General features: G+C 51.3%; 46 protein-coding genes and 2 tRNA genes (1 of these 48 running past the window's edge). 19 read left to right on the plus strand and 29 right to left on the minus strand.

The window, feature by feature from the left end; genetic code table 11:
- Positions 1 to 66: 66 nt before the first annotated feature.
- Positions 67 to 1,125, minus strand: a complete 1,059-nt coding sequence (locus NY07_RS02520; protein WP_033537792.1) for a porin — start codon at positions 1,123 to 1,125, stop codon at positions 67 to 69.
- Between the two features lie 358 nt (positions 1,126 to 1,483).
- Between NY07_RS02520 and tcdA the strand changes: the two genes are divergently transcribed.
- Together tcdA and pepT are read left to right on the plus strand one after the other, a co-directional pair.
- Complete coding sequence (tcdA, locus tag NY07_RS02525) at positions 1,484 to 2,308, plus strand: tRNA cyclic N6-threonylcarbamoyladenosine(37) synthase TcdA (protein WP_033537793.1); 825 nt, start codon at positions 1,484 to 1,486, stop codon at positions 2,306 to 2,308.
- A 147-nt stretch (positions 2,309 to 2,455) separates the two neighbouring features.
- A complete protein-coding gene (gene pepT / locus NY07_RS02530; RefSeq protein ID WP_033537794.1) occupies positions 2,456 to 3,685 on the plus strand; it encodes a peptidase T in 1,230 nt (409 codons plus the stop codon).
- Here pepT and NY07_RS02535 read toward each other — a convergent pair.
- Positions 3,674 to 5,314 carry a sensor histidine kinase gene (locus NY07_RS02535; protein ID WP_033537795.1) on the minus strand — a complete coding sequence of 547 codons (1,641 nt, stop codon included), beginning with the start codon at positions 5,312 to 5,314 and terminating at the stop codon, positions 3,674 to 3,676. The genes pepT and NY07_RS02535 overlap by 12 nt on opposite strands.
- 229 nt (positions 5,315 to 5,543) lie before the next feature.
- Between NY07_RS02535 and NY07_RS02540 the strand changes: the two genes are divergently transcribed.
- Positions 5,544 to 6,155 carry a superinfection exclusion B family protein gene (locus NY07_RS02540; RefSeq protein ID WP_033537796.1) on the plus strand — a complete coding sequence of 204 codons (612 nt, stop codon included), beginning with the start codon at positions 5,544 to 5,546 and terminating at the stop codon, positions 6,153 to 6,155.
- Positions 6,156 to 6,242: 87 nt separating this feature from the next.
- On the opposite strand, the gene NY07_RS19130 is transcribed toward NY07_RS02540, so the two are convergent.
- Positions 6,243 to 6,371, minus strand: coding sequence for a DUF3149 domain-containing protein (locus NY07_RS19130; RefSeq protein WP_081953754.1), 129 nt, complete (start codon positions 6,369 to 6,371; stop codon positions 6,243 to 6,245).
- Between the two features lie 314 nt (positions 6,372 to 6,685).
- On the opposite strand from NY07_RS19130, the gene NY07_RS02545 reads away from it, so the two are divergent.
- Together NY07_RS02545 and NY07_RS02550 are read left to right on the plus strand one after the other, a co-directional pair.
- Positions 6,686 to 6,770 (plus strand) — tRNA-Leu (locus NY07_RS02545).
- Positions 6,771 to 6,816: 46 nt separating this feature from the next.
- Positions 6,817 to 6,903 (plus strand) — tRNA-Leu (locus NY07_RS02550).
- Positions 6,904 to 7,319: 416 nt separating this feature from the next.
- On the opposite strand, the gene NY07_RS02555 is transcribed toward NY07_RS02550, so the two are convergent.
- The 3 genes from NY07_RS02555 to NY07_RS02565 form a co-directional block, all read right to left on the minus strand.
- Positions 7,320 to 8,420 carry a site-2 protease family protein gene (locus NY07_RS02555; protein WP_033537797.1) on the minus strand — a complete coding sequence of 367 codons (1,101 nt, stop codon included), beginning with the start codon at positions 8,418 to 8,420 and terminating at the stop codon, positions 7,320 to 7,322.
- A 115-nt stretch (positions 8,421 to 8,535) separates the two neighbouring features.
- Positions 8,536 to 10,206: a DUF342 domain-containing protein gene (locus NY07_RS02560; RefSeq protein WP_033537798.1), complete on the minus strand. Its 1,671-nt coding sequence runs from the start codon at positions 10,204 to 10,206 to the stop codon at positions 8,536 to 8,538.
- A 184-nt stretch (positions 10,207 to 10,390) separates the two neighbouring features.
- Positions 10,391 to 11,419 carry a class I SAM-dependent methyltransferase gene (locus tag NY07_RS02565; RefSeq protein ID WP_033537998.1) on the minus strand — a complete coding sequence of 343 codons (1,029 nt, stop codon included), beginning with the start codon at positions 11,417 to 11,419 and terminating at the stop codon, positions 10,391 to 10,393.
- Between the two features lie 202 nt (positions 11,420 to 11,621).
- Here NY07_RS02565 and NY07_RS02570 point away from each other — a divergent pair, with 202 nt between their 5' ends.
- Genes NY07_RS02570 through NY07_RS02580 form a run of 3 tightly spaced genes read left to right on the plus strand, consistent with a single transcriptional unit; the run spans position 11,622 to position 15,670 of the window.
- Positions 11,622 to 12,041, plus strand: coding sequence for a substrate-binding domain-containing protein (locus NY07_RS02570; protein WP_235363888.1), 420 nt, complete (start codon positions 11,622 to 11,624; stop codon positions 12,039 to 12,041).
- Positions 12,025 to 13,188, plus strand: a complete 1,164-nt coding sequence (locus NY07_RS02575) for a hypothetical protein (protein ID WP_033537800.1) — start codon at positions 12,025 to 12,027, stop codon at positions 13,186 to 13,188. The genes NY07_RS02570 and NY07_RS02575 overlap by 17 nt, the downstream gene beginning before the upstream one ends.
- Positions 13,189 to 13,240: 52 nt before the next feature.
- Positions 13,241 to 15,670, plus strand: coding sequence for a putative bifunctional diguanylate cyclase/phosphodiesterase (locus tag NY07_RS02580; RefSeq protein ID WP_235363883.1), 2,430 nt, complete (start codon positions 13,241 to 13,243; stop codon positions 15,668 to 15,670).
- Between the two features lie 9 nt (positions 15,671 to 15,679).
- On the opposite strand, the gene NY07_RS02585 is transcribed toward NY07_RS02580, so the two are convergent.
- The 6 genes from NY07_RS02585 to NY07_RS02610 form a co-directional block, all read right to left on the minus strand.
- Entirely contained in the window at positions 15,680 to 17,164 is a 1,485-nt protein-coding gene (locus NY07_RS02585) for an alkaline phosphatase (RefSeq protein ID WP_033537802.1), read from the minus strand.
- Between the two features lie 12 nt (positions 17,165 to 17,176).
- A complete protein-coding gene (gshB, locus tag NY07_RS02590) occupies positions 17,177 to 18,124 on the minus strand; it encodes a glutathione synthase (protein ID WP_033537803.1) in 948 nt (315 codons plus the stop codon).
- A gap of 40 nt (positions 18,125 to 18,164) precedes the next feature.
- Positions 18,165 to 18,896 carry a 16S rRNA (uracil(1498)-N(3))-methyltransferase gene (rsmE, locus tag NY07_RS02595; protein WP_033537804.1) on the minus strand — a complete coding sequence of 244 codons (732 nt, stop codon included), beginning with the start codon at positions 18,894 to 18,896 and terminating at the stop codon, positions 18,165 to 18,167.
- A 3-nt stretch (positions 18,897 to 18,899) separates the two neighbouring features.
- Positions 18,900 to 19,661: an endonuclease gene (locus NY07_RS02600; protein ID WP_373681781.1), complete on the minus strand. Its 762-nt coding sequence runs from the start codon at positions 19,659 to 19,661 to the stop codon at positions 18,900 to 18,902.
- A gap of 151 nt (positions 19,662 to 19,812) precedes the next feature.
- A complete protein-coding gene (locus NY07_RS02605; RefSeq protein ID WP_081953756.1) occupies positions 19,813 to 20,370 on the minus strand; it encodes a SprT family zinc-dependent metalloprotease in 558 nt (185 codons plus the stop codon).
- Between the two features lie 57 nt (positions 20,371 to 20,427).
- Positions 20,428 to 21,576: a hypothetical protein gene (locus NY07_RS02610; protein ID WP_033537805.1), complete on the minus strand. Its 1,149-nt coding sequence runs from the start codon at positions 21,574 to 21,576 to the stop codon at positions 20,428 to 20,430.
- 416 nt (positions 21,577 to 21,992) lie between these two features.
- Between NY07_RS02610 and blaOXA the strand changes: the two genes are divergently transcribed.
- Positions 21,993 to 22,697, plus strand: coding sequence for a class D beta-lactamase (blaOXA, locus tag NY07_RS02615; RefSeq protein ID WP_235363884.1), 705 nt, complete (start codon positions 21,993 to 21,995; stop codon positions 22,695 to 22,697).
- Positions 22,698 to 22,775: 78 nt separating this feature from the next.
- Here the strand turns inward: blaOXA and NY07_RS02620 are convergent, their stop codons facing one another.
- The gene (locus NY07_RS02620; protein ID WP_033537806.1) at positions 22,776 to 23,687 is read right to left on the minus strand and encodes a LysR family transcriptional regulator; all 912 of its coding nucleotides are present in this window, start codon (positions 23,685 to 23,687) and stop codon (positions 22,776 to 22,778) included.
- A 120-nt stretch (positions 23,688 to 23,807) separates the two neighbouring features.
- Here NY07_RS02620 and NY07_RS02625 point away from each other — a divergent pair, with 120 nt between their 5' ends.
- A complete protein-coding gene (locus NY07_RS02625) occupies positions 23,808 to 28,358 on the plus strand; it encodes an ATP-binding protein (RefSeq protein WP_033537807.1) in 4,551 nt (1,516 codons plus the stop codon).
- 61 nt (positions 28,359 to 28,419) lie between these two features.
- Here the strand turns inward: NY07_RS02625 and NY07_RS02630 are convergent, their stop codons facing one another.
- A complete protein-coding gene (locus tag NY07_RS02630) occupies positions 28,420 to 29,613 on the minus strand; it encodes a cation:proton antiporter (RefSeq protein ID WP_033537808.1) in 1,194 nt (397 codons plus the stop codon).
- A gap of 122 nt (positions 29,614 to 29,735) precedes the next feature.
- Between NY07_RS02630 and NY07_RS02635 the strand changes: the two genes are divergently transcribed.
- Positions 29,736 to 30,608, plus strand: a complete 873-nt coding sequence (locus NY07_RS02635) for a universal stress protein (RefSeq protein WP_033537809.1) — start codon at positions 29,736 to 29,738, stop codon at positions 30,606 to 30,608.
- On the opposite strand, the gene NY07_RS02640 is transcribed toward NY07_RS02635, so the two are convergent.
- On the minus strand, positions 30,574 to 33,165 hold the full coding sequence (locus tag NY07_RS02640; RefSeq protein WP_033537810.1) for a cation-translocating P-type ATPase: 2,592 nt from the start codon (positions 33,163 to 33,165) through the stop codon (positions 30,574 to 30,576). The two genes, NY07_RS02635 and NY07_RS02640, sit on opposite strands and share 35 nt — an antisense overlap.
- A gap of 125 nt (positions 33,166 to 33,290) precedes the next feature.
- Positions 33,291 to 33,551, minus strand: coding sequence for a DUF5062 family protein (locus tag NY07_RS02645; RefSeq protein WP_033537811.1), 261 nt, complete (start codon positions 33,549 to 33,551; stop codon positions 33,291 to 33,293).
- Between the two features lie 143 nt (positions 33,552 to 33,694).
- On the opposite strand from NY07_RS02645, the gene NY07_RS02650 reads away from it, so the two are divergent.
- The gene (locus NY07_RS02650) at positions 33,695 to 34,102 is read left to right on the plus strand and encodes a VOC family protein (protein WP_309147282.1); all 408 of its coding nucleotides are present in this window, start codon (positions 33,695 to 33,697) and stop codon (positions 34,100 to 34,102) included.
- A 707-nt stretch (positions 34,103 to 34,809) separates the two neighbouring features.
- Here the strand turns inward: NY07_RS02650 and NY07_RS02655 are convergent.
- The 3 genes from NY07_RS02655 to NY07_RS02665 all read right to left on the minus strand — a co-directional run bounded on the left by NY07_RS02655 (position 34,810) and on the right by NY07_RS02665 (position 37,812).
- Positions 34,810 to 35,526 (minus strand): pseudouridine synthase, encoded by a 717-nt coding sequence (locus NY07_RS02655; RefSeq protein ID WP_033537813.1) that lies wholly within the window; start codon positions 35,524 to 35,526, stop codon positions 34,810 to 34,812.
- Positions 35,527 to 35,533: 7 nt separating this feature from the next.
- Positions 35,534 to 36,235: a DUF998 domain-containing protein gene (locus NY07_RS02660; RefSeq protein ID WP_033537814.1), complete on the minus strand. Its 702-nt coding sequence runs from the start codon at positions 36,233 to 36,235 to the stop codon at positions 35,534 to 35,536.
- A gap of 236 nt (positions 36,236 to 36,471) precedes the next feature.
- On the minus strand, positions 36,472 to 37,812 hold the full coding sequence (locus NY07_RS02665; RefSeq protein ID WP_033537815.1) for a Na+/H+ antiporter NhaC family protein: 1,341 nt from the start codon (positions 37,810 to 37,812) through the stop codon (positions 36,472 to 36,474).
- Between the two features lie 364 nt (positions 37,813 to 38,176).
- Between NY07_RS02665 and NY07_RS02670 the strand changes: the two genes are divergently transcribed.
- Positions 38,177 to 38,701 carry a DUF3087 family protein gene (locus NY07_RS02670; RefSeq protein WP_033537816.1) on the plus strand — a complete coding sequence of 175 codons (525 nt, stop codon included), beginning with the start codon at positions 38,177 to 38,179 and terminating at the stop codon, positions 38,699 to 38,701.
- 14 nt (positions 38,702 to 38,715) lie between these two features.
- Here NY07_RS02670 and NY07_RS02675 read toward each other — a convergent pair whose 3' ends face one another.
- Positions 38,716 to 39,654, minus strand: coding sequence for a LysR family transcriptional regulator (locus NY07_RS02675; RefSeq protein WP_033537817.1), 939 nt, complete (start codon positions 39,652 to 39,654; stop codon positions 38,716 to 38,718).
- A 131-nt stretch (positions 39,655 to 39,785) separates the two neighbouring features.
- Here NY07_RS02675 and NY07_RS02680 point away from each other — a divergent pair, with 131 nt between their 5' ends.
- The 3 genes from NY07_RS02680 to lgt all read left to right on the plus strand — a co-directional run bounded on the left by NY07_RS02680 (position 39,786) and on the right by lgt (position 43,511).
- Positions 39,786 to 41,243: an NAD-dependent succinate-semialdehyde dehydrogenase gene (locus NY07_RS02680; protein WP_033537818.1), complete on the plus strand. Its 1,458-nt coding sequence runs from the start codon at positions 39,786 to 39,788 to the stop codon at positions 41,241 to 41,243.
- A 17-nt stretch (positions 41,244 to 41,260) separates the two neighbouring features.
- Entirely contained in the window at positions 41,261 to 42,541 is a 1,281-nt protein-coding gene (gene gabT / locus NY07_RS02685; RefSeq protein WP_033537819.1) for a 4-aminobutyrate--2-oxoglutarate transaminase, read from the plus strand.
- Positions 42,542 to 42,719: 178 nt separating this feature from the next.
- Positions 42,720 to 43,511, plus strand: a complete 792-nt coding sequence (gene lgt, locus NY07_RS02690; RefSeq protein ID WP_033537820.1) for a prolipoprotein diacylglyceryl transferase — start codon at positions 42,720 to 42,722, stop codon at positions 43,509 to 43,511.
- Between the two features lie 89 nt (positions 43,512 to 43,600).
- Here lgt and NY07_RS02695 read toward each other — a convergent pair whose 3' ends face one another.
- The 4 genes from NY07_RS02695 to NY07_RS02710 form a co-directional block, all read right to left on the minus strand.
- Positions 43,601 to 44,317: an oxidative stress defense protein gene (locus NY07_RS02695; RefSeq protein WP_033537821.1), complete on the minus strand. Its 717-nt coding sequence runs from the start codon at positions 44,315 to 44,317 to the stop codon at positions 43,601 to 43,603.
- Between the two features lie 395 nt (positions 44,318 to 44,712).
- Positions 44,713 to 44,958 (minus strand): hypothetical protein, encoded by a 246-nt coding sequence (locus tag NY07_RS02700; protein WP_052125459.1) that lies wholly within the window; start codon positions 44,956 to 44,958, stop codon positions 44,713 to 44,715.
- Positions 44,959 to 45,422: 464 nt separating this feature from the next.
- The gene (gene rluF, locus NY07_RS02705; protein WP_033537822.1) at positions 45,423 to 46,322 is read right to left on the minus strand and encodes a 23S rRNA pseudouridine(2604) synthase RluF; all 900 of its coding nucleotides are present in this window, start codon (positions 46,320 to 46,322) and stop codon (positions 45,423 to 45,425) included.
- 162 nt (positions 46,323 to 46,484) lie between these two features.
- Complete coding sequence (locus NY07_RS02710; protein ID WP_033537823.1) at positions 46,485 to 47,453, minus strand: sensor domain-containing diguanylate cyclase; 969 nt, start codon at positions 47,451 to 47,453, stop codon at positions 46,485 to 46,487.
- A gap of 426 nt (positions 47,454 to 47,879) precedes the next feature.
- Here NY07_RS02710 and NY07_RS02715 point away from each other — a divergent pair, with 426 nt between their 5' ends.
- Positions 47,880 to 48,896 (plus strand): glucosaminidase domain-containing protein, encoded by a 1,017-nt coding sequence (locus NY07_RS02715; RefSeq protein ID WP_033537824.1) that lies wholly within the window; start codon positions 47,880 to 47,882, stop codon positions 48,894 to 48,896.
- A gap of 3 nt (positions 48,897 to 48,899) precedes the next feature.
- Here NY07_RS02715 and nrfD read toward each other — a convergent pair whose 3' ends face one another.
- The 4 genes from nrfD to NY07_RS02735 all read right to left on the minus strand — a co-directional run bounded on the left by nrfD (position 48,900) and on the right by NY07_RS02735 (position 51,530).
- Positions 48,900 to 49,841 carry a cytochrome c nitrite reductase subunit NrfD gene (gene nrfD / locus NY07_RS02720; protein ID WP_033537825.1) on the minus strand — a complete coding sequence of 314 codons (942 nt, stop codon included), beginning with the start codon at positions 49,839 to 49,841 and terminating at the stop codon, positions 48,900 to 48,902.
- Positions 49,838 to 50,530 carry a 4Fe-4S dicluster domain-containing protein gene (locus NY07_RS02725; protein WP_033537826.1) on the minus strand — a complete coding sequence of 231 codons (693 nt, stop codon included), beginning with the start codon at positions 50,528 to 50,530 and terminating at the stop codon, positions 49,838 to 49,840. Before NY07_RS02725 ends, nrfD begins: the two co-directional genes overlap by 4 nt.
- 10 nt (positions 50,531 to 50,540) lie before the next feature.
- On the minus strand, positions 50,541 to 51,008 hold the full coding sequence (locus NY07_RS02730; RefSeq protein ID WP_033537827.1) for a cytochrome c3 family protein: 468 nt from the start codon (positions 51,006 to 51,008) through the stop codon (positions 50,541 to 50,543).
- A gap of 102 nt (positions 51,009 to 51,110) precedes the next feature.
- Positions 51,111 to 51,530: a DUF2726 domain-containing protein gene (locus NY07_RS02735; RefSeq protein ID WP_232479457.1), complete on the minus strand. Its 420-nt coding sequence runs from the start codon at positions 51,528 to 51,530 to the stop codon at positions 51,111 to 51,113.
- A gap of 471 nt (positions 51,531 to 52,001) precedes the next feature.
- Here NY07_RS02735 and NY07_RS02740 point away from each other — a divergent pair, with 471 nt between their 5' ends.
- Positions 52,002 to 52,976: a LysR family transcriptional regulator gene (locus NY07_RS02740; protein WP_033537829.1), complete on the plus strand. Its 975-nt coding sequence runs from the start codon at positions 52,002 to 52,004 to the stop codon at positions 52,974 to 52,976.
- A gap of 10 nt (positions 52,977 to 52,986) precedes the next feature.
- Here the strand turns inward: NY07_RS02740 and NY07_RS02745 are convergent, their stop codons facing one another.
- Positions 52,987 to 53,964 carry a LysR family transcriptional regulator gene (locus NY07_RS02745; protein ID WP_033537830.1) on the minus strand — a complete coding sequence of 326 codons (978 nt, stop codon included), beginning with the start codon at positions 53,962 to 53,964 and terminating at the stop codon, positions 52,987 to 52,989.
- Positions 53,965 to 54,628: 664 nt separating this feature from the next.
- Here NY07_RS02745 and NY07_RS02750 point away from each other — a divergent pair.
- A protein-coding gene (locus tag NY07_RS02750) for a S8 family serine peptidase (protein ID WP_235363885.1) crosses the window boundary here: on the plus strand, positions 54,629 to 57,671 show its 5' portion. The gene runs 1,796 nt beyond the window's last position; the window shows 3,043 of its 4,839 coding nt (coding positions 1-3,043); its start codon is at positions 54,629 to 54,631; the stop codon falls past the right edge of the window.

The raw sequence follows: 57,671 nt of genomic DNA on the forward strand, positions 1-57,671 counted from the left end.
CCGCTTATCCGCGATGAACCAAAAAAAAGCGGCCATAGGCCGCTTTTTAATGAATATGGGTCGCGATTAGAAGTCGAAGCGCATACCTAGGGTGACGATATCATCGCCAAGATCTTGTGTTGCACCTGCTAGTTTCAGGTCACCATCATATTTGGTGTAGTGGCCGTGGAACAGTGTGCTCTTGCTGATGCGGTAATCTGCACCAATGCTGAACTGTTGCAGATCGACATCTGATACGGTTTCCATACCAGCGCCATCGGCGTTACCGACGAAACGGCTGACATATTTACCCAGGCCTGAGTCGTCACTACCAAACATGGCTTTAATTTTCACATTGCCCAATACGTATGCAGCGTTAACGAAGTAGGTATCACCCTCTAGGTTGGCATATTTAGCGTCAATATGTTCACTGTTCTGATATAGACCACCAATGATGAAGTTACCGAGTTTGACTTGAGCCACACCACGGTAAGCTTTTACATCGTCGATATTTTCGTTATAGGCGGCGGCTACATAGTAACGTTGTGCCTTGAGGGCCTTATCGCCAAAAGTTGCACTTAGGGCATACATGCTATCTGGCGCGACGCGCTCATCACCATTGTATGTGACATAGTTATCTTCAACCAGGTAGGTAGCGTTTATGGTCAAAAGGTCAGCAATTTTTGGTGAGTAGTAAGTGATACCGTCAGCGGTACGCGACTGACCTGCAACCAGTAGATCGATATCTGAGTTGGTGTTGCCAAATAGGTCGAAACCGCCTTCAGCAGCTTTAAATACTGTGTCGTTACGGCCAATAAGGCCAGTACCGCCAACCCCTTTCAAACCAAGGTAAGTGTTACGTGCTGCAAAGGTCTTGCCTGAGTTATCAAAGTTGCTAACGCCAAATTCCATCTGATAGATCACTTCAAGACCATCGCTGATTTTCTCGCTGCCCTTGACCCCTAACCAGGAGAAGTTGTTTTCTATAATAGTGCCATCTTTCTGGTTTTGGGTCGCAATGCCATTATCTGAATGAGTAAAAGCGAGATCGGCACGGCCATAAAATTGTGGGCCGTCTGCGAGAGCGGTAAACGAGGTGGCAGCGAGTGTTGCAATGATGCTTGCCGATAGAACAGATTTTTTCATTATCATCTTCCTGTAGCGATTAGGGCCATCTGGGCGAAGGCCTTTGATTTTTTTTTAGCTAACGAGAGTCAAAGGGCCGAAGAAAGTCTCTTCTTTAGCCGCTAATGTTTTTGCGGCGTCAGTGTGCCGATAAGTCAAAAGACGGTATGTGACTAAGTTCACAAATCATTGGTTTTACGTGAGTTTTATCATGTATTTTTACATTTAAAAACAGATGGTTAATTTGATTTTTACTCGCTATTACCGTCCGGCATCTTTGGCAATAAATCCTCTATGATGCGTTAACATCTGTAGCGACTTTTTCTTTTTGGGGTTTCACATCTGTTTGCGGTAAAATTGCGGGGTTTTCTCAATCATAATGGAGCCTGCCTTGAGCTTGCCTGAACTCTCTGAAGCCTATCTCAATCGTTTTGCCGGTATCGGCCGACTCTATGGTGCCAATGCTCTGAAGCATTTTGCGCAATCTCATGTTGCTGTAGTGGGTATCGGAGGCGTGGGAACCTGGGTGGCTGAGGCGTTAGCGCGCAGTGGCATTGGAGAGATCACTCTGATTGATCTCGACGATATCTGTGTCACCAATACCAACCGTCAGTTGCATGCGCTCAAGGACACCATTGGAGAGTCAAAGGTGGCCGTGATGGCCGAGCGAATCGCTCAGATTAATCCAGAGTGCAAGGTTAACCAAGTGGAAGACTTTATTACCACAGATAACCTGAATGACTATTTTAATGGTCGCAAGCAGGGAGGCCTCTTGGATTATGTGGTTGACTGCATTGATGCGGTAAAACCTAAGGCAGCATTGATTGCTCATTGTAAACGCCAGAAATTACCTATAGTGACAGTGGGCGGCGCCGGTGGCCAGACGGATCCGACTCAGATCCAGGTGGCCGACTTAGCCAAAACCTATCAAGATCCGCTGTTGGCCAAGGTAAGAAACTTGCTGCGCCGTGAATACAACTTTTCAAAGAATACTCAGCGCCGCTTTAGTATTGAGGCGGTGTTTTCAACCGAGCAGCTGGTTTATCCGCAAGCGGACGGTAGTGTCTGTAATGTTAAGGCGACTGCCGAAGGCAGTATGCGTATGGACTGTGCCTCTGGATTTGGTGCCGTTACCGTGGTGACCGGCAGCTTCGGTTTTACCGCCGTGAGCCGTGTGTTGACTAAGCTCGCCGCTAAGGCGTGAGCACTAAGGCGTGAGGGCGTGATCGCTAAGGCTGATTGCTAAGGCGTAGAGTCCTGATAATTAAATTACCTAAAAATTGATTTAAGTCTAAAGGTGGCCTCTGGCAGCTTGTTAGACTCGGTCGACATTTTTTGCTGGTGATTGATTATGAAACAGGCCCTGTTAAATCGATTTTTACGCTATGTGCAATATGATACTCAGTCAGATGCTAGCCAGAGTGGTTGCCCTAGTACGCAGGGACAACTGGCGCTGGCCGATCAGCTTAAAGAGGAGCTGACCCAGTTAGGCTTTAGTGAAGTGGCTTTGTCGCCGACTGGATATCTGACCGCTTTAGTACCCGCTAGGGTCGAAGGGGTCCCGCCCATCGGCTTTATTGCCCACCTGGATACGGCGCCCGATTTTAGCGGCGCCAATGTGCGTCCTCAATTGGTTGAAAACTATGATGGTGGCGATATTCCACTTGGTGAGCAGCATCAGCTGTCCCCTAAGGAATTTCCCGAGTTAGATCAGTATCTAGGGCAGACACTGATCACCACTGATGGCTCGACGCTACTTGGCGCCGATGATAAAGCTGGTATCGCCGAGATAGTGACGGCTCTATCGGCCTTGATTCAAGATCCCGATAGCCAACACGGTGATATCTACCTCTGTTTCACCCCTGATGAAGAGATAGGTAGAGGGGCTGACCTATTTGATTTTGATGCCTTTAGGGCGCAGTGGGCCTATACAGTCGATGGTGGGGAGCTAGGTGGCTTGGAGTATGAAAACTTCAATGCCGCAACGGCTGTGGTGACCGCGAAAGGTAATAACTGTCATCCGGGCTCGGCCTTTGGGGTGATGGTCAATGCCCAGACGATGGCGGCGCGCTTTCACGCCAAAATGCCCCTAGGCGATACTCCCGAAAACAGTCGTGATTACGCTGGCTTTTTCCACCTTATCGAGATGAAAGGGGTGACTGAAGAGGCGCAGTTGACCTACATCATTCGCGACTTCGATCTGGATCAATTTGAGCAACGCAAGCGCTGGCTCACCGAGCGCGTAGAGGCCTGTAACGCTCAGCTTCAGCAGGGAGCCTTGACGGTTAGCATCACCGACAGTTATTACAACATGCGTGAGCAGTTAATCCCTCATCCTCATATTGTCGATATTGCCAAGCAGGCGATGCACCAGCTTAATATTACGCCAAAGATCAAGCCTATAAGAGGTGGCACTGATGGCAGTCGCCTCTCCTACATGGGGCTACCTTGTCCGAATCTGTTTACCGGCGGGCATAACTTCCATGGTAAGCATGAGTTTATCTCTCTGGAGTCCATGGTAAAGGCAACCCAAGTGATCATGGCGATCTGCCAGTTGACGGCGCAAAAGTTAAAAACCTGATGGGGTGGAGATATTGAGTTCGATGGTGTCAGTGTCGAGTAACTCCACCGGAAAACTCACCTCGAAGCAGGCGCCGCCCAGTTCACTATCGTCTTGATAGCTGATCTCGCCCTTGAGTAGGGTGACTGCGTTAAAGGCGGCGGAGAGGCCAAGCCCTGTTCCGCCTTCTGAGCGTGTGGTGGTATAGAAGGGCTCGAAGATGTGGTTGGCCGCTTCGCTGTCAACGCCCGGCCCATCATCCTGAATGCGGATGTTGAGCTGTCCCTTTTCGACTCGGGCATCGATTCTGAGCTTGCCCTGCTGGCGCCCTTTAAAGCCGTGGGCATAGGCGTTCGACAGCAGATTGGTGATGATTTGTTTAAACAGGCTGAGGTTGGTAATGATATTGAGGTCCTCATCGACCCGGTAATCGACCTCGGCTAACTTGTCGCCATAGAGGAAACGCATCGATTCGTGGTGCTCAATCAAGCCTTGTTTAACGTTGATACTGCGCTTCTCCTCCTGGCTCTGCTCTGCAGCTATGGTCTTGAATTTTTGGATCAGCGTGCTGGCGCGGGTGATATTGCTAATGATTAGCTCGCAGCTTTGTTGATACTCCTCCAAGATGGCGTTGATCTCCTCCAGAGTGGCGTTTTCGCTGTGGATCAAGCTAATCAGCTCTTCGATATGGATCAGTTGGGTGCTGGCGGCGGTGAGACAGATGCCGATGGGGGTATTGATCTCGTGTGCTACGCCTGAGACCAAGCCTCCCAGGGCCGCCATCTTCTCTTGTTCAACCAGCACCTCTTGTGCTCGCTTAAGCACTAATAGAGATTGCTCCAGCTCTTTCGTTCGCTCTTTTACCTGGCGGGCCAGCTCCTCTTTGTAGCTGCGTTCCAACTCGAGTAGGCGTTCTCGATCCGTCAAGGCTTCCTGAAGCTCCTGTTTGGAAGCCTTGATGTCATCAAAGGAGCGTCTGAGTTGTTGTTGCATCTCATTAATCGCCTTGGCGACCAGCCAAAATTCATCATTCTTATGGCTGTTTTTGACGAATACTAAGGGCTCAAACTTTCCATCCAGATTGATGTTTTGGCTGTAGTCACTGAGCTTAAGTAGGTGACGGGTAACCAAAAACCACACCAAGAAGAGGATGAAGCCGGCGACGATAAAGGTTTTGATCGCATTGGAGAGCAGTATGATGATGGCGCGATCGAGCAGTTTTTCATAGACCACCTTGAGGTCTGCCTGTACCAGCAGGGTGCCCACATCGATGTTTTCATTGCCTGAGGCGTAGATTAGCTGAAAGCGCTTCTCTATGGTGTTTTCTGGAGTAGCGGTACCTGCTTGCCAGTGTTGACCACTGTCGTCGTTAATTTCTATGTAGGTGATGTCAGGCAGCTGGATAAGGCCATCGATTTGTGTATTGATCAGGCGTTCATCGATCACCCAGATACTGGCGGCCAGCACATCCAGATTGACCTTCTCTATACTGTCAAATTGGCGCGTGATGCGATTGACATCGCTGCGATAATCATTAATTAACTGAAATCCGGTGGTCAGCAAAGTAATAAGCGAGCTAAAGAGAATGATCGACAAGGTAAGCTTTCTGCCGATAGGACTCTTGAGTAGCTGAGCGGTGAGATTTGCCATTTATCTGTGTCGCTTATCCTAAGCACCCTAAAAACGGCCGGGAATTGACGCTTGGTGCACTGTCCAAAAACCATAGCTTTAAGCATAGCCTGATTCTGATGTTCTGCTTGTCTTGTCAGTAAAAAGTGTCCCAAGGTGATGTTTGTAAAGTCATTATGTGGATTTTCTTGTTGGCATTTTACTTGCATTTGTTTGCGGTACTGCAGGTTTTTTGACACTAGGTATCAAGATGGAAAAATTAAATCTGATGCTGTTTAAACAGACGAGTCCCAAACAAGTGATCTTTAATTTGATGTTGTGGCTGACCTTAATCAGCTCTGTGTTGTTGTTTGCTCCGGCCTCATTGATGCGTACCTTGAGGTTAGACGACTTAGTGAATCAGTATGCCCACTTTATTGGTCTCGGTCTTATTGTGGGCGCGGCCTATCTGTTGACCCAGGTGGCTAACTATTTTCTCGATGAGGCGATTAAGCACCTTAAGGGGAAGCGAACAACCGAAACCATTGAGAAGAAGGTGAGATTACTCGATCCGACCGAACGCGCGCTGCTGAGGGAGTTTTTCCTACAAGGAGAAACGGTATTGACCCTGCCGGAAAGTGAGCCCGCGGTGCAGAGCCTGCTTAAGGCGAATATCTTAGAGTATATGGGTAACAAACAGCAGTATGCCATTCATGGGCCTACTGCCGATTTTAAGATTGCCATGGAGGCAAGATCTCATCTGAATCGTCAGGTGTTGCGCTTGCCACAGGGCGAACCGAATCCCGAACAGTTGCAACTGTTGATTAAGGCGAGACCGCACTTCATTCACAGTGTTGTACCGGGACGAAAGCACGCCGCTTAATACTATCTGGGTTCAGCAAAAAAAAGAGGGGGCACTAGCCCCCATTTGCATTAGAAATGTTACTTTCTCTGGACCTTGGAGTCCTATCTATTGTGGTTTCGACTTAGAAATAAACAGCCACATGAGATATGACATTATGCCAATGGTCGTGAAGATAACTATCATAGATAGCAGGCCAATGGGGTTACCAAACATTAAATCTAACCAAAATGCCATTTGAGAAATCCTCTTTCGCAGATGTTTATAACGTTGTCGAAGCTAAATTAGCGCGAATAGATATGAGAGATGCTGATCTCGATCAATGAATGTTGTCAATTTGATAATGGTTCATCTCGTTTTAGTTTGATTTTGTGAGTTGGTAGACGATTTGCCTATAGAGCGACATTGGGGAAATATTCCTTTGTTTAGGGCTGCGGATGAAAAATCGGCAGTCGGTAATAAAGGTATCGCAAAAGGCTTGCCATTAGCTAAAGCAAAGGTATAATTCCGTTCACTTACCCGAGAGGAGTGAGTATAGTCTGATTGATAATGCCGGAGTGGTGGAATTGGTAGACACGACGGATTCAAAATCCGTTTCCTTCGGGAGTGACGGTTCAAGTCCGTCCTTCGGTACCATTATCAATGATTCTCTTAGAGAGATAGTCATTTAGGCAGACAAGATGCAGATGTGGTGGAATTGGTAGACACGCTAGCTTCAGGTGCTAGTGGCTTAACGGCCGTGCGAGTTCAAGTCTCGCCATCTGTACCAACTTGTGACTGATAAGATGCAATCCCTAAGAATAGAACCTGCTTAACGCAGGTTTTTTTATGCCTAAAATTTGTCGATAGTCTCGATAGTCTCGATAGTCTCGATAGTCTCGATAGTCTCGATAGTCTCGATAGTCTCGATAGTCTCGATAGTCTCGATAAATCCTCAAAACGTCAGACCCCATCTGATCCATTTTCTCTTAAGTTTATGATTTTTAAAGTCACCATCTTTGTTCTTAGCTAGGGACCTCTTGGCAAGATATCGCCAGACACAGATTCGCTGCAGTGCGCGGTTTCAGCCGCATTATCAAGGCTGGGTTTTAGGAGAAGAGCAAGGGTTTTATAGTGCTTGGTCTCTTAGTCACTATCAGACTTGCCCCTTGCCGCCTAGGTGACAGCAAGGGGGAATTGGCGAGCTTAGCTTTGCAGTATCTTGAGCGGTAAGCCGAGTATGTCGTCACCTGTGCCAGCCAGATACCAGATGATCGCTACTAGGGCGCCGACGGTGAGCAGATACCAGATAGTAGAGAAGAGCTGGCCATATCTGTCCAGTGGTAAGAGGTGGCTTTGATGTCGACTCTTCCACTCAAATATTATCTCTAGGGTGCCGATCAGCAGCAGGAAGCCAAGCAAAGCCAGCCCCAGACTGTAGCTGATGAAGACACCAATGGCCGCGCCAGCCACACAGGCGATAAGTCCCATCAGGCTGTTCATCGAGAAGCTGATGCTCTTGAGAATATGGCCACCATCTAAGGGGAGTATCGGCAGCAAGTTGAACAGGTTGAGCAGGGCGTTGAAGGCGGCGAGCCCGGCAAACAACGGGTTGTCTGTGAGCCAATAGGCGACCAGAGCGGCAATCGACATCAGCAGACCGAAGGTGGGGCCCATGATGGAGATCACCACATCCTGCCAGCGGGTGTTAATTTTTTCATCGCTCAGCGCCAGGCCACCCATGAAGGGGATAAGGTAGATCCCCTTGGTTTTCATGCCAAAATATTTCATCGCACGGATATGGCCATACTCATGAAATACCAAGCAGGCAATGAGCGCCAGGGCAAACTGGAAGGAGAAGAGCCAGGAGTAGGCAGCCACACTGGCACCAGCCAGGACCACCTTAATCACCTTGGCACTCTTAAGCAGCTTAAAACCTAGAGAGGCCAGCCCGACCAGACTGAACTTTTGCTGCGGCTTTACTGGGACTACCGGTGTCTGGCGCTCAATATCTTTAGTGTTGCGACTGCCTTCGCTGAGGATAGTCTCTTCGCTCAATAGGCGATAGTTAAGCTTAAAGGGTTGCCAGATGAGGTCGACTTCAAGGGTCAGTGGGATCTTGTGAACCGTTTGGGTGTTGGGATCCTGGCGGCTTAATTCAAACTCATGGTTTCTTAGCCCCTGATTATCGGCGCTGGCCTCTTTGACCGACACCAGTTGGTTGTCCCAAAAGAGTTGTTGCCAGCCGGCCATTGAGCCTTCCAGTCTCAACTCTTTACCCAAACAGTCTATTCTCAGTAGTTCCATTTGTTATCCGTTATAAGTTACCGCTATCTGGCGGGGATTATGCATGTAAAGTCATGCCAAAGAAAAGAGGCCCGACAATTTTGCCAGGCCTCATTAATCGCTTGCTGCACTATGACTATTTACGATTACTGTAATCGAAACTGATCTCCTGGCCCTCGTTAACCACTATGCAGGGGCCATGTTCACGTTGGGTTCGATTAAATGCCGGACCTATATGCAGCTCGACATTGGCGAAGATATGTTTACATGCCTCGATGCGATAGGTCTGATAGTAGTTATCTACTTCCTGCTTGATGCTGTTGTACTCTTGCTCTTCGCGAGACCACTCCTGGGTGATGCGGCGCTTCTCCTCCAGCATTCCCTTTACTTGCTCAACCATGAGGGCGTCATCTTGCCATTCGGCCTTGGGGGGCAGTTTATTTAGGCTGGATTCAATATTAAGCTTGGCCACCACCATATGCTTGATCCCCTGATCCAGCTGTTTGAGCTCCTCTTTCAGCTCGCTGCACTTCATGGCGCAGAATACTTCGGTCTTAGTGCCAGCCGTGGCGCCAATGATCACCGCCTTAACGCCTTTATCCGCATTGGCAATACCTCCTACCAGATCGCCACGGCGTCCGTTGGCATCGCTGACGATAAGTTGTCCTGAGGTTCGGGAGTGGCTGTGCAGCAGTTGTTTAGTGACCAGTATATCGCCCTCGGCATCAAGCTCCGAGTACTGTACGAACTGCGCCGAAATCTGCCCTTTGGCAGAAAGTTTGGTGGAGAGTTGATCTTCCTTAAGCTGGCGGCCGATAACCCCCTTACTGACGGTGATATCCCCATCGGCGATCAGTTGCGCCGAGTCGACAAATCCCATGACAGTAATATCACCGGTGGATTTAACCACCATGCCTTCGTGCACGTCACCTGTAACCAGAATACTGCCCTTAAAGTCGACATTGCCGTAGCCGATATCCACATCTTTAATCTGCAGTACGTCGTCAACCTGCATCCCCGTCTTGGTTTCTACTGGTTGGCCAGCGACGGTGGCGATGAGTACATTGGGATCGGATTCTGGTATCACAGTCCCTGTGCCTGCGGTCAATTTGAGATCCTTACCCGCTATCGGTAATAAGGGTTCGCCCTGCACATTGTAGCCCTGTGTGCCTTCGGTGGCGGGGACTTTGATCATCAGCTTGTCATTGGGTTTGACCATGATGATCTCTCCCAGGTTGCGCATATCGACAGTGCCATCGGCGCGCTCCTGAGGTTGCAACAGACGCTCCCTCGCGAGCGGCACCTTACGTTCAACGACGGCATTGGTACCGTTGACGGCGGGCTTGCCGTGGGCGATCACTTCGCTGCAGCTTTGTCCCGGTGCAAGATTTGGTTGTTTGGCGAGTAGTGATTCTATTCTGACCTTGCTCAGCCCCATGCTGATCTGTTCACTCTTTAATGCTCTGAGAATATCTTGCAGTGTGACAGGCTTGCCGCCCCATGGGGCTGTGAGTGTCATCTCGGCGCTCATCTTGTCGTCGCTGAGATTGATGAGGAGTTCGGCGTCTTTACGCTCGGCGATCTCGAAGAAGAGTTCATATTGACCATCTTCCTGGCCGATAATCTTGTTGACTTGGGCAACTGCTTTTTCGATCACATTCTGTCGAGGACGTAGCTGACAAAATTCGGGTAGGGTGAGTAGTTCGGTGATGGCGTCCACCGTCAGTGGGCCATGGCTATTGGGAATAACTTTTAATTCGGCTTTATTTCCGTCGCTACTCAGTTCTATCAGTCCAGGATCCAGCATATTGATTTCCGCAGTTTAATTATTATTTTAGTTAGTATTCTCCCGAGTATAACAGCATAAAGTTTGACCTATGAAGCCCTATTTTATGATGAACATTAAGCACATGATTGAAATGCGACCTGGCGCGATAAAGCCGGGTAAGACCGGCTATAAATAACAGATTAGCCAATAGTTGCTAAAGTCATCACGCCTTTTGATTGGCGTAGACCTTGTACCTGTTGTTTTCGGCTGTCACATTTACCTCGTTGAAAAACTTGGCGATAGTGTCAGCGTAGGGGAGATGACGGTTGGCAACGATCTGCCAAACACCGCCGATATTGAGCTGGGCCTCGCTCTCCTGCACAAAGCGAGTCGCTATTTCTGTGGTGCTGTCCAGGCCATCGTGAAATGGTGGGTTGGAGATAATGGCATCGAACTTCCCTTGTGTTTGCGCCAAACCATCAGAGGCATAGACCTTGGCTTGCATGTCGTTGGCCTTTAGGGTGAGTTCACAGGAGGCGAGCGCCATAGCGTTGATATCGACACATTCGAGCTTAAGTGTCGGGTTGGCCTTGAGCAGCGCTGCGGTGATCACCCCTGCGCCACAGCCAAAGTCCAGTACCCGCCCCTTGAGCGCCGGCAGATGTTGCAGTAAGAGCTCAGTGCCCTCATCGAGGCGTTTCTCGCTAAAGACGCCGACCAGATTGCAGATGGTCAGTTCACCCTGAGGTGTCACTAGCGTGTAGCGCTTGACCCAATCGTTAAGCGAGATAGCCGGGGCCGCGGTTTGCAGCGAGCTGGTATAAAGCATGCAGTGGCGAGCGTTGTCGCGTTTGATGCCCGGCTCGAAATAGTCAGGCAGTTGTTTGGTGATAGAGCGTATACCACCCTTCTTTTCGCCCACAATGATCAGGTCACCGCCTGGCTGAAGATGGTTCGCCGCCAAGTTAAGCAGATAAGGCGCCAGGCTTTTCGACTTGGGGTAAAACAGCACTACCGCATCGAAAACTTGCTCTTTTGGCAGCTGGTGGCCGAAGTGACAGGATAATCGGGCATTTTCATGGCCTTTGACCTGCTGATAGTGGTTAAAATCTAGGGCTAATGTAGTGACTTTATCGGCCGTCTCCAGCAATGCCGTTGCCAATAGATCGCACTCATGATTAATGAGTAAAACGTTTTTTGATTCAAATAGTTCAATGTTTCTAAGGACAACTTGAGACGGATTAGAGAGCACGAAAACCACAAGATAATAGAGAATTTGCGGCAATTATAGCCTAAGCCCCTAGATTATCAGTAACATTTATTATGCCAGTTGGCTAAATCTTGCCTAAGCTATATTTCATTAGACAATAAATATCCTTTGTTATGTGAGATTTGCCGCATCAACAAGGTGAATGGGGATTAGAGGAGCGGAAATGCGACGAGTGTCGACATGGATGTGCTTATTGAGCTTATGTTGCGCCAACCTTTTCGCGGCTCAGGTGATTGTTAACGACTCCGTTGATGCCACAGATCTCACCCCTAAAGAGCTCAAGTTGATCTTTGCCATGCAGAAGCTGTACTGGCCCGATGGACAGAAGGTTAAGGTCTTTGTCTTACCCAGCGATTCCCCTATACATAAAGAGTTTTGTTATCAGCAGCTTGAGTTGATGCCCTATGTGCTGCGTCATCGTTGGGATCAGCTGGTATTTTCCGGGATCGGTGAGCGACCAACCACCTTAGCCTCTGAGGCAGAGATGCGTGCACGGATCGCCAAAACGCCTGGTGCTATAGGCTATGTATCGGGGAACGACGAGAGTCAAGCGATTGAGGTGAGTGAGCAGAGTCAAGGAGGACAAGATGAAGCCGAGCATTAGTAGCCTATGCCTGCTGGCACTTTTCATGGGGCCGGCGTTTGCCGATCAGTGGCAGTTAAATGGTTTCATTGGTCAGGGCTATATTAGCGCCGACGGGAGCGAATTTATTGTTGGTGAGTCCGGCGATACCTTTGATGTGACTGAGGCGGCGCTGCACCTCTCCTGGAATCCGGATGAGCACTTTCGTTTGGCTGGTGCGGCGCGTTATCGTCATTGGGGGACTTTAGATGAATCGGGCCTTGCTGCTGATTATCTGTTTGCCGAGTATAAATTTACGTTGAAACAAGGCTACCTCGGAGCTAGGGGGGGGCTGTTTAAGAGTGAGGCCGGCTTCTATACCAGCACCCGAGATGTTTCCTTTACCCGGCCAGGCATCTTGTTGCCCCAATCTGTCTATAGTGATTTTTTTCGCGATTCATTGCTGCATATCACCGGTGGTGAGCTGTTTGGCCGTCACCCTGTGTTCGATGGTTCGATTGAATGGCACTTGACCTTAGGGGATGCTCAGACCTCGGATGATTTGAATCGTAATGTTCTGGGCTCAGAGACTTATGGGGACTTCGATGCCGATGGCTACTGGGGGTCGGACATAGAGTATCAGGATGACAGTTTGCGTCTAGGGCTAACCTATTTTGATGCTAAGAGTGCTTTTGATGCTTACCAGGAAGGTCCCTTTAGCGATGGTAGCTTGCGCTCTAAACACTTGATTGTTTCGGCCCAGTATCGAGTTGACTTTCTTGAGTTTACAGCGGAATACCTGCATTTTGATCGCGACATTGACGGGGTCTTTGTTCGGCCTGGAGCAGGTACCTATGAGGTCAGAGGTTATGGGTATTATCTGGATGTACGCGGCTATCTGCCGGGCGATGTGGAACTCTTTCTCCGTTACGATCGTCAAGTGAGGGATGAGGATGATCCTGATGGCAAAGATCTGCCCGCAGGGGGCTTACCGGCTCATTTTGGCTATGCCAACGACTGGACATTAGGAGCGCGCTGGTTACCTGCAAAAGACTGGATGCTGGAGGCCGAATATCACTGGGTGCGTGGCGGTGGTTGGGTGACCCCTATTTTGCGACCTAATCCTGAGACGCAAGATAAGGATTGGTCACTGTTTGCCATTGAACTCTCCTATAAGTTCCAGTGGTGACACCATGATAGTGAACCACCCAAATCGTTTCGTGAGTATCAAATGGAAGCTGATGATAGCTGTCGTTTTGATCCTCACAGTTGTCGGTGCGGCCATCAGTACCCTGGCTTATCGACAGCTACTTAATCAGGAGAAAGTATTACTCGAAGCTCAGCGCGATAAGCTGGCCCAAAGCCTCTCTTATTCCTTAAGCACTGCGGTAGAGCATTCGCTGCAGGCGGCGATGCAGCTGGGCTTTGTCGCCAACGCGAAAGGGGATGACGGTGCCGAAGGTTATCAATTGCTGCTGAGTGAAAACTGGCCAGATGTACAGCTCTACTGGGACTTGAAAAGGTTTGGGCTCTATAGCCTGGATGGTGATCGGCTAGCTCATGCAGGCGAGCCCAACTCGGAGGATGATCTCAACTGGCTGCTAAACAGCGACATCTCTTATGAACTCTCTTCAAGAGTGGTCTGTATTGAGGAGTGTGCGATCCAGGTGTTGGTCCCCACACTGGTTAATTCCAAGCCTCATCTGTTTTTCTTTGAGTTCGCCCTGACCGAAGTGATCAGCCATTTTCGTACTGACAGATCTATTGAGCTAGCAGTGTTGGGTACACAGAAACCCGAAGCCGAGCCTGGGCCCTTATGGGGGCGTCATCTCTATAGCATCAGTAATCGCCCTAGCAGTTTCAGCTTGCTAAGTCATATGGCCGATAATTATTCCTGGCAGCAGATCTCCCTGGGCGATGAGATCTACGACTATCAAGGCAGTCGCTGGGCTGTGTGGTCTTTTCCACTGGATCAGGTGGCTAACGCGCCGACGATAGTGGTGTTGATGAATTTGGATCAGTGGCAACTCATGCTTTCTAGTTTCCAGTTGGGGTTAGTGGGGACCTTGCTGGTGGGCCTCATCTTGGCGGCTGGGCTGATGATGCTGGTCGCCTGGAAACCGGTACTTAGCTTAGCCCACCATGCCAGCCTGTTGCCCCTACTGGCGGATCATGACTTTGCCCGCGTACGTGCCAGTCTGCCGAGAAAGCCTTCTCTGTTTCCCGATGAGGTGGATCTTATTCACCAGGCCACTCGCCAGCTGGCCGACAATATGCAGGGGCTTGAAAGCGAGGTGGATGAATATACCCATGAGTTAGAGCGTTTGGCAATGCTCGATACCCTGACCGGCTTGCCCAATAAGTCGATGTTGAACCATGAGCTACAGACGGCTATCGCCTGTATCGCCAACGAGGACGACTGCGTTGTGCTGATGTTTCTGGATCTGGATGAATTTAAGCGGATCAATGACACCCTGGGCCATATCCAGGGGGATGAATTGCTCAAGATAGTCGCCGCCAGGTTAATCAATAGCGTAAGAGAGATGGATACCGTGTTTCGTCAGGGAGGCGATGAGTTTCTGATCTTGCTCAGGATGGTACGGGATGATCAGGAGGTCAGCAATGTGATCCATAGGATCTTTTCTGCCCTGCAACATCCTGTGGTGCTGGGGAGTCATAAGCTCATTGTGACCACCAGTATTGGCCTGGCCTACTGCACTTCGCCGCATATGCGAGCCGAAGAGCTAATACAACATGCGGATCTGGCAATGTATCAGGCCAAAAGTGCCGGACGCAGCAATTATCGGGTGTTCAGCGAGGAGATGCTGAATCAGGCGAACAACCGATTAATGATAGAGCAAAGCATAGAAGCGGCCATTAATGAGGAGCAACTGGTGCTTTTCCTTCAGCCTATCGTCGAACTTCGTGAGGCGAAGCTGAAAGGGTTCGAGGCGCTGATCCGCTGGTTCCATCCTGAGCGGGGGCTCATCATGCCGGGGGACTTTATTCCCGACATCGAACATAGTGAAGCGATTATTCATGTGGGTAATTATGTGATCCGCAAGGCAGCGGAGTTGATCGCTCAGTTTAAGTCAGCCGGTTGGTCTGAACTCTATATTGCCGTTAACCTGTCGGCGAAACACTTTCTCGCCCCCGATCTGCTCAACGTGGTGCGCCAAGAGGTGGATGCGCATGATATCTCGGCGCAGTCACTGGTGTTTGAGGTGACAGAGGAGAGCGTGATAGAGCAGGTGGAAAGTGCGATGGCAGCCATGGAGTCGCTTCAGTCGCTGGGGGTTAAGATTGCCATCGACGATTTTGGTACCGGCTACTCGTCACTGAGCTATCTTAAGCAGCTGCCGTTCGATCTATTGAAAATCGATCGCAGCTTTACTGCTAATGTGCTCGACGATGAGGCTGATGCTCATATCATCACCACGGTTATCGAATTGGCACACAATCTCGGCCGACAGGTGGTTGCCGAAGGCATTGAAACTCAGCCGCAGGCGCAGTATTTGAGTTGCCAGCAATGTGAGTTAGGTCAGGGCTACTACTTCTCACGCCCCATGGATGTGACTTCTGTTTTCAAGGTGCTTAGCGAAATTGAGCACACCCGCATGTGGCCAGTGAATCAAACTCCCCAGCCTAAGCTGGTCAGGCAGGGGAGCTGAATCTGTCATCTAGGCTTGATTATCGACCTGGGTGACAGGTGCTGCAGATTGACTTTCGGCGCCTTCGCTCAGTAGGTCTTTGGCTTGCTGTAGCTCACCATTTTCCTCATTTTGAGCAGGCGTTTCCTCTGTAGGCGTTACTTCTGAGGCTGGTTTTGCGGGCAATTTTACTTCTGCTTTAGGCTTGGGCATCTTAGGCAATAGGCTGATCAGTTTATTGGCGATATCTGTATTGTCCTGATGACCGGCAAAGAGCGGTGAGGCAGGCCCTGTAGCAAAGACCTGAACATCTACGCCTGTATGACCGCCCGTTGTCCAGCCCGTGTTTGATCGCTGGTCGATAAGCTTCTTGAGCTGCGTGGTCAATACTTTTTCACCCTGCATTCTGGCACTATCTAGGGTGGTGAACTCCTTAGCGCTTGGCGTAAAGCCAAGCAATTCACTCAGGCCTGTATGCCACTCGTCTTGGGTCAGAGCTTTCGCGGCGATGCGTGAAGGGCTGGCACCTATATCACGCAGTACCTGACTGTCCCAGCGGTACTCGCCCTGGGTGCCAATAGATAAGCCTCCCGTGTTGTGGTCGGCGGTGACCACCAATAAGGTGTCCTGATGCTGACGCACATATTGCTCGACCACCTCGATGGCGCTGGCAAATTCATGCATCTCGGCCATGGCGGTGGCGATATCGTTGTTGTGACCCGCCCAATCGATCAGGCTGCCTTCAACCAGTAACACGAAGCCTTGCTCATTTTGCGAGAGAAGTTCGAGCGCCTTGGCTGTCATGGTGCTCAACCGTCTGGCTTCAGGCTCATCTATGGCCCAAGGAAGTTGTACATCGGCAAATAGCCCCATAACCTTAGGTTGGGTCACACCATCTAGCAGCGCGGCATCTTTAAGCACCTGATAACCTTTGGCCTCGAACTGCTTGATCAGCTTGTCGGAGAAATAGCGCTGACCGCCGCCGAGCATGACATCGGCATCAGTGTTCAGATAGCTTTCTGCCAGAGCCTCGTAATTACGGCGGCTCTCGTTATGGCTTAAAAAGGCGGCTGGGGTCGCGTGGTTGATCTGGCTGGTCACGGCAACCCCTGTACTCATGCCACGTTTTTTCGCCAGTTCCATTAGGGTTGGTACTGGACGTTTGTCGGTATCGACCGAGACGGCGCCATTGTAGGTCTTAACCCCGGTTGCCAGGGCCGTGGCGGCGGCCGCCGAATCGGTGACATAGCCGCTGACTGGTGCCGGATAGGTGCTGGCGTTGCCAACCAGCAAACGGTCAAATACCGTCTGCTCTATCTCCTGAGTATTGGGATTGTCTTGATAGTAACGATAGGCGCTGACGTAGGCGGGCCCCATACCGTCACCAACCATGATCACGATATTCTTGGGACGGCTCGGCGCCGACTGCGGGCCCAGCAGACTATCGGCCCAGAGACTGCCGGAAAGCAGCGCGGCCGATAGTGAAACTAGGCTGAGTAAACGGGTTAACTTCATTTGGTCTCCAGTTTAACGGGCGACACGCGCTTCGATGGCATCCATCAACATGCCGGTGATATCCACATCGAAGGCGGCCTCGATCTCTTTAATACAGGTCGGGCTGGTCACGTTGATCTCTGTGAGCTTGTCGCCTATCACATCAAGGCCGACGAAGATCAGTCCGCGCTTTTTCAGCTCTGGGCCTATAGCGTTGGCAATGGCCCAGTCACTGTCAGACAAAGGCTGAGCCACACCACGACCGCCGGCGGCCAGGTTGCCCCGTGTTTCCCCTTTTTGTGGGATGCGCGCCAGGCTGTATGGCACAGGTACGCCATCGACCACCAAAATACGCTTGTCGCCGGCAGTGATGTCGGGAATAAAGGCCTGGGCCATGGCATATTGCTGGCCATGATTGGTGAGAGTTTCGATGATCACCCCAAGGTTAGGATCTTGCGCCTTGACTCTAAAGATAGAGCTGCCGCCCATGCCATCTAAGGGTTTTAAGATGATGTCGCCTTTCTCTTGATAGAAAGCGCGAATGCGCTGGGCATCGCGGGTCACCAGAGTGTCAGGGGTAAATTCACTGAACCAGGCGGTAAACAGCTTTTCGTTGGCGTCACGCAGGCTTTGGGGCTTGTTGACGATCAGCGTGCCTTGCTCTTCGGCACGTTCCAGCATATAGGTGGCGTAAACGAATTCGGTATCGAATGGCGGGTCTTTACGCATCAAGATCACATCAAGTTCGGCCAGTGGTGTATCCACGGCCTCTTCGAGTTGATACCAGCTTTGGGGATCTTGTTGCACGCTGAGTCGACGCATATTGCCCATGGCCACACCGTTTACCATGGCCAGATCTTGCATCTCCATATAGTAAAGTTCGTAGCCCCGCGACTGCGCCGCCATCAGCATGGCGAAGCTGGAGTCTTTCTTGATGTTGATGTCGCTGATGGGATCCATCACTATGCCAAGCTTAATCATCTCATCTTTCCTTATGGTTAATGCGAAGGGAGCCGGGTCTTTAGCCCAGATCGCCAAATTTCAGTTGTATTGCGCTTATCGCCGTTAAGGCCGCAGTCTCGGTGCGCAGTACGCGCGGCCCAAGCAAGACATCGGTAAAGGCGAAGTTTTCAGTCATCGCGATCTCCTGTGGCGACAAGCCGCCTTCTGGGCCGATCAACAGGCGTACCCTGTCTGTTTCCATCGACAAGCCCTGGATGCCGTGGGCCGCTCTGGGATGCAGATTCAGTTTTAGCGCCTGGGTCGGCTCTGCACACCAATCGGCCAAATGCATGGCGGGCCTGACCTGAGGCACTGTGCTACGTCCAGATTGTTCGCAGGCACTGATCACTATCTTCTGCCACTGCTGGATCTTCTTTTCCAGTCGCTCGCCGGTTAGCTTCACGCCGCAGCGCTCAGAGAACAACGGGGTAATGGTATTGACCCCCAGTTCTACCGATTTCTGCAGAGTAAAGTCCATGCGATCGCCGCGAGAGATCACCTGACCCAGATGCAAGTTTAGGGGAGACTCATTGTCGTTAATCGCCTTTGAGAGGACCCGCACTTCGACGTTTTTCTTGCTGGCAGCGACGATCTCGGTCAAATAGTTGTGGCCATCGCCATTAAAGAGTTCGAGCTGCTCGCCTTCGCCCATGCGCAGCACACGGCCGACGTGGCCGGCAGCTTCATCGTCCAGCATCAGGGTTTGTTGGCAATCATAGTCACCTGGCTGATAGATCCTTGGAATTCTCATGCTCTACTCCGCGATACTTTGGGTATTTGTCAGTTTTTGGCACTGGGCCTGGACAAAGGGGTTGTGATTACCCTGCTTGGCCGCGATGGCCTGGTCTCTTCGGCATTCAATAGTATCAACTGGATAGCTTTTATCCCATGCCTGAAATAGTTTTAACTGACTTTTGGCGATCTTAAGGTCATAGGCCTGCTGCATATAGAGATAGGTGCGTGCTATCTGGCCTCGGGTATGGCTGGGGGGCTCCACCTTTCTGCCTTTGAAATCTACCACCATGGCGCATTGACCATATTGCTGCGGCTTAGCATTCCATTGACTGAAGCGGTAGTTGCTGCGATCGCCGTTGACCTCGCCGATGGCGGGCACCAGGTTATGCAGGTCGCTCTCCATCTTCTTAAACTGTTTATCTGTCCTGCCGCAGTTTTTACGGCCACCTTGTTGCCAGCATTGGCGCTGATGACCAAACTCCCATGCTGGAACGATATGTTCCCACTCGATACGACTGGCGCGCTTCTCCTGTTTACGTACCTGATAGCCGCAGCCCTGAAAATTGGGTTGCCAAAGCTTGCCAGATATTTGTATATCACAGCCGCAATAGAAGCTCTTGCCTGGTAGCTCTTGGCTGTAGATGTTGCGGGCGACCTGTTTGGCCTGGTTAAAGCTACTGGGGTGAGAGGCGAGGGCGCCTGTAGAAAGGCCGAGCGCCAGCAGCGCTAAAACGCCACGCAGCAGCGGCCTCACACCAAAAGAGGTAGTAAGCACATTAATTCCCTAAATAAAGCATAAACGTTCGCCGCCTATCTCTGCCTGGCTCTATGGTTGGCTGGCTTGGTGGCGACGATGCTATTCGGTGTCTGCACCGATATCGATGCCGATTCTACGGGAATCGACTCAGATCAGGCAAGTTAAGCTGGATTCATTATGACTCGCCCTGCACTCGGCTGAGCGTTTCGTTACAGCGGCGACAGCGATATTGGGTCTGCTGGCGCTGTACCTTATTGTGTCGCCGAATGGAAAGTGGCACTACGCCGCACTGGCAACGGTAGTTGTAGGTTTTACCCGCGACCGAGTCGGTATTCAAGCTGTGGGTGGTACTGGGGGACAGGCCATAAAGTTTGACCATCAATGCCTGCCACTCCTTGCCGTGAGGCTTTACCCGACCATAGAGCTGATAGGCGAGCAGGTGGCAGATCTCATGGGGCACGACCTGTTGGATAAAGACCTGAGGGTTTTCCGCGAGTAAGACAGGGTTAAACCTGAGTTTGTTGATCTGCAGATGGGCGGTTCCTGCGCTCTTGCCTCTAAGTTTAAAGTTGATCTCTGGGCGGGGAAAGCGGCGGCCAAGTTGTGTTTCAGCCAGCAGGTAACAATCTTCTACCGTCTCAACTATCGCCTGTTGATCGCTATTCAGCGCATCTTGGGAGACAGTCTTTTTATGGCGGGGTTGGGCAAACAGGGATTGAAGTGGTCGAAACATACTCGGGTCAAGGTTATTGGCGCCCGCCGGGTTAGCGGGCGTCTTTAAGGCTTGCCATTATAGCCGCGTCGCAGCGGCTTTGACCATCTCCTTGACCTGTTCCACTATCGCCATCTCAGTATCTGCCTCATAGGCTTTCACCTTTGGGGTGTGAATATGACCGACCTTGATAGGGCTGTTAAAACGTTGGCCGAGCAGTACGGCGCGATAGGAGATCTCATTCGAGAGGTAGCCACCGCCCGAACCATTGACCGAGGTGGCATTTTGCAACTCGGCCAGTGAGCTGGCGTCAAACTCACCCCGTGATAGGGTGGTGACTGTGTGGTTGTCATTGATCTTCCATCTGCCCTTGACCGATTGCATGGCATCAACCGGCAGCGAGAATTCAACGAATTCAGGACCATAGAGGGGCTTGCCATCAAACATAGGTGCCTTTGGCGACTGGGCTGAGGCACCAGTGAGCACATTGAGGTTATCGGGCGCTGCGGCGCTGCGGTTACGGCCTGGGAAACGTTCCAGATCGAAGTCGTCTCGTCCCATACTGACGGTAAAAATGGCGTTGACGCTCTTTTCTCGATAAACCGGAGTCAGCAGGGATTCGATGATCCCTTGGTCGAAGTCGGCAAAGCGAACCGGGATCATCACGGTTTCAATTTGAGCTTTTCTGCCATCGACAGTGAATTTGTAGCCGTCTAATGCCAGAGCCGTTAATCCAGAGGGGTTGCTCTGATCTATGTTGCGATCGAGGAAGAAGGGATCGAAGCCGGTCAGCAGAATGCGGATCTGGCTGTCGTCATCGAAATGAATGTCGCTAAAACCTCGAGAGGACTTTTCAACGGCCTTGAGCAATATGCTGCGTTGCCAGTCGGCCATATTATAGGCGGGCTTTGATTTTTTAAGGGTCTTCTTCATCGCCAGTCGGCTCCAATAAAGGGGCCTGTCATCCTGACCGCCAGATTGCACATCTCTGACCGCTTGTTGCCAGAGACGTTCGCCTTGATGGGCCACCATCTTTGTCATGATGAGTTCATCTTTTTGCTGGCGATACTTTTCATCTAAGTTATCGACCAGGGCTTGATAGCGATTGACGACATCGGGTATGGCCTGTGTTGCCTTGGGCAGGCGTAGCTCCTCAAGATCCAGGCTGGCGAAGGCGCTGCTACTCAGTAAGCTGGTCATCGCCAGGGCTATGGCTGTTTTACGCATGACATGGTTCCTTTGCAAAAACCTCTCACCCTTAACACTCGCGGTGGAGCATATTGGGCAATGATGGCTCAGGGCGGTTATCAATTTGAATTTATTATAGTCAACAACTGAGTATGCACGACATCAGGTCGCAAATAAAGACTTGAGATGGCTTGATAAAATGCCAGATTCTTGACACAAATCGCCATGAGTTTGCCCTCATGGCGGTAGCAGGAGTTGTTAGACTTGCTTATAGCATTTAATGAAGCATCAGGTGATGCAGTGGCGATTATTTGGGGGAAGTGTCGATGACATTAGCTGCAACAAGGAAGTCTCTAAGGTGGCTTAGTTTAGCCTTTTTTATCTGGGGTGGCATCGCAGTGGCGGCAGAGCCTGGGATGATATCTGAGTCGAAAATGGTGGCTGAAGATATAAAGGTGGACCGAGAGATACAGTCAGCCTTCGACGCCTTGGGGGCGAAAGGCGTCATGGTGCTGCTGGACGATAAACAGGGCAGAGTGCTGACCAACGACCTTGCCCGAAGCCAGCATGCCTATATTCCCGCCTCAACCTTTAAGATACCCCATAGTCTGTTGCTGCTTGAGGCGGGGATAGTAAAAGATGAGCATAGTCGGTTTGCCTGGGATGGGGTTAAGCGTGCTTATAGCCCTTGGAACCGTGACCATTCCTTTATTGATGCGATGAAGTATTCCGTGGTGCCCATCTATCAGAAACTGGCTTTGCAGCTGGGTGATAAACGTATGGCTCAGGGATTGGCTAAGCTCAATTATGGCAACGCCAATATTGGCGGTGGACTCGATAGCTTTTGGCTCGATGGTGAGCTGGCTATCAGCGCGCAACAGCAGGTGCAGTTTTTAAGGCGCCTCTATCACAATCAACTGCCAGTCTCCGAGCGCAGTCAGCGTATCGTTAAGACCATGATGCTCAACGAGGCCAACGGCGATTGGGTGCTAAGAGCCAAGACGGGCTATGGCGTGCGTAATGCCCAGAAACTTGGCTGGTTGGAGCGAGAGGAGAACACTTATTTCTTCGCCATGAATATGGATATCACCACAGATAAAGATCTGGCATTACGCAAGCAGGTGGTGAAGCAGCTTCTTAAGGCTAAGGGCTGGATGTGAGGGGCTTAATGGCTTAAAGGTGGTAAGGCGGAAAGCTTTCCCTGCCTTATCAGTACTATCACCTTCCGATACTAAAACTTACATCATCATAGATTGCAGCGATTCATGGCTGCTGAAACGTTTGGTGAAGAAGTCTAAAAAGACGCTGATGTTGGTGGCCAGTTGGCGGCGACTGGAATACACACCATAGACCTTAAAGGGTTCTATCGGCCACTCCTGCAGCAGTGGTACCAGGCTACCGCCTGCCAGCTCATTCTTACACACAGAGTTGGACAACATGGCGATACCAAAATCGTCCAATACCAGTTGTTTCACCATGATGGCGCTGTTCACCCTAACCTTACGTTTAAAGTTGACCATGGTTTTGCGCTCCCCCTTGCCCAAGGGCCAGATGGGCGCAGAGCGCGAGGTTCCCAGCAAGATACCGCTGTGCTCACTTAACTCCTGAGGCGTTGCAGGGGTGCCGTTGGCCTTTAAGTAGCCAGGGCTAGCCACCAATATAGGTTGGCGCTCCAGTAGTAGACGGGCGACCAGATCAGAGGATTGCAGCGGGCCATACTTAATGGCGATATCATAACCTTCACCGACCAAGCCCACATCGTTATCGGTAAACTGGACGTCGAGGTCCACGTTGGGATAGAGGCGCATAAAGCTGCTACAGAGGTTGGCTATCAGCTCCTGGCTGAAGGAAACTGGAATGGCGATACGCAGTGAGCCTGAGACGTCGTTGTGAGTATTTTCAATGGTTGCCTTGGCAGCCTCGATTTCATCGCTAATACTACTGCAGTGCTGATAAAAAAGCGCACCAACCTGAGTCAGGCTAAGATTACGGGTGTCACGCTGTAACAGGCGCACACCGAGCTGCTCTTCGAGCTGAGCCACCTTACGACTTATGGTTGATTTTGGCATGCCCGTATTACGAGCTGCCTGGGAGAACCCCTTGGCGCGAACGACGGCAGCAAAGAGCATCATACCGTTTAAATCTGGCATTATTTATCACTGTCTCAAATATGGAACAAAGCGTCTAAGCCAGTTTAATAGCATTTGACCCTATAACAAAGCTATATTTATTGGCTAAAAATTTTAGAGGCTAAAGCAGAGGATCTATTGATGACCAGCAACAATCAGCCCACAAACACGACTCAGGTTCAAACAGCCGATCCGCTTTTTCTTCAAGCCGAACATTTGGCTCAGGATTTTTCGCTGTTTCCTAAGCACAGTAAGCAAAGTCTTTCACAGCAGATAAAAGGTCTGCTTAGCGACGACGATATTCAAGCTAACTTAAAAGAGTTAGAGCAATTGGATGTTGATGGCTATGTGGCCAAAGTCATTCAGCCTACCTTAGATAAGAGCCGCCCAGGCGCTAAGCGCGTGATTGCGGATCTTAAAGGCAAGTTAATTGTCGAAAAACATATGGGGCCTTTCTATAGTGCCGAGATCGAACTGAACTTTGGATCTCGTACTCGCCGCATCGGTTTTATCGCCCAAGAGCGCACCACAAGTAACGGTGCCTGGATGCCTGAGCACCACCTGGCGGCCTGCACGGCCATTCGTCATTTTGCCGAACTTTCTATGCCTATCGTTTACCTCATCGACACACCGGGTGCCGATGCGGGTGAGATAGCCAACAGCCAAAACCAGGCGCATACTATCTCTAAGGCGATTGCCGAGAGTGCTAACGTTGACGTACCGACCGTCGGTATCGTTATCGGCGCCGGTTACTCTGGTGGTGCGATCCCATTGGCCGCAGCCAACATCCTGTTGTCGCTACGTGACGGTATTTTCAACACCATTCAGCCACAGGGTCTGCAAAGCATCGCGCGTAAGTACAACCTCTCTTGGCAGGAATGTGCTAAGTCGGTTGGTGTGTCACCAGAAGAGCTATACACCTCAGGTTGTATCGATGGCATTATCGATTTCTCACCATCTGATAAAGATGAGCGTCAGCACAACCTGCGCCGCGCCATTATCAGCAGCATCGAGGCCGTTGAGCATGCGGCGGTGCAATTTGTTCGCGAATCTAAGGATCTGCGCGAACATTACGATCGCAGTCTGAACCGTTTCCTCCATCCTTCTAAGAACCTAGAAGCGCTGGAGCATCACGCTGAGCTGTCGGTGGCTAACAACCCAACTATGCACCTTAACCTGTTTGGTAGCTCATACCGTTACCTGCGTTACCTTACGCTGCGTAGCCGTATACATTCGATCTCACAGGAACAGTATGGTCGCCTGTCTAAGGTGAGTGTGCCTGAAGGTGATCTGCTGGCGCGTATTCAGCAAGAGCAGGACAAGGTATTCCAGTCTTGGTTATCTAGCCCTGATAAGCTGGTATACGACGAAGAACTTAACAAGCTGTGGAGCAACTTTACCGCCAAGCGTGACGAAGTTTCTACCGAGCGTAACATGCTGACTCGCCTCATCTTAGGTGAGCCGAAGCAGAATTATAAGAAGGCCCGTAAGGCGCTGTTGTTCAACATCGGTTGGTCGCTGTACCACAGATGGAAGAGCAACGCCGAGAACAACTTCAAGGGGCTGATCCACTATCTTGAGAGTCTCCCAGACGAAGTCACTCAGGCAGATTGGCCTGAGCTGAACCAGCTGACGGTACTGGATGTGATCGTGCACGAAGAGCTGCGCGAGGACTTCATCTGGCAATGCTATAACATCCTGATCTTCAACGCGCTATACGACAACGTTGTGGGCAACCTTGCCTCTATTGCGAAAGAAGCCATGATGTCTAAGAGCCTGTCACGCGCCTCAGTTGACAGCCTGTTGCATGACTCAATCGACCGCGCTATCTCTAAGCAAGATACCGCCAACGATAAGAACAAGTTCTATAAGTGGCTGAAGTACTTCATGTCTCAGTCTAACCGCGCCGATCTGCTAACCAAAACCGAGCAGTGGAAGAGTGTTGGTTTCCCTCAGCTTAACGACTCTCTGTTCGTTATCCTGACTTACTTCTTTGAGCGTCTGCTGCCTGAATACTTCGCTAGCGAAGAGGAGAGCAGCGAGTACACGGGTGCCATCAACCCGGTTCGTATCGGTCGTCGTAAAGACTTCTGGAACCGTTTGACCATGGGTTATCAGGATCTATTGATCCAGAAGGTACTGCGTGACGAGAAACGCGCCGGTAAGATGAGCTGGGAAAATGTGATTGCCAAGTTCTTTAGCGAGTTTGAAGAGCTAAACGGCGACAAGATGTCGGCTAACCTGCTGAACTTCCCTGGCTTCCGTCTCTCTATCGAAGACGCGCTAGACAAGGGTATCCGTCCTTGCGGTCTGATCACTGGTACTGCTGATTTCGAGTATCAGGGACAAACCATGCGCGTCGGTGTGGCCGTGTCTAACACTGCCTTCCAGGCCGGTGCCTTCGATATGGCCTCTGCCGAGAAGTTCTCTGCGCTCTTGATCGAGTGTGCTAAGCGTAAGCTGCCTGTGATCTGCTTTATCAGCTCAGGTGGTATGCAGACTAAAGAAGGTGCTGCGGCGCTCTTCTCTATGGCGGTAGTAAACGATCGTATTACCCGTTTCGTTCGTGATAACGAATTGCCGGTATTGATGTTTGGTTTCGGTGACTGTACTGGTGGTGCACAGGCAAGCTTCGTGACTCACCCGTTAGTACAGACTTACTACTTCTCTGGCACCAACATGCCGTTCGCGGGTCAGATGGTTGTCCCTGCGTATCTGCCGTCTACTTCTACCCTGTCGAACTATCTGTCTAAGGTTCCTGGCGCCATGAACGCCCTGGTCACCAACCCATTTAGCGACACTATCGACGATCAGCTAAGCAGTATCGATCCGCTGATGCCTAAGCCAACGGCTAAGGTTGTTGATGTGATTGGTAACGCCATTTCGACCCTAGTGCCAGAGATGTTGATCACCGAGGAAGAGCTGGTACAGGACGATCCGCGTCAGCTGATGAAGCCGATTGACAAGGTTCTGGTGCACGCTCGTGGTTGTACTGCGGTGAAACTGATCCGCAAGGCTCACGACAATAACATCAAGGTGGTACTGGTAGCGTCAGATCCTGACATGACCTCAGTACCGGCCGACATGCTTAACGAAAACGACAAGCTGGTCTGTATCGGTGGTAACACCTCAGACGAGAGTTACCTCAACGCCTACTCGGTATTGAAGGTTGCCGAATATGAGCAGGTCGACGCGCTGCACCCAGGTATCGGCTTCCTGTCGGAAAGCCCGCAGTTTGCGGCTCTGTGTGTGAATAACGGCGTTAACTTCGTTGGTCCTAGCGTACACAGCATGACCACCATGGGTAACAAGTCGAATGCGATTAAGACGTCGCAGGCGCAAAATGTACCTGTGGTACCAGGTAGCCACGGTATTCTGACTAACGCCGAGCAGGCGGTGAACGTGGCCAACGAAATCGGCTACCCAGTGCTGCTTAAAGCGGTACAAGGTGGCGGCGGTAAGGGGATCCAGGTTGTTCAACGTCCAGAAGATATGATCTCTTTGTTCCAGAAGACCTCTACCGAAGCGGCTGCGGCCTTTGGTAACGGTGACCTCTACCTAGAGAAGTATGTGACCTCACTGCGTCATATCGAAGTTCAGTTGCTGCGTGACAAGTTTGGTAATACTAAGGTACTGGGTCTGCGTGACTGTTCGGTGCAGCGTAACAACCAGAAGGTGATCGAAGAGTCTGGCTCAACCATGCTGCCTGAAGAGCTGAAGCAGAAGGTGATGGAATACACCCGCGCCCTCGGTGACGCCACAGACTACATGGGTGCAGGTACCGTAGAGTTCATCTACAACCTGGATGCCAACGAAGTCTACTTCATGGAGATGAACACACGTCTGCAGGTTGAACACCCTGTGACCGAGGCGACCTCAGGTATCGATATCGTGAGCGCTGGCTTCGACATCGCCGCAGGCCGCTCTATCGAACATCTCGAGCCACAAGAGATTGGCTATGCCATCGAAGTACGTGTGACCGCCGAGAAGGCCGCGCTGGATAGCAATGGTGTACTGCAGTTGCTACCGCATCCTGGCGTTATCACTGAGTGTGTGATCCCAGAGCGTGACGATATCGAGATCATCTCGATTGCCGGTGAAGGCAAAGAGGTTTCACCATACTACGATAGCCTGATCGCACAGATCATCTGCCGTGGTGAAAGCCGTGAAGATGTGATCAACAAGCTGCATGATTACTTGGCTAATCAGGTAGTGATCAAAGGTATTGCGACTAACATTCCATTGTTAACTCGTATCCTGAAAGATGGCACCTTTAACGAAGGCGTGTACGACACTAACTATCTGCCACGCTTCATGGCTGAGCTGGATATTCCTGCGCTGATCGCCGAGATGGAAGCCGCCGCCGAGACTGTGGGCGTCGATACCGAGTCGCTGCGTGTGGGCGAGAGTAACGAGCTTAAGGTACTGGCTCAAGGTGCGGGTATCTTCTATACCTCACCAGCGCCAGGTGAAGCTGACTTCGTGAAGGAAGGTGACATAGTGACTGTGGATCAGACACTGGCACTGACCGAAGCGATGAAGATGTTCTCTCAGGTGACACTGGCTGGCTTCAACCGCCAAGGCGCCGTGCTCTACCCAGAGGACAAGCAGTATCGCATCGAGCGTATCCTGAACAGCAATGGTCAGCAGGTTTCGCAGGGTGAACTCCTCTTCGTAGTCTCTCCTGTCTAACTAGCCTGATTGAATCTCAATACCCGCCTAATGGCGGGTATTTTTTTGCCTGTAATTTAGATTACTTGCTGTCACTTGCCAGTGCCCACTTGAGTAGTAGCGGGCCGGCCAAAGTGGTGATGGCGATAATCAGCACCAGCTCGGTGAATAGCTTAGGGGAGATGACCCCCATCTGCAGCCCCATCTCGGCAAATACCAGTCCTACCTCGCCTCTGGGAACCATCGCACTACCAACAATCGCCTTGCTGCGCAGCGAGCCGGGTACATTGAACCCTGCTATAGCCTTGGTCGCTATAGCCAATAGTGACAACATCAGTAGGGTTAACATTCCTGACCAGCCCAGGTCTATCTGACTGAGATCTAAGCTGATCCCCACGTAGACGAAGAAAATCGGCGCGAAGATATCCACTAAGGGTTTAGATTCGACCTCCATCTCGTGGGTGAAGGAGAAGGGGTTTTTTAGGTAGCGATTAAGTGGTGAGATAAACTGACGACTCAGTGCCAGGCCGACCACGAAGCCGCCGAGTAGTGCAGGGGCGTGCAGGGCATGTGCCAGCCAGGCAAACAGACAGATGAGGATCATGGTGATGATCGCCTCATAGCCGGTTTCCTCCTCTCTCGGTTTTACGGCGCGAAACAGATACAGGAGTAAGCGTGCCAAGGGGGGAGCCAGAAACAGAAAGGCGCCGATTTTGAGGATCAACAAGCCGCTGGGAATAAGCCCCACCTCGCCTGAACTGGCGAAATTAAACAGCAGGCTGAGCAATATCACACCAGCAATGTCATCGATCACCGCTGCACCCAAAATGATATGACCTTCCCGGCTCTGGGAACGCTTTGCTTGGGCCATCACCCGCATCGAGACTCCGATACTGGTGGCGGTGATCGCGCAGCCCAGATAAAGGGCGGTAAAGCCAGGAAGCTCCAGATAGGCAAGACTGACCCAGCCGATAACGATTGCCGGTATGGCGATCCCCAATAGGGCGACGCCGACGGCGCTGCTACCGGCTTGGAAGAGACGTTTGACCGAGGTTTCGCAGCCAATAGAGAAGAGCAGCAAGATCACGCCGAGTTCTGCCATAACGGCCAGGGTCTCGTGGGGGGCAATCCAGCCCAGTAAGCTGGGACCGACAAGGATACCGGCGGTGATCTCGCCGACGACGGCGGGCAGTTGCAGCCGCTTAAAGGCCTCGCCCAGTAGGCGACCGAAGAGCAGAATTAAAAACAGGGACAAGACGAAGTTATCTATGGCCATGGCAGGCTCGACTCCCTGAAAAGGGTGATAATGTGATCTTGGTCATTTTGATGACCGAGATCAAGGCGCAAGCTGTACAGTGTGACTAAGCTCAAATGAAGACTCACCGACAGGAGGTAGCCATGGACAAGGTATTTATTATTTCCCAGAAAGCCGAGGAACAAGCTGATGCGATTGAAAAGGGGATCGCCTTGGCCAAGGGGCTTGAGAAGGAGGCTGAGGTGTTTGCCTACAGCTATGAATCCTTCGCGGGTAAGGAACACTATAACCCCAGGTTGGGTGCCGCTGCCAAGGTAGCGTTGATGAGTCAGCGCAGCGATGAGATCGCCGCTAAGCTTAAGGCGCTTAAGGCAGACGATGTGGCGGTGCATAGTGTCTGGACTAAAGATCTGTTTGAGCATGCCTGTCATCACTCCATTCGTCATGGCTTCGATTTAATGGTCAAGGCAGTGCATAACAAGGAACACTACCTGCCGATGGACTGGCAATTGATCCGCCATGTTAGGATCCCCTTGATGTTGCTGTGTGATAATCCGCTACAGCGGGCAAAAACCGTGCTGATGGCGGTGGACCTGGGTAGCGATAACCCCATCAAGCAGAAGCTAAACCAGTGTGTCATTCAGCATGGTCGCCAACTGGCTGAGGCCATGGACTGTCAGTTGCATCTTGCCTACATCATCAGGGTGCCCAAGATCTTAAGAGACATGGACCTGATCGATACCCGCACTCTGGTCAAAGAGGCCTATCACAGGTATCAGGCGCAATTGGACGATATTGGCCTGCATCAGGATCATGTGCATTTCTTGGCAGGAGACCCTGATCTCTGTCTTTATGAACTCTCCTGTCGCCTCAAGGCGGCCTATCTGGTGATGGGTGCCCGTCAGCGTAAGGGCCTGATGGGCATGGTTATCGGTAACACCGCCGAGGCCATGTTGAACCGCATTCGCAGCAATGTGCTGATCATTCCAGCTGACGATCAGCTTCTGCCTGCCTAAGTTTGAGCTTATGCTGCTGACGCCAGAGACGCTTGTGAAATTCATCGATGAACAGCAGCGTCAATGCCGCGCTCAGCAGTATCAGCCACTGTCCTAGCCCTATGGGGCTTATTCCCAGCGCCTGGCTGAGTCCAGGCGTATAACTGGCACCTATATGTATTCCTTGCGCTAACACTATGCCAAACAGCAGCAGGGGATTGCTCAGCATTGGCATCCGTAGCAGTGAGTTACGCTCTGAGCGGCTATTGAGGGCATGTACATTCTCAAACAGCACCATCAGCATCAGGGTGAGGTTGCGAGCCTCGACCTCGCTGCTGCCCATGTTGAGTAACAGTGAAAAGAGGGCGAAGGCCACAAGCCCCATCCATAGCGCGCTAACGATTAGCCTTTCTAGCATTAGGCGGTCGAAGATAGGCTCACTGGGTTTGCGCGGTGGCTGATCTATCTCATGCCCCTCGCCGGGCTCGAAGGCCAGCGCGACATCCTGTACCCCATTGGTGACCAGATTGAGCCAGAGGATCTGCAAAGGGAACAGGGGAATAGGCAGAGCAAACAGCACGCTTAAGATAAACAGGAGCAGTTCGGCGGCGCCGGTACTGATCAGCAGATAGATCACCTTGCGGATATTGTTGTAGACGATGCGCCCCTCGATGATCCCTTTGACGATAGAGCTGAACTTGTCATCGGTAAGCACCAGATCGGCGCTCTCGCGGGCCACATCTGTACCCTTGAGGCCCATTGCTATCCCCACATGGGCGTGTTTCAGCGCTGGCGCATCATTGACCCCATCACCTGTCATGGCGACAAATTCTCCCTGACGAATCAAGGACTCAGTGATCTCCATCTTCTGCCTGGGCTGAACCCGGGCAAATACCCTGTGATTTGCGACCAGGTTATCGAACTCGGTGACACTGTGCTGCTGAGCCTGGCTTAGCTGCTGGCCTGTGATCACTCCATCTTGATCCTTGATTAGCTTGAGCTGACGCGCCAAGGCGAGTGCCGTGATCGGATGGTCGCCGGTGATCATGGCTACTTTTATCTGCGCCTGCCGACATTGTGCGACCGCGGTGATGGCGTCTTCCCGAAGGGGATCGCTCATGGCCACTAAGCCTAGAAACTCAAGCCCTTGCAGCGGTTGGTGCGGGTCGCTGACCTGGCCACTGGCCAGAGCCAATACCCGGTAGCCATGCTGAGCCAGCCAGTGGGTTTCATCATGCACTGCTTTAACTTGCTCAGGGGTTAGCTGACACATGGTCAGCAGCTTTTCCACCGCGCCCTTCACCGAGATCACCGAGGCACCATCTATCTGGTTAATGCTGGCACTGAACTGGTTTTCCGACTCATAGGCAAATAGCTTTTCTTGCGGCGCCTGTTTGGCCTTATCCATCTCGAGATTGAGCTTATAGCCCAAGGTAAGAAAGGCGAGATCTACCCCATCACCGTCGGCATGAACCTGATCCGCGTCGAAAGAGAGGTGAGCCTCGTTAGCCAATACGCCAGCGAGTGCCAAGCGGTGCAGCTCGGGGTCATGGCTGGGTGATACTGGTACGCCATGGCCATGTTTGTGCACCAGTCCTGAGGGTGACAGCCCAGTACCTGCTACGTGAAAGCGTTCGCCTGAAAGCAGGCTGATCTGGCTGATGGTCATCTCGTTGACCGTGAGGGTGCCCGTTTTATCTGAGGCGATATAGGTGCAGGAACCTAAGGACTCTACCGCAACCAATTTGCGCACAATGACATTGGCCTGAGACATACGTTTCATGCCGATAGCTAAGGCGACCGTGATGGCGGCAGGCAGTCCCTCGGGAATGGCGGATACCGCTAGTGCGACCCCAAGCAGGAATACGTGGGAGAGATCTGCGCCTCGCAGTAAGGTCAGGGCGAAGATAAGCGCGATGATCAGCAAGGTGGCGATGGCGATGATTAGGGTAAAGCGCTCGATGCGCTGCATCAAAGGGGGTTTGGCACTGCCCCCTTGGTGCACCAGGTCCGCTATCTGACCTATCTGGGTGCGAGAACCTGTGGCAACCACTTCGCCTTCGGCGCGGCCATGGGTGACTAAGGTGCCAGCAAAGGCCAGATCTGTCTTAGCCACCGCCAGTGACTCGCCGGTGAGCGCCGACTCATCCACCTTAAACTGGTTATGTTGTTCGATTTTGATATCGGCGCCAATACGATCGCCATTACTGAGCAGGACATAATCGCCGGGCACCAGGCTCTGGCTGTCGACCATCTTGGGATGACCATCGCGTATCACCTTGCTTTGGGAGGGGACCATCTCACTCAGCGCATCGGCGGCTTGCTGGGCAGAGTATTCCTGTACTGTACCTATGATGGCGTTGAGCATTAAGACGGCAAAGATAAAGATGGCGTTCAGCAGTTGGCCGAGCAGCAGACAGACGATAAAGGCCGCGAGCAGCACATAGATGAAGGCGCTCTTAAATTGGATGATAAACAGGTGTACGAAGCTGAGTCTTGCAGGTTTAGGCAGGCAATTGGGTCCATATTGCCTGAGTCGGTCATCTGCTTGTTGACTCGATAGTCCCGGCCCGGCCACAGTAACTCCTTGTGGTTTTTGCCTCAGGTGATGCTATATCTATAGCCCATCTGGCGCCGGGTTGCTGGGAATCGGGGCTTGGCTTGATAGAGATCAAATCCAAGTGAGCCAACATCTTGGCGAGATTACTCTTTTAAGGGGTGATCTTCCGGTAATTGGCGGTTGATCCATAGAATCAACTTGTGTTTCATATTGGGGCCATCTTCCTTGTCGTGTGCTAGGGGCTGGATCAATTTGTCCTTCACCAGCAGACGGTAGATGCACTCTACCTTATCTTTGGGGGAGATCCCCTTTTCAAAGTCGGCAAAGCCACGCTTCTTGGCGTAGCCAACGCCAATTTCCAGGGCCAGTTTTAACAGTTGTGCGTCGTGCTTCCCGTGTTTCATTTATTCGGCTCCATTAGCGGCGATACCCTCAAACTACCCTAGTTTCCGATGGGAACATACTGTTAGCGGCGTAAATTTGCTGTAAGTGTCATCTCTACTGCGCATCTGGCTATAATTACAACAAATTGAGCGCAATGAGGATAATGATGATCAAGGTTAGCGGCATAGATCACTTAGTATTTCGCACCACACGACTAGACGCCATGTTGCACTTTTACACTCAAGTGCTGGGCTGTCCTATCGAGCGGCAGTTGGCCGATGAGGGACTAACCCAATTAAGAGCGGGTAAGGCATTGATCGATATCGTCACCTGCGACAGTAAGCTGGGCAAACTCGGCGGTGGCCCACCGGTGCAAGATGGCCGTAATGTCGACCATATCTGTCTGCTCATCGAAGATATAGAGGAGCAGGCACTACTGGATTATCTCGCCGAGCAAGACATAGCGACGGAAGGGTTTGCCAAACGTTATGGGGCCCAAGGGTTTGGGCGCTCCCTCTATATCAATGACCCAGAGGGGAATGTGGTGGAGCTGAAGTTGGCTAAAGGGTAGTTTTCGGAGTTTTGCCTCTGGTCTGGTGGAAGTGGGTCGGAGTGTTTGAAGTCGAACCTTCATTGCATTTAATAGCCTGCGGCTCGCTTATGTGCAGAAACTGCCTCGGGACGCTTTACGTCATCCCTGACCGCTTAACGAAAACATCCCTGTTTTCGATACCCTCAGCAGCATCTACACCGGGTTATTATCTCTCTTCGATTTGGCCATATTTGATATCCGAACGTATTGGATTTGCGATTGCCTTGAGAGGCCATTGTTTAATTGAAGCTGTAAGTTGTTATTGAAGCATCTACCTGACTTAGGTACTTGGATGGGAGCTTTAAACCATAGCTTCATGGTTTATCAATTGCTTGGCAGCAGGTGCAGTGCATGGATGGGCCAAAGTCGCGATTGCAGGGATGCAAAAGAGCGACCCTTATGTGCAAACATTCTTTTGGCACGCAGCAAGTCCATATATGGATTTACGGCGTGTAGCAGATGTATCTGCATATAAGCCCACCGCAGGTGATAGGTTGCCATCAAGGTACGACCTTTAACTCATTTAATAAATGAGCATGTCGCTAAATGCTAATCTAGTTGGCGACGAAAATTGGGGCATCAATAAGTTGGCACTCTAACTCCTTATTCACACCAAACACTGTCATGCCATAGCCTTTGCAGATATATCTGCGCCCCTAGGTTACAGGGCCAATAAAGCTCAAACCTTATTCGAGGCTTGCTTTCAGGGCGGTAATTTCCTGTTTGGTCAACTCCCTCATTTCGCCTTCAGGCAAGTCGCCCAAGGTTAAGGACTCAATCGCTACGCGCTTCAGATCAACGACTTGGTAGCCAAGGGCCTGACTCATACGGCGGATCTGCCGATTAAGCCCTTGGGTCAGTATGATCTCAAACGTATCGGGTGCCAGAGGACTGAGGGTGCAGGGAAGTGTGGTGACCGACTTATAGCTGACCCCAGCCGCCATCTGCTCAAGAAAACGATTGTCGAAGGGCCTATCTAACCTGACATGATAGCGTTTCTTATGGGCAAAGCTTGGATGCATCAAGCTTTGGGTTAATTCGCCATCATTGGTCAGCAGCAGTAACCCGCGAGAATCTTTATCTAGACGTCCTACCGGATAGAGGCGTGGCTGAGGTGGCAGTATATGCAGCAAGCTGCTGGGATCTTGCGCTTGCAGGCGGCAATCTATGCCAACCGTTTTATTGAGCATCCAGTATTGCTTGGGAGCGATGGCTCCCTGTGGAATACCATCGACACAGACTGTCTGTGACGCTTGCTGGCCCGATGGGGTTGTGATCACCTCAACTTGGGTGGTGTGGTTGCCTAACTCACCGCCAATGCTGACTCTTCCATCGCGGATCAAGCGCGAGGCGGCGCGGCGAGAGCAGAGACCTGTTAAGGCGAGATACTGGGCCAGTCGCATGGGCTGACTACCCCTGGGCCGATACTTGGTTGGCTAGGTTGTCGTGGTAGCTGTGCAGAGCCAGTCGCTTGATCGTCAGGGCCAGGGTGACACACCAGATCATCACGAGATTGGTTTGTGCCCACATGGTAAAGGCGACCACGCATAGGGAACTATCATTATGGACGCAAGGAGCAAAGTCGAGCTGCTCCCAGTCGAGCATGAGTGCCAAGCCCGTTGCCGACAGCAATCCCAAACTGCTGACTAGCAAGAGAGGGGTTGAGCACAGGGATTTATGATTAACCCTGGCTGAGATTGTCAGAAAGTAGAGCAATATGGTGGCTAACAGGAAAATGGTCGAAAACAACCTGTGTTCTTTCAGGTAGTTGATAGGGTAGATACCGATTAAGATGATGGTGATACCGACCACAAAGCCTGCGATGGCAATATAGTTGCCAAAATGGCCCAGCTTGAGTTGTCGCAAGCCGTACATAGAGAGCAAGATGCAGGAACCTGCCAAGATCAGCCCCATGTTGAAGATGTATGCCAGCGGTGACTCGGAGTAGTTACCTAAAAAATCGGGTCGCTGATTAAATGCCTCTATGCCAATAAGCTGAAATTGGGCAAATAGTGAGATAGAGATCCCCAGGGCAGAGATGAGCGCCCCGGCTAAGATGGTAAAGACCACCATGCGTTGCAGATCATAATTAATGGGTTGGTGTAGGGCCATTGTTATGCCATTTATTGTTATTTTAAATATAAAAAAGGAGCACCTCAGTACTCCTTTCTGTTTTGACCTTAGGGCTAAGTATAGCGCTTAACCATTTCGAGCCGGTCAACAATTATCTCCCTATGACCACAGTTTAAGTGAAAGCCCCACTTTGTGAAACTGCTAAGGTGAAGATAGTCACCTTTTGAAGCGGCACTCAGGGTTGCCACTTTGCTTAGTGACTACTTAGTAACAACTTAGTGACGACGCCTCAGAATAACGATAGCCACTGCCACTATAGCCAAAATCATACAGTACCAGGCATGGGCGACAGCCTGCAGTGGACTAAGGCTAAAGATTGAAGCGACTAAGAGCGCCTGGGCACCGTAGGGGATAAGCCCCTGAATGATGCAGGAAAAGATATCTAAGATACTGGCGGCGCGCTTAGGAGTCACCTGATGTTTTTGAGCCAGATCTTTGGCGATATCGCCAGTAACCACGATAGATACCGTATTGTTGGCCACACAAGTGTTGGTTAGGGCCACGATACCCGCCATACCCAGTTCAGAGGCTCGGGTAGAGGCTTCGCCTTTGGCACTTGAAAAGCGAACGATCAGCTTCTCTATCTGTTTACTGACAAAAGCCAGACCACCCTGCTGCTGCATCAGGGCTGCAAGGCCGCCGACCAGCATAGAGAGGATGAAGATCTCCTGCATGTTGGTAAAGCCGGCGTAGATATCTTGGCCAAACTGGATTGGGCCATAATCTAGAGTCGCCCAACCTGTGACGCCAGCGAGCAGAATACCTACCGTCAGTACGACGAACACATTTAGCCCCGCAACTGCCAACACTAAGATGGTGAGGTAGGGGATAACTTTAATAAAGTCTATCTGTTGTGGCGCGACTTCGGCCTGCCCCTGACCCACTAAGGTAAAGACCACCAGGGTGATCAGCGAGGCTGGAATGGCGAAGATTAGGTTTTCTCTGAATTTGTCTTTCATTTCGCAGCCCTGGGTACGGGTTGCGGCAATAGTGGTGTCTGAGATGATCGATAAGTTATCACCAAAAAGGGCACCAGAGAGCACGGCACCAGCCATAATCGCAAGATCGATCTGAGCTTCTTCGGCCACGCCCAAGGCGATAGGGGCAACGGCAGCAATGGTTCCCATAGAGGTACCCATTGCAGTGGCGATGAAGGCGGCAATCACAAAGAAGCCTGGCAGCAAGAGACTAGAAGGAACTAAGGAGAGTCCTAGTGCTACGGTCGCATCGACACCGCCTGTGGCTTTAGCTACAGAGGCGAAGGCGCCCGCTAGCAGATAGATGAGGCACATGGCGATAATGTTGGAATGGCCGATGCCAGCAATAAAGGTTTCTATGCTTTGGTTAAGCTTCTGCTTGGAGATGAGCAGTGCCAGAATGATAGCGGGTAAGATGGCGACAACGCTAGGTAGCTGATAGAATGCAAAGTCTACACCCTGGCTTTGAAAGTAAACGCCGACGCCGATAAACAGGGCCAGAAACAGAAATAGTGGCAACAAGGCAATAAAAGATGCCTTAGGTGCTGCAGTGGATTGGGCATGTGTTGGTGTAGTCAAAACTCTTCTCTCTTATCGCTAGACGTCTTACTCATAGACGTGTCGTTAAAACCGGATGTTTCCCTCTGGTTCCCATGCCCTCCTAGCTGGAACATCTCGCTAGCTGCGAAATGGATCATCTCAATAGGTGAGAGGATATGAGATCGAAAGACGTCTGTCAATTTAGACGTCTAGATGTTTTTACTGCTAAATGTTTGGTTGCTGTTAAATGCTTTAATGTATTTGTTAACAACTAAGTAGGGCTCTTGCTTAACTTGCCTAGCTTAAGTCGAGAGATCAAATTCTTTATCGTGTTAAAACTGCCACTTAGTGATGACTCATGCTAGGCTTGCGCCCATGTCTATTAGGGTGGAAATTGAGAAGAATGAAATTAATTGAGGTGAATAAGGTTCGATATCGCCAACATTTAAACCGTGTGATTGCGGTATTTATCGCCAGTTTGGCACTCTTGTCTTTGGTATTTGGCCAGCTGTTGATTGCACTTTTTGGTCATCAGGAGGTGGTGAGTGGCGAGTCGACCGGTAACCTGCACCTAAATTTTTTCGGTGTGTTGCTCGCATTTGCACTGTGCGCCGGAGGGCTGTATTCACAGCGTCATCGCGACTATTTTTGTGAGATCTATTATGTGTCACGTCTCAAGGCGTTACAAAACCGTATCTATCGAAAATATAAGGCGATAAAACAGGCGAGCGAGGCTAATGATCCCTCTGCGCTCACCCTATTACTCTTCTATTTTACCAGCCAGAAGCTGGTCTATCTGTTGGATGACAATACCCTGACTCTTAACGAGGTCGATAAGGAGCTTGATGGCATTAAGCAGCGTATCGAAACCTTGGGGCTAGAGATTACAGTGCAAGATTTCAATGAGTCGCTGCTGGAGAAGTTTTAGCCCATCTATTCGCCCTAGCCTCGTTGCCCATCCAGGCCAAATACCTCATTGAAGGCCTGGGTGAGTAGCTCTACCTTGGCGCTCTCCCGTGCCGACTGCTTAACGACCATCGACAGATTAAATCGATAGCTGGCCGCCTCGCCATGAATGATCTTTATCTGTTTGGTCTTTAGTTCTTGTTGGATATAACTCAGGGGCAGATAACCTATATAGCATCCCGATAAAATTAAGGTTTTACGAGTATCAAACTGATACGCTTTGGCCGATAGGTTTAGCCGCTTTAACTGCTCTCTGCCTTCGGGGTCGATATCTACCCCAGGATGGATAGAGGGGGTCTTGGCCAGCATTTCGGCGCTGATCTCCTCGTCGCTGAGGTGAAAGTAGGGGTGCTTGGCGCTGCAACAGAGGTAGATTGGCTCGCTGAAGATGGTTTGGTAGTTGAGTCCCTGGATCTGTTGATAGCTGGGTAACAAGCCTACGTGGGCCTTATCCTGTAGCAGGGATTTTTCTATCTGGTGCAGCGCCTCGCCGTCTAAGATTAGATGTAACTGGGGTTGACGCTCATGAATGTAGGCGATCACCTCGGCGAGTTTCTGTTGCATGCCATGGTCTAATTGGTCGGCGCAAAGGATCACCAGTTCGCCGATTAACTCCTCTCCTAAATTATTAACAAACATAGAAAAGTCGTTGAGGGAATCGAAGAGTTCGATACAGGCATGATACACAGCTTGCCCCGCCTCCGTGAGGGCGAAACCACCTCGTCCCCGGCTACAGAGCTTAAGCTTCATGCGACTCTCGAGGTTAGACATATGTACGCTGATGGTGGAGCGGGTGACTCCGAGTTCGTTCTCTGCCGCGGCAAAGCCACCGTGCTCGACAACAGTGCGAAAGATACGTAGCAGACGCAGATCGTACTCGGTAATGGCTTTGGGGATGATGGACTGTTTGCTCATAAGTTTTACAGCCTTAAAACTTTGCGTTGAATATTTGGTATTTAACCTGAGTTACTTTTGCTATTCAATAGGGAAATGAGCGCTTATCGGCTTACCCTTTTCGATTCGGACTATTTACGCAGGAAATTGTTATGCAGGGAATTAAAGATACTCAGTTAATCAAGCTCGCCTCTTATATTGATGGCCAATGGAGATCGAGTGACCAGCAGTTCGACGTGGTGAACCCGGCCACTCAGCAAGTGATCGCCCAGGTGAGCGATGCTAGCTGCCAAGATACCGAGGCCGCTATTCTGGCTGCCAAGCGGGCATTGCCGGACTGGTCTAAACGTTCGGCGAACGAGCGCGCCGCCTTGATGCGTAAATGGTTTAACCTGATGATGGAGCATCAAGAAGATCTGGGTCGCCTGTTAACGCTGGAGCAGGGTAAGCCACTGGCGGAGGCTAAGGGGGAGATCGCCTATGGCGCCGCCTTTATCGACTGGTTTGCCGAGGAGGGCAAGCGTGTCTACGGCGATACCATTCCGGCTCCCGCCAATGACAAGCGTATCTTAGTGCTAAAACAGCCTGTGGGCGTGGTGGCCTCTATTACGCCCTGGAATTTCCCGAACGCCATGATCGCCCGTAAGGCGGCTGCAGCGCTCGGGGCTGGCTGTACCTTTGTGGCGCGTCCGTCACCGCTCACCCCTTTGTCTGCTTTGGCGATGGCCGAGTTGGCCGAGCGTGCGGGTATCCCTGCCGGGGTATTTAACATTGTTGTGGGTGAAGATGCCGTGGGCATGGGCAAGGTGCTGACTCAGCATCCCGATGTGGCCAAGTTTACCTTCACCGGCTCTACTGCTGTGGGCAAGATCTTGCTGGCTCAGTGCGCGACCAGCGTGAAGAAGGTCTCCATGGAGCTGGGGGGCAATGCGCCCTTTATCGTGTTTGATGATGCCGACATCGACGCCGCGGTGCAGGGCGCCTTGATCTCCAAGTATCGCAACGCGGGGCAAACCTGTGTCTGTACCAACCGTATCTTTGTGCAGAAAGGGATCGAGCAGGCCTTTACCGAAAAGTTCACCGCCGCGGTGGCGAACCTCAAGGTGGGCGATGGCCTGGGTGATGGGGTGACCGTTGGCCCTATGATCTCCAAAGATGCTGTGCAAAACGTGCTTAAGCTGGTGGATGACACCCTGGCCAGTGGCGCGAGCCTGGTCACCGGCGGTCAGCCAAGTGAACTGGGTGAAAGCTTTCTGTCGCCGGTTATCGTCACCAATGTGACTAACGAGATGCCTTTGGCCCGTAACGAGATCTTCGGTCCTGTGACGCCTATCATCAGCTTCGATAGTGAGGAGGAGGTGCTCGCCATGGCCAACGATACTGAGTATGGCCTGGCCGCCTATTTCTATGCCCGTGATATCGGCCGTATCTTCCGCGTCGCCGAGGGGCTGGAATATGGCATGGTCGGGGTCAACGAGGGGATCATCTCTAATGCCGCCGCGCCTTTTGGCGGGGTGAAGCAATCGGGTAACGGTCGCGAAGGCTCTAAGTATGGCCTGGACGATTATTTAGAAATTAAGTACCTGTGCCTTGGTGGCCTGGATAAGTAAGCATAAGGATTGAGACAATGAGTAACGCAGAATTACAGGCGCGTAAGACACAGGCTATCGCCAGAGGACAGGGCAATGCCTATCCTGTCTATGTGGAGCGAGCATCAAACGCCGAGCTATGGGATGTCGAGGGGAAGCGCTATATCGACTTCGGTACCGGGATCGCCGTGTGTAATACGGGCCACAGTCATCCTAAAGTGGTGGCGGCGGTCAAGGCGCAGCTGGATAACTTTAGCCATACCTGTGTCATGGTCAACCCTTATGAGTCGGCGGTAGCGCTGGCGGAGCAGCTTAATCAGTTAGCCCCGGGAGACAGCCAGAAGAAGACCATCTTTGTCACCACGGGCGCCGAGGCGGTGGAAAACTGTATCAAGATCGCCAGGGCCCACACCGGGCGTCGCGGTGTTATCGCCTTCAATGGTGGCTTTCATGGCCGCACTAACCTGACCATGGCGCTGACGGGCAAGATCACGCCCTATAAGCATCAGTTTGGCCCCTTTGCCGGCGATATCTTCCACGCGCCTTATCCTATGGCGCTGCATGGCGTGAGCGTTAAAGATTCCCTCAAGGCGATAGAGAACCTGTTTAAGGTGGATATTGCCCCTTGCGATGTGGCAGCCATCATTGTCGAGCCAGTGCAGGGCGAGGGTGGGTTCTATGCGGCGCCGCCTGAGTTTTTACAGGCGCTCAGAGCCTTGTGTGACAAGCACGGTATCGTGCTGGTGATGGATGAGATCCAGACTGGTTTTGGCCGTACTGGTAAGATGTTTAGCTGCGAGCACGCAGGTGTCGAGCCAGATCTGATGACTATGGCCAAAGGGATCGCTGGTGGCTTCCCTCTGGCGGCCGTGGTCGGTAAGAGCGAGATCATGGACGCGCCACTGCCGGGCGGTTTGGGCGGCACCTATGGTGGCTCGCCGGTAGGCTGCGTGGCGGCGTTGGCGGTACTCGAGGTGATGAAAGAGGAGCAGCTGGTAGAGCGTGCGGTCAAGATAGGCGACACCTTTAATCAGGCACTATGTGCCCTCAAGGAGCAATATCCTCAGATCATTGGCGAGGTGCGTAACCAAGGGGCGATGATCGCCATGGAGTTAGTGATCGATGGTGACAGTGAACAGCCAAATACTGCCTTGACCCAGGCGATTATCGCCAATGCCGCCGAGCATGGGCTGGTGCTACTGGCCTGTGGTTTCTACGGTAACGTGATCCGTTTCCTGCCGGCGCTCACCATTAGCGATGAAGTGATGGCCGAGGGGCTTGCTAAGTTCAACACTCTATTTACCTCTCTGGCGGATTAAGCTAGCAAGCGACAAGCCTATTGATGTAAAGCCTGCACCCTATGGTGCAGGCTTTTTTGTGTCTGTGTGCTGAAAATTGCCTCAAGACCTTGAATAAGCAAGTCGAAGCGCGTAAAACTGCCTGTCAGCAGAGATGTTTCATTAGGCCTGTCGGCCTCAAGCTAGGGAGCTTAGGTTTTTGGATCACTTTATTTGGAATATGGACCCAGTGATGGTCTCTTTCATGGGGCTAACCATACACTGGTACGGCGTGTTATTTGCCACGGCGATCGCCAGTGGTTTTCAGGTGATTAAGCATATTTATGTCCGTGAAGGACTCGATGTGGAGTCACTGGATAATCTTTTGATTTATTGCGTGGTGGGCATAGTGCTCGGTGCGCGCTTAGGACATGTTCTGTTTTATGATCCTGGATACTATTTTGCCCATCCGGCAAAGATCCTGGCGATCTGGGAAGGCGGACTGGCGAGCCACGGTGGTACTGTGGGTGTGGTGCTGGCCATGTACTACTACAAGCTTAAAGTGAAGCTTCCGTTTCTTTTCCTGCTTGATCGTTTGGCGATCGCAACCGGCATTTTCTGTGTCTTCGTCCGTTTAGGTAATCTGGCTAACTCAGAGATTCTCGGCGTCGCAACCGACAAGCCTTGGGGGATCATCTTTGAGCGAATCGATATGGTGCCGCGCCATCCTGCGCAGTTATATGAGGCCTTAGCTTATCTGGTTATCTTTATCACCCTGTGGCTGCTCTATCGTTATACCGAGATGAAACGCAGAGAGGGGGCGCTGGTAGGTTTGTTCCTGGCCTTAGTGTTTGGGGCGCGTTACCTGATAGAGTTTGTCAAAGTGCGCCAGGCTGAGTTTGCACTGGATTGGAGCCTCAGCGTGGGTCAGATGCTCAGTGTGCCCTTTGTGTTAGCTGGATTAACTTTGTTGGTGATGGCCTATTTGAGGCCCCCTCGAGATTTACGCTAGCATCAAGTCAAACAAAGGCTCAACTTAGGTTGGGCCTTTGTTGCTTTTGTACTTTACTAAGGGCCAAGAGATAGGTGGGCTAAGGCCGATCACTTGAGGCGGTAGATAACCTCGACGCGATCGCTGATGCTGGTTTGTGCCTCTTGATAGCTCTCGCCTATGTCTCCTTGGGCCGCGGCGTTCATCTTATACACCATGGGGCGCACAGAGCCTTGTGCCTGATAGCGTATCTCCCAGATACCATCCAGGTGCTCGCCAAATCCCTCTGCCAATGCCGCGGCTTTCTGCTGGGCATCCTTGATCGCCATCAGTCTGGCCTGCTCTATCATCTGCGCCTCTTTACTGGACTTGAAGTTGATCTGATGAATACGGTTAATCCCTTCATTGAGCGCCGTGTCTAGCAACTCGTTGAGTTGGTCTAATGCTCTTAGGGTGACAGTCACCTGACGACTGGCGCGATAACCAATCTCCTTGTTGGTGCGGGTCTCAGGATCGTATAGGTGTTGTGGTTGCAGGTTAAGGTTGGCGCTCTGAATATCGCCCCGGGCGATGCCAGCTTTGGACAAACGGTTTAGAAATTCGCTAACCGCTTTGTCTGAACCCGCCTTGGCTTTCGCTGGGGTATCAGCCTTAGTGACTACCTCGACGGTAAGCTCGGCCATGTCGGCCTTGACCACTAGTTCACTGGTGCCCACGGTTTCGATATGGGGAAAGTTAAGTTCCGCCGCGGCCGCGTCAGGCAAGGCAAGCAGGCTGGTAGTGAAAACCAGTGAGCTAAATAGTGTCGCAATCAGGGTCTTTTTCATCGAATACTCCAAACGTCAAAATAGGTAGAAATCAGTAGATAGAAATCCGTTGTTTGAACTTATAGACGATGCTGAATCTAAAAGGGGTTAAAAATTTTTATTTAAGGCGTGGCTGGATCCCAAAAGAAAAAACCTGATGATTGAGCATCCTGCCAATCACCAGGCGAAAAGCGCCTTTGGGGGAGCGCTAGAGGTGCCACCTGTAAAACACCTCTTTTAAATGGTTTTGCGATTCTGGCCCGTCGTTAGGTCTCTGGCCCTCGACTTAGGCTATTATTTATGCTGCCCTCTAACCTAAAATCGCATGCTTCCTGCAGACCACTTATTCTATTTCCATTTTGTTTTACTGCCTTCCCTAGCTATTGGCGAATCGATTTAGCTCTTGGCGAACCGATTTATCCCTGGATAAGCTTCAGCTCACGCATGAGTTGATTAAGTTGCAAAGTTAACTTGTCTATTTCGGCGCGCAGTACGCCGACACGTCCACCCTGTTGCTCACTCTGTCTGACGAGTTGATAAACTGTCTTGGTGGAAACGCCAAATTGTTTGGCGACCTCAGAGAGCAGGCAATTGTTCATTTTCACTTCGGTGACGATGCGCTCTGCCATCTTTGGTGTGATACTTTTCGCTACTGTACTCATCTGCGACTCCTTATTGATGAATTTGGGGGAAAGCGGTTGTCTGATTAGTCGACATCCCACTGGCTAACGCCGAGGTGGAAGAGGAATTGCCACTCATCAAATAGGCTGACCGTTTTTAACCAAGGTTTCATCTTCTGCTCCTTATGGACGGGTCTTTGTCTCACCGTACTGCTGGTAAAACTGCCCTGCCCAATGACTACCTATTAAGTAGTATGTAAGTTCCGTGCCAACTTTTTATTATTTAATCAAGTTTATGATATTTAATGCTATTTTGTGGTCTGCACTATTACTGGAAGATGTGATCTGGCGCACAGGGCTCACCAACTTGGTGCCAGCGTGGCTGACTTTGGTGCAGTGACGGCGAGTTGAGGCAATAGCCTTTGAGGTGAAGAGGTTGGTCGTTTAACTGAGGTGATTTACTGCTTAAATCACAAGGCAGCCTTAAGGCTGCCTTGTGATTGGGGTTAGCGTTTGGGGCGTCTGGCATTGGGCTTACCGCGACTGGTGCCGGCAGGTTTTTTCTTGCGGCCGCCATGGTTTTGCATAAAGTGCTCAGGCCCTTCAATTTTTTCGCGTAACGATTGGTTGGGCTTTTTCTTGGCTGGCTTCTTGTTTGTCTTGGCCTTGGTGGTTTTCTTGTCTTCTGACGAGGAGTTTTCGATGAGCTTAAACAGGGTGGCTAGCTCCTCTTCGTCAAGATCGCGCCATTCGCCTATGGGGAGTCCCTTGAGCGACACATTCATGATGCTCTGACGCTCTAGTTTGGTCACTTCAAAGTTGAAGTGTTCACACATACGACGGATCTGGCGGTTAAGGCCTTGCACCAAGACTATTTTAAATACAAAAGTGGAAACTTGTTCGACCTTACACTTCTTGGTGATAACACCGAGCATAGGTACACCCGCGCGCATACCGGTAAGAAAAGCCTCGGTGATCGGCTTATTGACCGTGACTAAATACTCTTTGTCGTGGTTGTTGCCTGCGCGCAATATCTTGTTGACCAGATCGCCGTTGTTGGTGAGGAAGATAAGGCCTTGAGAGTCTTTATCCAGGCGGCCGATAGGGAAGATGCGTTCACTGTGATTGACGAAGTCTACAATATTATCGCGTTCGCTGGCTTCGGTGGTACTCACGATACCAACGGGTTTGTTTAGGGCAATAAAGACCAGATCGGCGGCATCTCTGGGTTCGATATCTCGGCCGTTAACTTTGACCTTATCACCATAGCTGACGGTGTCACCAATCTTGGCACGCTTGCCATTAATGAAAACATTGCCCTGTTCGATATAGCGATCAGCCTCTCGACGTGAACAGATGCCACTCTCACTGATGTATTTATTAAGACGGGTTTCAAGTTCGCTCACAGTGGCTTCCTTTAATCGTGGGTCAATGGCGTGATTGACATATCGCTTGGCGCACTCGTTCGCTGTCGCGCGGAAAATTTGGGCTGGATGCTATCACAATTTAGGCTAGGTTTCAGTGTAGGCGATTAAGAATATCTGACCCTATTGCACAAGGGCTGTCGCTTATTCCGCTCGCCAGAATTGGTAGTCGTGCTTGCCCTGGGCCTTAACTTTATACATGGCGGCATCGGCCAGTTCGCAGGCGCTGGCAAAGTCATCGCTTGGGGCGAAGCAGTAGATACCTATGCTAAGACCAAGTTTTATCTCGGTATTTTCTAAGATGATCGGCTGGCGGTAGACATCAAGCAGTGCCTGGGCTCGATCGGCGAGTAAGGAAAGATCCTGGCTTGGATGTAAGATCAAAAACTCATCACCGCCTAAGCGGGCAATATGGGCCTGAGTGCCGATCACGCCTCTGAGGGTATTGGCCACATGGATCAACAGCAGGTCGCCAAACTTGTGCCCCAGCTTATCATTCAGCTCTTTAAAGCCGTCGAGGTCGATGAAGAACAGGCTGCCTTGAGTGTGTTGGTATTGCTGCTCGAAGGCCTGGGTGATCGCCTGACGATTGCATAGATTGGTGAGGGGATCGCAATGGGCCAGCTCAGATAGCTCCTGCTCATAGCGTTTCTCCTGGGTGATATCCATGTGAGTGCCCATCATGCGCAGTGGCGTGCCATCGGCCTTACGCTCGACGATACGGCCACGATCTGATACCCAGGTAACAGAGCCGTCTTTGTGGATCATGCGGTGCACCGCCTGATAGTAATCAGACTTGCCTGCAACATGATCTTCGAAGGCTTTGATCACCCACTCTTTGTCATCCGGATGCAGGTTCTGTTTCCAGCTATCCACGTGGGCCGCCAACTCTTCTCGGCTAAAACCCAGCAATTCACCCCAACGCATATTAAATATGGTCAGGTTGCCGCTGGGAATATGCTGCTCCCACAGGCAGAGGCGGTTGCCGTCCAGTGCCGCGAAGAGTTTTTCTTCGGCGCGATCGTTGAGTAGTTTAAGCTTGGCATTCTCGCGCTTAAGCGCCGCAATTTCGGCTTCCAGTTGGCTAATGGATGGCTGCTCATTCGGCTCCATCTGGGGAGATCTCCTTTACATTTATCAGGCATAAGTTAACCACTATTGGGTATTGAAACAACTGTCTAAACAACATGGTACATTTTGCTACTTTTGTTGCGCGTCAAGGGGGGAGCGGGATAGGGGCTTGGCTTGCCAAAGGTTTGGTATCAGTGGGCATAGTGGTTTTAATTGCGCTTTGACTTAACTTATTACCTCTTAAGCAAAAAATGACTGCTGGGTGGCTGGTTTTTCCTTGGTTAACCATAAGTATGGGTCGAGCGCTGTGGCATTTGGTCTTTAGTTTTCCTAATTACGATAATCGGCTTGCAGCGAAATATTGCCGTCGAAATGCTGGCTTAGAGACTCTGGCCCAAGGATAGACTAGAGTAGGGAGTAGATGTGAGGCGACTGTCGCCTATCCTTTTATGTGCCTGAGGAGACGCTATGTCCATTGCTAGCCGCCCCCAAAAAATAACCCAGCCTATATTATTTATCTTCACCTCTATGATTATGGTGTGGACCTTATGGTATCGCCCGGTTGCGGCCAAAGAGCTTGCTACTCAAGTGGATAGTCAGCAGGCCCAAACCAGCTTTACGACAGTGTCTAAGACGCGGCCAACCAAGACGCCTGAGGATGTGGAGATTGACTCGCTTGATGAGCTCATGGAGCTGTTTAATCGCTTGGACTATAACGATGCCAGCTGGCGGGCAGGTAATCGTGAAGTGCCCAGGCTCACCTTTAAGGCTGTCAGTGAGCGATGGCAGCAAACCTCATCGCAGATCCCCGTTCAGCTTAAGAAGAAAGTCTTCTTTCGGCTGATGGCGCCGTTGATCTTAGTGGCTAATGAACAGATCTTATTGGAACGGCAAACCATTGCGTTGGCGGCGCTGGATGACCCAGAGCTACTGACCCTGGCGCGTAAATATCGCTTAGCCGATGACACAGTTACTCAGCTTAGTGAGCAGGAGCGCCAACAACTGCTGATTAGGGTGGATATTATGCCGCCCTCCTTGGTGCTTGCGCAGGCGGCTAAAGAGAGTGGCTGGGCCACTTCACGCTTTACCGTCGAGGGTAACGCCTTCTTCGGTCAGTGGGACTTTAGCGGTAAGGGAATGAAACCAAAGGAACAACGTAAGGAGCTGGGCAACTATGGCCTGGCCCGTTTTGATACGCCATTGGCCTCGGTAGAGGGCTATCTGCTAAACCTGAATACTCACGATGCTTATCAAAAGTTACGGGCACTGAGAGCGGAGCTACGGGCTGGCAATAAGCCTATTTCTGGTCTGGTGCTGGCCGGAACCCTGGACAAGTATTCAGAGCGGGGGCAGGACTATATCGATGGTATTCGCGAGATGATCCGCTATAACAACTTGGATCAGGTGGATGAGGCTTACTTAAGTGACGGGGCGCCGCTGCAGCTTATCAGTAGCAAGGACGCCCCTCGAGTGAGTGGCCAGTAAGGATTAGACTCCCGTCATCTGGCCGGTATAGAGGATAAAGTTGCGCAGCAAGAACACCCCTATCAAACTGAAGCTGGCGGTTACCGCCACATAGGCAAATTTACGATCCGCCGAAACCTTCATCCACAGGTTGAAGGCCAGCGGCAGGGTAAGGCCGATTCCTATCACCCCGGCCCAGAATATCCAGCCCCAGAAGCCAAAGCCTAATGCGTTGATTGCCGCGACCTGGCTCTGACCGCCCGAGAGGATTAAGCCGGCAAAGAAGGTAAACAACAGGCCTATCTCGACTAAGATCAGCGGGATCTCTATGCCGTGAATAAAGCGCACCTCGACCCCATTGGGGTTGCCTCTGAGTAGCACGCCGCCCAGTAGGGTGGCTGCCGCACCAGAAGAGAGACCTGAGACCAAAAACAGCAAGGGCAATACCGGGTTATTCAGCAGCGGGAAGCCGATTAACGCCGACAGCAAAAAGCCAGTGTAGGCACCCAAGGAGATGGCGAGGATCACCAAGATACCTGTAATCGCGGCCTCTTGGCGCACCAGCCAGGTCAAGAGTTTATTGGCCAGGCTAAACCTCTGTCCAAGCAGCAGGGAGATCCTGCGCTGGAATACGCAGGCGATCCAGGCAAACAGTACCAGCTGGTAAGCCATCAGCACCAGCACGCCCATGGACATCACAGAGGTGGTGTTGTAGAACACCAATATCTTCCAAAAGTCCAAGGGGCGGGTGAGATCGAACACTAAGATCCCCAAGCCGCCAAATACAGCTAGCGGGGCAATGATGGCCGCCGCCTGTACAAAGGGCGAATGCCAGGCCTCATGGGCCAGCTTAAAGTGTTTCAGCATAATGGCGAAAAATACCGCCCCCGCAGAGAGTCCGGCCAGAAACAGGTAAATGGCGATTGGCCAATGCCATACCAGGCCTTCGAAATGAAAAGCACTCATAGCATTATCTCCCCATCTATGGTTTGAATATGGAACAGCTTAGGTCGGGTGCCCAGATCCACCTTGGCACGGTAGCTGGGTTTACGCTTAAGCAGTTTCACCAGATCCGAGTCGGGATCTTTGAGGTTGCCAAAGGTCAGAGCCTTGGTGGGGCAGGCCTCAACACAGGCGGGTTGCAAGCCCTGAGACAAGCGGCTCTGCTGACAGAAATCGCATTTGTCGGCGGTGCGGGTCTCGGGGTTGATAAACCTGACCTGATAGGGGCAGGCGGCAAGGCAATATTGGCAGCCGACGCAGCGGTCGCTATTGACCGCGACTATGCCCGTCTCCTTATCGATATAGGCGGCGCCAGTTGGGCATACTCTGACACACGGAGCGGCTTCGCAGTGCTGGCAAGAGATGCGGCTGAAGCGATAGCTTTGCTCTGGGTATTCGCCAAAGGGACCACTACGCTCTATTTTCACCCGGGTCACGCCTTCGGGAACATGGTTGACTTCGCGACAGGCATCCACGCAGGCGTTGCAGCCGATGCAGGCGTTTTCGTCATGCACCATGGCATATTTGATCTCAGGCGTCGGCTCAGTTGCCTGAGTGGAGTCGGCCTGGGGCGAGCGGGTGACGCCATAAACAGAGGCTCCCGCCAGCAAGGCGCCAACACCCTTGAGAAATTGACGTTTAGATACTTGCATCACAGGCCTCCTATTGTTTGACCTTATGGCAACTGACGCAGAGCTGACTATGTTGTTGCTTACTCAGGGACAACATAGGATCGCTTTCGGGGTGCAGTTTATGGCAGCTATCACAGCTCAGGCGATTAGCATGCACATTGTGCGTCCACTCGACCTCGCCTAGTGCCTGATGATCATGGCAGCTTAGGCAGATCCCTGTGCGTTGCTCGGCGGTTAGTGAACTATCTGGGCCAAAGGTGTTGAGTGTCGACCCTTTTTTCGGGTGCGTGCCCTTAGGGCCGTGACAGTCTTGGCAGAGAATGGCTAGGCCTGGGCTGGCATGTATGCCCTCGAGTTTGCCATTACGTTTGTGACATTTGATGCAGCTGCGGCTTGCTTGCTCGTCGGCGGCGAAGGTGGGGGCCGACATAAGGCCGGCAAGCCCAAGTGCTAAGGCGCTGACCAGCAGCACGGCAGTGCAAGGGGTAATTCGATACATAATGCATCCTTACACCTCAGTGAGCATGAGTTCGGGCGAATGAGGAGCGCCAAGTGGTCGGTTTGACGCTCATCTAGCGGGGTTGGTATGACTGAACCTCAATCATGCGGCGAGTGCTGTGCGCAGCAGGGCTTCGTCACAATGCTTGTCTTTGTCCAGTTTGATCAACTGAACCCCTATGTAATCCAAACATTTTTCGACAAACTTCATCTGCTCGGGAGAGCTGGCTGCAGGGTCGCTCACGACGAGTTTGACTGCAGAAGATTCGTTGTCGACGACCACATAATCAAGGTGGCAGTGATCCATAAATTCCTGCACCTCATCATGGTTTTTGATTGAATCATCTATGTCGACTACATTCACCAGTGATGCCCCATATAGAATATCGTAGCGATTTGCGGCGATAGCCTTCAGGCCTTTGAGAAACTGCATAGATTCTTTGTCGAGCAAATGTGGCTTGATGCTCACGGCGGCATCGACCAACTGTGCCTCATTTGATCTAAAGAACTTAATACACGTCATGACAAAGGTCACGATGACGAGAGGACAAATGATGAACAAAACAAAGTACATAAACGCATAGCTTAAAATAACGGTAGCGGTGGTGTTCATGATAAACCTCCAAGGTTTTTTTCATTTTTAACTCTCCACTTAATTATTACGTTATGCGGGATATTTACAATAACTATTGAAATCGGATTATTAAAATTTAGGGCTGGGTCAGATACTTGTTTTTGGTTATTTCAAATTACAGATAATCAATACTTGGATATGTGTTTTTTAATTATTGGATATCTGTGTTTCTAAGCGGGTTTGGATTTAATTTTTATAAAAAATAGTGTTTTGCGAGCGTCATGTAAATGATTGAAATTTAGAAATATGATCAAGATCTATTTTATTTGTTTTATTAAGTTTTAATAAATTCATTGTCAGGGTAATTATATTTACTATACTCTGAATGGGTATATTCATTGTCGGGAGAGGTATTTTGAAATGAAAAATATGACTCTAGATAGTTTAGATATGCTTAGTGCTAATATATTAGTTAATTTGTATGAAAAGCATTCTGCCTCTTCGGTTGCTATGGAGATGAATATACCAGCGCCTAAAGTGAGTCGCTGCTTGCAACATGCCAGGATGATCTTTAACGATCCCCTCTTTATTCGGAAGAAGCATGGCCTGGAGCCCAATGAGTTTACCCGCCAACTCTATCCCCTAGTGAAAGCCCTAGTGCAGTGTGGCGAGCAGTTGCATCAATTGGAGCTGTGCCATGGCATGGCTGCTAGTCACAACATGGTGATCTATGTGAGCGATCTGCTGATCGCTCATCTGCCCCAGCGCTTGAGTGGCGCCATCAGCGAGGCGCAGCTGCCCATCAGCTATGAGTTACGTTCTGGTTCATCCGACATTATTGAAGATCTGACTCAGGGGTTGGTGGATCTCGCGATCCTTAGCGAGTCGTCGGCCGAGGGGTTACAAGACCCGCGCCTTGAAGTTGAGCCTCTTAAGCAGTTAACCCATCTGTATCTGCTCTGCTCCCTCAATCATCCTATTTTGCATCAGGAGATCAGCCTGGATAATATCGCGGCCTATCCCTATCTGAGTGCCTTTAGCCAGATAGATAAGCAGTCGCCGGATCCTTTCCTGCGCTACTGTCGGCAGCATAAACTGGCCTGTCATCTGGCGCCCACGGATTTGGGGCAGGAGGGCTTGGGGTTTCATCAGCTGTTTCGCTATCTCTCTGACGACAAAACAGTGAGTCTACTGCCCTATAACAAGGTGTATGAACAGAGCGATCTGCTTCCCGGTCTGCATGTTTGCTGCCTGTCGGCCAATGACACTGAGCGCCTGTATCGGGATCAAGCCTACCCCAGGCTGTATCTGCTGAGCGCCAAGCAGCATAGCTGCGCCCACCTTGACTGGTTAAAGCAAGAGATCAGGCTGTTGATCAATCAGAGCGTGCACTAGTCTTGGCGTTTTAGGCTGGGTTTGCGATTCGTTCCTGAGCAGCCTCGTCGCAGTGAGCTTGCATCTCATTGAGTTTCTTTGTGAGTAGATTACGTAGACAGTTGACCAGCTCAGGTTTAATGCTTTTGTGACAGTGCAGATAATAGCTTTCCTTCTCTAATCCACTGGTTTGTAACCAGATCTTAGACACATCCAGGTAGTCCACATCATCACGATTCTCGAAATAGGTCATCGACATCGCCGAGGAGAGTAGGGCGACATCGTTACTGTGACTGACATGATCCACTAACATACGCAAACTGGGGCTCTTGAGGGCCACGTGAATATCGATTTTCTTGGATCTTGCGTAGCGCTCTATAGGATGGGGCTCTTGCTCCTGAAGGTGAGTGTTAACCAGAGCGATATGATAATTGAACAGCTCTGTCATGGGATCTGTGCTGCTTAGCAGTGGGTGTCCGCGTCTTGTCACGATAAAGAAGTGGGTGATATCTCCCAGTTTATAGTTATTGATCATGGGGTGGTCGATAGGCTCGGTGGAGATGCTGCAATCTACCTTACCCTGACACAGGCGTTGATTGATCTTATCGGTCCAAGGCTGAATATTGATGCTGACGCCGCCCTCGATACAGTGACAGGTATTGTGGACGCAGTTCATCGCCATCAGGGACCACTGTTCATAGGTGGCGACGCTCAGCTGATAGGGCTCTGCGCCTTTGTCTATGGTGGCGGCTACTATCTTGTCGAACTGCTCCACTATGGTCTGCACCATAGGGTAGATGGTTAAGGCGACCTGGTTGGGCTCGAAGCCATACTGCTGGCGAATAAAGAGCTCATCTTCCAGCACCTCACGCAGACAGGTGAGACTGCGGCTCACCTTCGACTGGGTGGTGCGCAGCCGCTCGGCCACCGCACTGCCGCTCTTAAGCTCAACCAGTCCGATAAACACTTGTAGCGTAAAATAATCGAGTCGGCTTACTTTTTTCAGCATAGCGATATCCTTAGCAATGACGTCTATCTGCCAGCCTGTAATAGAGGCATAAATAATAGATCTTCCGATTAAATATTAACCAGTTGATAACTTTCACTTGTAGCAGGAAACGGTTAAAAAAACTGCGGTTTGGGTCACAGTTGTATGGGATTGTTACTCACCCTCTAACAGCAATAGAGTGGGCGATTGTGCTGAAAGCCTGATAACTTGTTCGTAACAAAAAGATACAAGTTAGCCAGTTGGCACCGGACGTGAGGGAGATGTCTGGGGCAGGATTGTGGTGATCATTTTTACAATAAGGTTGATATAACTGTATTTCGCTTACCTTTTTGGTGATAGACACTGGCTTTACTATAAAGCTGGTCGTTATCACTGCCGCTGTCGCCGCTGTCGCCGCTGGCCTGTGTCTGACCTAGTACTTGCCTGCCTGGGTTTAAGCTTTGTTAAGGAGGCTTGATGTAGCTTAAATGTTACATAAAGGTACGTATTTCTTTGTCTTCGTTTGTTATACCTAGTGCGCATATAAATGCATTAAAAAATAATAAGCTTATGATTTCAAGGGAATATCAAGAGTACCCAACAATTATTCAAGCGAAGTGCGGTTGCCAGTCTGACCGCGCTCTATCTCGCTGGCGTAGGCTCTTTAGCCGTCGCTAGTCCAGGTATGGAAAAGGTGGCCGGCACCAGTTTCTATACTCCGACCTTTACCGCCGAAGATATTCAGCGCATCAACGAGGAGCGTAAGCTCGAGTTGAGTGGTGATATGTATATCGGCACACCAGGGCAAATCAACCGGGTTAAGAAGGCGCGCACGCCTGAGGAGATCTTCCAGCCTTCAGAGCAGGCGAGCGGCGTTCAGACCTACATAGTCCAGCTAGATGAAGAGCCTTTGGCCACCTACGCCGGTGACATTCCCGGTTACGCCGCCACGACAGCGCCAAAAAACCGCTCTGTGATTGCTAAGGGCAGAGTTGCGGTCAATACCGCTTCGGCGCAGTCCTACAAGCAGTACCTGATCGGCAAGCAAGATAAGTTTATTGCTTCAGCCCGTCAGGCTGGGGTGTCGGTGGATGTGACCAAGCGATTCACTCTTGCCAGCAATGCCATGGTGGTCGAGATGACCCAGGAAGATGCCATCAAGATGTCGCACCAAGGTGGCATCAAACGCATCACGCCTAACCGAATATTTGAGCTGCGTACCGACCGCGGCCCCGAGTTTATCGGCGCCGACAAAGTATGGCAGGGCACTGCCACATTGGGAGGCTTGGCCGCCAAGGGTGAAGGCATGGTGGTGGGCATCATAGACACGGGGATCAACACAGATCACCCGGCGTTTGCCGATGACGAGGCCTACGCTGCCCTAAACCCTTTTGGTGCCGACAATGGGGTGGGCGATTGCGTCGATTCTCCTGAACTGTGTAACAACAAGCTGGTCGGTGTCCACTCATACCCAGAGATCACCGATGTCTATGGCGCACCTGAGTTTCAAACGACTAGTCGCCCAGTGATGATTCGTCCAGCCAATGGTGAAGACTATAACGGTCACGGTTCTCATACCGCCAGCACAGCTGCGGGTAACACCTTGCAAGACACGCCATTGCAGACCTTTAGCGGTGAGGCGACCAGTGATGGTATCGATGTGCCCTTTAACTTTCCGCAAACCAGTGGTGTGGCGCCACGTGCGCACCTGATCTCTTATCAGGTTTGTTGGCCAGGTGGCGCAGGCGATCCTTATGCGGGTTGCCCTGAGTCAGCCATCCTGTCGGCGTTTGAGGACGCAATTGCTGATGGGGTTGATGCGATCAACTTCTCTATCGGTGGCGCCGAGTCGCTGCCTTGGGCCGATCCTATGGAGCTTGCCTTCTTGGCCGCCCGTGAGGCAGGCATCTCTGTGGCCGCAGCTGCTGGTAACAACGGCGCCTTCTGGTCGTCGGATCACAGCTCGCCTTGGATGACCACAGTGGGTGCCAGCACCCATGATCGTCAACTAGACGCTGGGGTGAAAACCTTAAGTGATTTTGAGGGGGTGAGTGCACCTACATCTGCCATGGAGGGTAAGAGCTTCTCTGGCGGCATCACGGGTCAGGTGGTTCTGGCCGAGAAATTTGTCGACCCAGATCCTAGTGATGGCTATAACGCGGCAAGCTGTAATGCCCCGTTCCCTGCGGGTACCTTTACCAGCGATCAGATAGTGGTGTGTGAGCGTGGTGACATTGCCCGCGTCGACAAGGCCAAGAACGTGGCGGCCGGCGGTGCCGGTGGCTTTATCTTGCAAAACATCAACTACTCGGCGGATAACCTGGTGGCGGATAACTTCGTGCTGCCTGGTATCCAGCTTAAGGCCGCTGAGCGTTACAAGCTACGTAACTGGGTGAACCGTAATGGCGAGGCCGCAAGAGCGACCATCTCAGATTATAGCAACGAGTACAGCTTTGATGCCGAGCTAGGTAACAATCTGGCGACCTTCAGCTCCATGGGGCCGAGCCGTACCAACAATACCTTAGTGCCGGACCTGACCGCACCTGGTGTTGATATCTATGCGGCTAATGCCGACGACCAGCCCTTTACCCAGTCACCGACTGCCTCAGATTGGACCTTCATGAGCGGTACGTCGATGGCGACGCCTCATGTTACGGGTGCCATGGCGCTGCTGACTCAGCTGCATCCCGATTGGACTCCTGCCGAGATCCAGTCTGCGCTGATGTTAACCGCTGGCCCTGTGATGCTCAATACAGGTTATGCCCTGATCGAGCCTTACTATAGCTTCATGGCGGGGGCCGGTGCGATCAATGTTGCGCGCGCTGCCGATACCGGCCTGGTGATGGATGAAACCATAGACAACTACCGCAATGCCGACCCGACTAATGGCGGCGTGGTTAATTGGCTTAACGTTCCTTCTATGGTTGAGATGGAGTGTGCTGGCAGCTGCAGCTGGATGCGCACCGTGAAGGCGACTCGTGACGGCACTTGGGCTGTCGAGGCTATGGGCAAAGAGGAAGGCTTTGAGCTGACGGTATCGCCGGCACAATTTTCCCTTAAGGCCGGAGAGTCACAGAGCATCATAGTGACTGCCACGCCACCGAGTAATATAGAGATCAAGATAGATCCAGAAGAAGCCGATGGTCCTTGGGATACGGTGATCAACAAAAATGCCTTCTTCAATGGCCAGGTTGTGATGAAAGAGCTGGCGGGCAATTCACCCGAGGTGCATATGCCTGTGGTGGTGGCGACTTCCGCCGAGCAGCTGCCGGTTTCACATCACTTTGAGATCACCCGAGATCAAGGGACAGAAACCCTGACGGTTAATACCGATGCTTATAGCCAGCTGACGCCGCGCTTCTATGGCCCGGTAAAACCTGAGGTTTACAGCAATCAGTTAACGGCAGTGGGTCCCTTCCTCAGACAGGACTTTATCGAGAAAGGCTGGGATATTCGTACCATCACAGTACCAGAGGGCGCTAAACGTCTGGTGGTAGAGGTGCAACACGCCGAGCGTGTAACCACACTTGAAGATCTTAACCCCCGTTATAATGTGCCGCATCCGTTTGTGATTCTCGGTCTCGATGAAAATGACAACGGCACATTCGTGCCAGACAGTGAAGCCGACAGCAGCGCCATTAGGGCGGAATACGCCGACGAACTCATCTGTCTGTCTACCAGTCAGGCGGAGCACAACTACTGTAGTATCGAAAATCCAGCGCCGGGGA

Source organism: Shewanella sp. ECSMB14101, from assembly GCF_000773485.1.
GTDB lineage: Bacteria > Pseudomonadota > Gammaproteobacteria > Enterobacterales > Shewanellaceae > Shewanella > Shewanella marisflavi.

Excerpts from the sequence above, each read along its gene's own strand:
- NY07_RS02520 (WP_033537792.1), bottom strand. The coding sequence starts at position 1,125 with ATGAAAAAATCTGTTCTATCGGCAAGCATCATTGCAACACTCGCTGCC.
- tcdA (WP_033537793.1), top strand. The coding sequence starts at position 1,484 with ATGGAGCCTGCCTTGAGCTTGCCTGAACTCTCTGAAGCCTATCTCAAT.
- pepT (WP_033537794.1), top strand. The coding sequence starts at position 2,456 with ATGAAACAGGCCCTGTTAAATCGATTTTTACGCTATGTGCAATATGAT.
- NY07_RS02535 (WP_033537795.1), bottom strand. The coding sequence starts at position 5,314 with ATGGCAAATCTCACCGCTCAGCTACTCAAGAGTCCTATCGGCAGAAAG.
- NY07_RS02540 (WP_033537796.1), top strand. The coding sequence starts at position 5,544 with ATGGAAAAATTAAATCTGATGCTGTTTAAACAGACGAGTCCCAAACAA.
- NY07_RS19130 (WP_081953754.1), bottom strand. The coding sequence starts at position 6,371 with ATGGCATTTTGGTTAGATTTAATGTTTGGTAACCCCATTGGCCTGCTA.
- NY07_RS02555 (WP_033537797.1), bottom strand. The coding sequence starts at position 8,420 with ATGGAACTACTGAGAATAGACTGTTTGGGTAAAGAGTTGAGACTGGAA.
- NY07_RS02560 (WP_033537798.1), bottom strand. The coding sequence starts at position 10,206 with ATGCTGGATCCTGGACTGATAGAACTGAGTAGCGACGGAAATAAAGCC.
- NY07_RS02570 (WP_235363888.1), top strand. The coding sequence starts at position 11,622 with ATGTGCTTATTGAGCTTATGTTGCGCCAACCTTTTCGCGGCTCAGGTG.
- NY07_RS02575 (WP_033537800.1), top strand. The coding sequence starts at position 12,025 with ATGAAGCCGAGCATTAGTAGCCTATGCCTGCTGGCACTTTTCATGGGG.
- NY07_RS02580 (WP_235363883.1), top strand. The coding sequence starts at position 13,241 with ATGATAGCTGTCGTTTTGATCCTCACAGTTGTCGGTGCGGCCATCAGT.
- NY07_RS02585 (WP_033537802.1), bottom strand. The coding sequence starts at position 17,164 with ATGAAGTTAACCCGTTTACTCAGCCTAGTTTCACTATCGGCCGCGCTG.
- gshB (WP_033537803.1), bottom strand. The coding sequence starts at position 18,124 with ATGATTAAGCTTGGCATAGTGATGGATCCCATCAGCGACATCAACATC.
- rsmE (WP_033537804.1), bottom strand. The coding sequence starts at position 18,896 with ATGAGAATTCCAAGGATCTATCAGCCAGGTGACTATGATTGCCAACAA.
- NY07_RS02605 (WP_081953756.1), bottom strand. The coding sequence starts at position 20,370 with ATGTTTCGACCACTTCAATCCCTGTTTGCCCAACCCCGCCATAAAAAG.
- NY07_RS02610 (WP_033537805.1), bottom strand. The coding sequence starts at position 21,576 with ATGCGTAAAACAGCCATAGCCCTGGCGATGACCAGCTTACTGAGTAGC.
- NY07_RS02620 (WP_033537806.1), bottom strand. The coding sequence starts at position 23,687 with ATGCCAGATTTAAACGGTATGATGCTCTTTGCTGCCGTCGTTCGCGCC.
- NY07_RS02625 (WP_033537807.1), top strand. The coding sequence starts at position 23,808 with ATGACCAGCAACAATCAGCCCACAAACACGACTCAGGTTCAAACAGCC.
- NY07_RS02630 (WP_033537808.1), bottom strand. The coding sequence starts at position 29,613 with ATGGCCATAGATAACTTCGTCTTGTCCCTGTTTTTAATTCTGCTCTTC.
- NY07_RS02635 (WP_033537809.1), top strand. The coding sequence starts at position 29,736 with ATGGACAAGGTATTTATTATTTCCCAGAAAGCCGAGGAACAAGCTGAT.
- NY07_RS02645 (WP_033537811.1), bottom strand. The coding sequence starts at position 33,551 with ATGAAACACGGGAAGCACGACGCACAACTGTTAAAACTGGCCCTGGAA.
- NY07_RS02650 (WP_309147282.1), top strand. The coding sequence starts at position 33,695 with ATGATGATCAAGGTTAGCGGCATAGATCACTTAGTATTTCGCACCACA.
- NY07_RS02655 (WP_033537813.1), bottom strand. The coding sequence starts at position 35,526 with ATGCGACTGGCCCAGTATCTCGCCTTAACAGGTCTCTGCTCTCGCCGC.
- NY07_RS02660 (WP_033537814.1), bottom strand. The coding sequence starts at position 36,235 with ATGGCCCTACACCAACCCATTAATTATGATCTGCAACGCATGGTGGTC.
- NY07_RS02670 (WP_033537816.1), top strand. The coding sequence starts at position 38,177 with ATGAAATTAATTGAGGTGAATAAGGTTCGATATCGCCAACATTTAAAC.
- NY07_RS02675 (WP_033537817.1), bottom strand. The coding sequence starts at position 39,654 with ATGAGCAAACAGTCCATCATCCCCAAAGCCATTACCGAGTACGATCTG.
- NY07_RS02680 (WP_033537818.1), top strand. The coding sequence starts at position 39,786 with ATGCAGGGAATTAAAGATACTCAGTTAATCAAGCTCGCCTCTTATATT.
- gabT (WP_033537819.1), top strand. The coding sequence starts at position 41,261 with ATGAGTAACGCAGAATTACAGGCGCGTAAGACACAGGCTATCGCCAGA.
- NY07_RS02695 (WP_033537821.1), bottom strand. The coding sequence starts at position 44,317 with ATGAAAAAGACCCTGATTGCGACACTATTTAGCTCACTGGTTTTCACT.
- NY07_RS02700 (WP_052125459.1), bottom strand. The coding sequence starts at position 44,958 with ATGAGTACAGTAGCGAAAAGTATCACACCAAAGATGGCAGAGCGCATC.
- NY07_RS02710 (WP_033537823.1), bottom strand. The coding sequence starts at position 47,453 with ATGGAGCCGAATGAGCAGCCATCCATTAGCCAACTGGAAGCCGAAATT.
- NY07_RS02715 (WP_033537824.1), top strand. The coding sequence starts at position 47,880 with ATGTCCATTGCTAGCCGCCCCCAAAAAATAACCCAGCCTATATTATTT.
- nrfD (WP_033537825.1), bottom strand. The coding sequence starts at position 49,841 with ATGAGTGCTTTTCATTTCGAAGGCCTGGTATGGCATTGGCCAATCGCC.
- NY07_RS02725 (WP_033537826.1), bottom strand. The coding sequence starts at position 50,530 with ATGCAAGTATCTAAACGTCAATTTCTCAAGGGTGTTGGCGCCTTGCTG.
- NY07_RS02730 (WP_033537827.1), bottom strand. The coding sequence starts at position 51,008 with ATGTATCGAATTACCCCTTGCACTGCCGTGCTGCTGGTCAGCGCCTTA.
- NY07_RS02735 (WP_232479457.1), bottom strand. The coding sequence starts at position 51,530 with ATGACGTGTATTAAGTTCTTTAGATCAAATGAGGCACAGTTGGTCGAT.
- NY07_RS02740 (WP_033537829.1), top strand. The coding sequence starts at position 52,002 with ATGAAAAATATGACTCTAGATAGTTTAGATATGCTTAGTGCTAATATA.
- NY07_RS02745 (WP_033537830.1), bottom strand. The coding sequence starts at position 53,964 with ATGCTGAAAAAAGTAAGCCGACTCGATTATTTTACGCTACAAGTGTTT.